Source organism: Pseudomonas sp. RIT-PI-AD (genome assembly GCF_025642785.1).
Lineage (GTDB): Bacteria > Pseudomonadota > Gammaproteobacteria > Pseudomonadales > Pseudomonadaceae > Pseudomonas_T.
In genome coordinates, this window is the sequence record NZ_JANZKU010000011.1 from 1 (window position 1) to 57,420 (window position 57,420).

Here is a 57,420-nt window from a genome sequence, read left to right on the forward strand (position 1 = left end):
TGTACGGCGCCTTCGAAGCCCTGCGCGCCGCCGCCCGCGCGCAGCCGATGCCGCCCGCCGGGCAGCGTCTGCAATGGCTCGAGGCGCTGCGCAAGATGCTCGTGGAACAGCGTGACGCCCTGGTCCGGGCGATCGCCGCGGACTTCGGCAACCGCTCCGCCGACGAGACCCTGATCGCCGAACTCATGCCCAGCCTGCACGGCATCCGCCACGCCAGCCGCCACCTGCGCCGCTGGATGAAACCCTCGCGGCGCGCGGTGGGGCTGCTGTTCCAGCCCGCCTCGGCGCGGGTGATCTACCAGCCGCTGGGGGTGGTCGGGGTGATCGTGCCCTGGAACTACCCGCTGTACCTGGCCATCGGCCCGCTCACCGGCGCCCTCGCGGCGGGCAACCGGGTGATGCTCAAGCTCAGCGAGGCGACCCCGGCCACCTCGCGCCTGCTCCAGGAACAACTCGCGCGGATCTTCCCGGCGGACCTGGTGAACGTGGCGCTGGGCGAGGCCGAGGTGGGCGCGGCCTTTTCCCGCCTGCCGTTCGACCACCTGCTGTTCACCGGCAGCACCGGGGTCGGCCGCCAGGTGATGCGCGCCGCGGCCGACCACCTGACCCCACTGACCCTGGAGCTGGGCGGCAAGTCGCCGGCCATCGTCTCCGCCGACGTGCCCCTGGCGGACGCCGCCGAGCGGATCGCCTTCGGCAAGTGCCTGAACGCCGGGCAGACCTGCGTGGCGCCGGACTACGTGCTGGTGCCCCGGGCACGCCTGGAGGCCTTCGTCGAGGCCTACCGCCAGGCGGTGCGGCGCTTCTACCCACGCCTGGAGGGCAACCCGGACTACACGCTGATCGTCAACCCGCGCCAGGCCGCGCGCCTGCGCGACTGCCTCGCCGACGCCGAGGCGCGTGGCGCGCGCATCCTGCCGCTGCTGGCGGACGCCGGCGCCTGCGGCCTGCCACCGACCCTGCTGCTGGAGGTGGACGACGGCATGCGGGTGATGCAGGAGGAAATCTTCGGCCCGCTGCTGCCGCTGGTGCCCTACGACCGCCTGGACGACGCCTTCGCCTACATCAACCGGCGGCCACGGCCCCTGGCGCTGTACTACTTCGGCTACGACCGCGCCGAGCAGCGCCGGGTGCTGGCGGAAACCCATTCCGGCGGCGTCTGCCTCAACGACACCCTGCTGCACGTCGCCCAGGACGACCTGCCGTTCGGCGGCATCGGCGCCTCCGGCATGGGCCACTACCATGGCCGCGAAGGCTTCCTGACCTTCAGCAAGGCCAAGGGCGTGTACATCAAGCAGCGCTTCAACGCCGCCCGGCTGATCTACCCGCCCTACGGCACGGCGCTGCAGAAATGGGTGTACCGGCTATTCCTGCGCTGAACGACGGCCGCGCCGCGGCCCTGGGAGCGAACACATGACTGCGACCACCCCCGACCACGCCGGCCTGTCCCGCCGCGGCCTGCTCAAGGTGGGCCTGCTCGGCGGCGCGCTGCTCGGCTCGGCCGGCCTCGCCGCGAGCCTCGGCGGCTGTTCGGCGAGCGGCCCGGCGCCGGGCTTCCGCTGCCTGCGCGCCGGCGACCTGGACCTGCTGCGGGCGTTGATCCCGGTGGTATTGGCCGGCGCGGTGGCGGCGCCGCGGATGCCCGAGGCGGTGAGCGGCACCCTGGCGAGCATCGACCGCAACCTCGATCACCTCTCGCCGGAAATGCTCAAGCTCAGCCTGCAACTGTTCGACGTGCTCGTCCTGCCGCTGACCCGCGGACCGCTCACCGGCATCTGGGGCGCCTGGGCGAACGCCAGCGCCGAGGACCTGCGGCGCTTCCTCGAACGCTGGCGGGACAGCTCCATCGGCCTGCTGAAGATGGGCCACGGCTCCCTGCTGCAACTGGTGAGCATGAGCTGGTACGGTCGCCCCGAATCCTGGGCCCACTGCGGCTACCCCGGCCCGCCGACGGTGTGACCCCGCGAACGCCCCCTACAACAACAAGAGAAACCGCCGATGCCCGTACCCGACCCCTTCGCCGAGGGCCTTGCCCGCGGCTGGAAGACCCATGACGGCTCGCGCCTGCCCCGCGACCTGACCCTGGAGACCGACGTCGCCATCGTCGGCAGCGGCGCCGGCGGCGCCACCACCGCGGAAATCCTCAGCGCCGCCGGCTTCCGCGTGCTGCTGATCGAGGAAGGCCCGCTGCGCACCAGCCGCGACTTCAAGATGCAGGAGCCGGAGGCCTACGCCTCGCTCTACCAGGAAGGCATCGGGCGGATGAGCAAGGACGGCGCGGTGACCATCCTCCAGGGCCGCGCGGTGGGCGGCACCACCCTGGTCAACTGGACCTCCAGCTTCCGCACCCCGGAGCCGACCTTGGACCACTGGGCCAGGGAGCACGCGGTGGTCGGCCACGGCGCGGCCGACCTGGCGCCCTGGTTCGAACGCATGGAACAGCGTCTCGGCGTGGCGCCCTGGGCGGTGCCGCCGAACGCCAACAACGAGGTACTGCGCGCCGGCTGCGAGGCCCTCGGCCTGCACTGGAAGGTGATCCCGCGCAACGTGCGCGGCTGCTGGAACATCGGCTATTGCGGCATGGGCTGCCCGACCAACGCCAAGCAGTCGATGCTGGTCACCAGCATCCCGGCGACCCTCGACCACGGCGGCGAACTGCTCTACCTGGCACGGGCCGAACGCCTGCTGCTGGACGGCGGGCGCGTCGCGGCGCTGGAGTGCCTGGCCCTGGACGAACGCGCGGTGGCGCCCACCGGCCGGCGCATCCGGGTCAAGGCGCGGCACTACGTGCTGGCCGGCGGCGGCATCAACACCCCGGCGATCCTGCTGCGCTCGAAGGCGCCCGACCCCCACGGGCGGGTCGGCCAGCGCACCTTCCTGCACCTGGTGAACTTCTCCGCCGCGCAGTTCGAGCGGGTCATCGACCCGTTCTACGGCGCGCCGCAGTCGATCTATTCGGACCACTTCCAGTGGGACGACGGCGTCGCCGGGCGCCTCTCCTACAAACTGGAGGTGCCGCCGCTGCACCCGGCCCTGGCCAGCAGCCTGCTCGGCCGCTTCGGGCTCGACAACGCCCTGCGCATGGAGCAGTTGCCCCACACCCACGTGATGCTGGCGCTGATGCGCGACGGCTTCCACCCCGACAGCGCCGAGGGCCGCGTGGAATTGCGCGGGGACGGCACGCCGGTGCTCGACTACCGCCTCACCGACTACACCCGCGACGGCCTGCGCCGCGCCTTCCACACCATGGCCGAGATCCAGTTCGCCGCCGGCGCGCGGGCGGTGCTGCCGCTGCACGTCGACGCCGACTACGTCGACAGCCTCGACGCCGCCCGCGCGCTGATCGACCGTCTCGCGCTGGAGCCGCACCACGTGCGCCTGGGCAGCGCCCACGTGATGGGGGGCTGCGCCATGGGCGAGGACGCCCGCCGTGCGGTCACCGACAGCCTGGGGCGGCACCACCAACTGGAGAACCTGTCGATCCACGACGGCTCGCTGTTCCCCACCAGCATCGGCGCCAACCCGCAGCTGTCGATCTACGGGCTCTGCGCGAAACTGGCGACCGCCCTCGGCGAGCGCCTGGCGGCGGGCTAGCGGCCGGGAAGGACGGCCGCGCCCCGGGCGGCGCCGTCGAAGCGGCTCGCGGCGAGCGCCCGGGCGGGTCGGGACGCCCCATGAAAGGCATCGGCGCCGCGCCCGCAGGCGGATTTTTCCCGGTGTCCGCGCGGCTTGGCCCCCGCCAGCCGCTGCGCTACCATCCGGTTCCTTTGACTCTGCCAGGACGTCGCGATGAACCGAGTGCTATACCCGGGCACCTTCGACCCCATCACAAAAGGTCACGCCGACCTGATCGAACGCGCCTCGCGGCTGTTCGACAGCGTGGTCATCGCAGTCGCCGCCAGCCCGAGGAAGAACCCGCTGTTCAGCCTGGAACAGCGCGTCGAACTCGCCCGCGAAGTGACCAAGCACCTGCCCAACGTGGAGGTGGTGGGGTTCGCCAGCCTGCTGGCGAACTTCGTCAAGGAACAGAACGCCAACGTCTTCCTGCGCGGCCTGCGTGCGGTCTCCGACTTCGAATACGAGTTCCAACTGGCGAACATGAACCGGCAACTGGCGCCGGACGTGGAAAGCATGTTCCTCACCCCGTCGGAGCGGTATTCCTTCATTTCCTCGACCCTGGTGCGGGAAATCGCCGCCCTGGGCGGCGACATCAGCAAATTCGTCCACCCGGCGGTGGCCGAGGCGCTGACCGCGCGCTTCAAGTCCTGACGCCCGGTTCGACGATCGGCCCGCCCGGAGGGTGCGCCGATCCGGCCATTGCGGCACAATTCCCGTCTTTCTTTTCGTAGGTGCCGCGGCCCGGCCACGGCAGGAGTTGTTGTCCCCATGTCCCTGATCATCACCGACGACTGCATCAACTGCGACGTCTGCGAGCCGGAATGCCCGAACGGCGCGATCTCCCAAGGCGAGGAGATCTACGTGATCGATCCCAACCTGTGCACCGAATGCGTCGGCCACTACGACGAACCCCAGTGCCAGCAGGTCTGCCCGGTGGATTGCATCCCCCTCGACGAGAACCGGGTCGAGAGCAAGGACGAACTGATGAGCAAATACCTGATCATAACCGGCAAGGCCTGAGTTCCCGCCCGGCACCCGCCGGGCCGGCGCGGGCGTCCCGCCGAGCAGGCGAAACCACGGAGCGACAGCGCCCATGACCACGCCGAGCCGGCTTTCCCCCTTCCTCGCCCTTCCCCGCGGCCGCCGGAGCGGACGGCCGCTCGCCGCGCTCCTGCTGCTGGTCGCCGCGTTCGAGGCCCAGGCCGCTACGGCGCCGGGCAAGGCCGCCGCCGCCAGCGCCCACCCGGCCGCCACCGTGGCCGCCCTGGAAACCCTCACCCTCGGCGGCAACGCCTTCGACGCGGCGGTCGCCGCCAGCGCCGCCCTGGCGGTGGTCGAGCCCTACAGCTCGGGACTCGGCGGCGGCGGGTTCTTCCTCCTGCGCGAAGCCGGCGACACCCCCACCTACCGCTTCCTCGACGCGCGGGAGAAAGCCCCTCGCGCGGCCCACGCCGACCTGTACCGGCGCGACGGCCAGGTGCGCCCCGAACTGTCCCTCGACGGCGCCCTGGCCGCCGCCATTCCCGGGCTGCCCGCGGCCCTGGTGGAACTCGCCGAGCACCACGGCCGCCTGCCGCTGCGCGACAGCCTGGCCCCGGCGATCCGCCTGGCTCGCGACGGCTTCGGCATCGACCGGGTCTACCGCGAACGGGCCGCCGCGCGCCTCGCCGCCCTGCGCGACGACCCGGAGAGCGCCCGGCTGTTCCTCGACGAACAGGGCGAGGTGCCGAAGCCGCTCGGCCTGCTGCGCCAGCCGGAACTGGCCGCCACCCTGGAACGCCTGGCCCGCGACGGCCGCGACGGCTTCTACGCCGGGGTGACCGCGGAGAAACTGGTGGCGGGCGTGCGCGCCGCCGGCGGCATCTGGAGCCTGGAGGACCTGCGCGACTACCGCGTGGTGGAACGCCGCCCCCTGCGCTACGCCCTGGCCGACGGCCGCGAACTGATCAGCGCGCCGCCGCCCTCCGCCGGCGGCGTGGCGCTGGCGCAGAGCCTGGCGATCCTCCAGCGCCTGCCCTGGCGGGAAGCGGACGGCGTGCAGCGCAGTCACTACGTGGTGGAAACCCTGCGCCGGGTCTACCGCGACCGCGGCCTGCTGGGCGACCCGGACTTCATCGCCAACCCGCTGGCCCGGCTGATGGCGCCGGACTACCTGCAAGGCCTGGCCGCCGGCATCGACCCGCAGCGCGCCACGCCCAGCGCCAGCCTGCCGCCGGCCCCGGCCTGGCGCGAAGGCGAGCACACCACGCATTTCGCGGTGATGGACGCCGAGGGCAACGCGGTGGCCGCCACCCTTTCGGTCAACCTGCCGTTCGGCGCCGCCTTCACCCCGCCCGGCACCGGCGTGCTGCTCAACGACGAGATGGACGATTTCGCCGCCGACCCCAGCGGCGCCAATGCCTATGGCCTCGGCGGCAGCCGCGCCAACGTCATCGCCGCGGGCAAGCGTCCGCTGTCGAGCATGAGCCCGACCTTCCTGGAAAGCCGCGAGCAGTTCGCCGCCTTCGGCACGCCCGGCGGCAGCCGCATCCCCAGCATGGTGCTGTTGTCGATCCTGGGCTACCTGGACGGCCGGCCGGTGGCGGACTGGCCGGCGCTCAAGCGCTATCACCACCAGTACCTGCCCGACGTGATCGAGTACGAGCCGGGCGCCTTCGACGGTCCGCAGGCGGCCGCACTGGAAGCCCGCGGCTACCGCCTCAAGGCGCTGGACAAGCCCTACGGTAACCAGCAGGTGCTGTTCTGGGACAAGGCCGGCGGTCGCGTCGAGGCGGCCAGCGACCCCCGCGGCATCGGCGAGTCCCAGGTGCTGGCGATCCAGCGCCCGCCCGCCGCGGCACAGGCAGCCCTGGCGCCGGCAACCCCGCAGGTGCAGCCGGCGGATACGAAAAAGCCGGTCGAATGACCGGCTTTTCGGGATCGCGAAGGATGCGTCAGTCGCGGTTGTAGCCGCTGGTGGTGCAGCCCAGGCAGCGCACGAAGGCTTCCTTGCCAGGGTCGACCACCAGGGCCTTGCCAGCCGCTTTGACGTTGCCGCCCAGGGCGGTGAACGGCAGGCTGACCACGAAGGCCACGGTGCCGACGGCGGTGGCGGCGATCAACAGCGGACGGGCGATCAGCAGGTCGCCGATCATCGAGTAGGCCGGCGGCGCCTCGACGTCGTAGATCGGGTTGCCGCTGACGTTCTGCTGCTGCACCACTTCAGCCTGAGCCGGCAGCGCCAGCAAGCCAGTGGTCAGCGCCAGGACAGCGGCGGAGTGATGGAGCAGGTTCATGGGTACGATCCTTCAACTGGGACGATGAGTGCCGCTAACTATAACAGCGCCGGGCGAATTGTCAGCGTGACGGCCGTCAATCGCCGGAGCGAAGTTTTCCCCGGCTCTGCGCACCGCGTCCTTCCCTTCCAGGCCGCCCGGAGCCCGCGCTCAGCGCTGGCAACGCGGGCAGTAGACGCTCGCGCGCTGGCCCAGGCGCACTTCGCGCAGGGTGCCGCCGCAAAGCTTGCAGAAATCGCCGCCACGGCCGTAGACGAACAGTTCCTGCTGGAAATAGCCGGGCTGGCCGTCGCCGCCGACGAAATCCCGCAGCGTGGTGCCGCCGCGCTCGATGGCATGGATCAGGATGCGCTTGATCTCCTGCGCCAGCTTCAGGTAGCGCGCCCGGGAGATCGAACCCGCTGCCCGGCGCGGGTCGATGCCGGCGGCGAACAGCGCCTCGCTGGCGTAGATGTTGCCGACACCCACCACCACCGCGTTGTCCATGATGAACGGCTTGACCGCCATGGCGCGGCCCCGCGACAGCTGGAACAGGCGCTCGCCGTCGAACAGCTCGGTGAGCGGCTCCGGGCCCAGGTGGCGCAGCAGGTCGTGGGCGTGGGGGTCCTGGCTCCAGAGCAGCGCGCCGAAGCGCCGCGGGTCGGTGTAGCGCAGCGCCAGGCCCGACTCCAGCTCGATGTCCACGTGCTCGTGCTTGGCCGGCGCCAGGCCGATCTCCACCAGGCGCAGGCTGCCGGACATGCCCAGGTGGCCGATCAGGGTGCCGCTCTCGGCTTTCAGCAGCAGGTACTTGGCGCGCCGCTCCACCTGCTCGATGCGCTGCCCGGACAGGCGCACGTCCAGGTCCTCGGGCACCGGCCAGCGCAGGCGCCGCTCGCGCACGATCACCCGGCTGACACGCTGGCCTTCCAGGTAGGGGGCGATGCCGCGGCGGGTGGTTTCGACTTCGGGTAATTCGGGCATGGGCGGATCCGGGCGCACGGGTGAAGGTGGGAGAAAAACGGCGTTCCAGGGGCGACGCAAACGGCCTGCGCACGGCGCCCTTTCGGGCAGGGTTCGCCCCGGCAGCGCGGCTCGCAGGGTAGCCGGGCGCGCCTCAGTAGAGGGTCTGGCCGACGCCCAGCTCGTGGATGCTTTCTTCGAGGTTGACGAAGTCGTAGTCGGACAGGCCGACGTAGTCGAGCACCCTGGCGCGGATGCTGTCCCACTCGTGATCGACGGTCTGCTGGCCGAGGACCCGGTAGCAGCCGCAGATGTGCTCGGCCATCTTCAGGATCGCCAGCAGGTTGCGCATCTGCGCGTCGCGGCTGGACTCCTCGCTGAACACCGAGAGGGCGTTGTGGTGGTTGGCGATGGCGTCGCAGACGTGGGCCGGCAGGCGCCAGGAGCGCGCGGTGAAGTAGCCGACCACGGCGTGGTTGGTGTTCAACAGGCGGTTCTCGGTGTCCACCACGCGCACGTCGTCGCTGGCCAGGGCGTAGGCCTCTTCCAGCACGCTCATGTAGTCGGGGAAGCGCTTGAGCATCAGCGGGATGCCGCAGTTGTGGAACAGCCCCAGGGCGTAGGCCTCGTCCACCGACTCGTAGCCGATGCGCTTGGCCAGGGTCAGGCTGGTCACCGCGACGTCCTGGGCGGTGTCCCAGAAGCGGTTGAGGGTGACGATGGTTTCGTCGTTCATCTCGCCCTTGATCGACTGGGCGTTGATCAGGTTGATCACCGAGCGGCTGCCCAGCAGGTTGACCGCGCGCTGGATCGAGGTGATGCGGTTGGACAGCCCGAAGTACGGCGAGTTGACCAGCTTGAGCAGCGCGCCGGAAAGCCCCGGGTCCTGGCTGATCAACTTGGCGATGGTCTTCAGGTCGGGGTTGGGCATGACCTGCTCCATCTGCAGGTCGACCATGATCTGCGGCTGCGGCGGCACGCTGATCCCCTGTAGCACCTGCATGATCTGTTCGGCGGAGAGTTCCTGGGCCATGACGACACACACATGGAAAAGAAGTGATGGCACAGTCTAGCCGCTCGGCTCCGGCGATGGGCCAGAAATCGCCAGGAACTTTACCCCGGCGGCGGAGGGTCGGACTTCTCACAGCCTTCTCACATCCATCCACCCGGAGAACATCATGAGCACATCCCTTTCAGGCAAACGCGTCGCCCTGCTGGTCACCGATGGCTTCGAACAGGCCGAGCTGACCGGCCCGAAACAGGCCCTGGAGCAGGCCGGCGTGCGCGCCGAGATTCTCTCCGCCAAGCCGGGCAAGGTCACCGGCTGGAACCACACCACCCCGGCCGACAGCTTCAGCGTCGACAAGACCTTCGACGCGGCGAAGATCGAGGACTACGACGCCATCGTGCTGCCGGGCGGCGTGGTGAACGCCGACACCATCCGCCTGGACACCCATGCCCAGTCCCTGGTCAGGGCCGCGGCCGGCGCCGGCAAGCCCATCGCGGTGATCTGCCACGGCGCCTGGATCCTCGCCTCCACCGACTTGGTCCGCGGCAAGACCATGACCAGTTGGCCGTCCCTCACCGACGACCTGAAGAACGCCGGCGCCACCTGGGTGGACCGCGAGGTGGTGGTGGACGGCACGCTGATCAGCAGCCGCAAGCCGGACGACATCCCGGCCTTCAACCAGAAGCTGATCGAAGCCCTGTCGGCCTGACCGCCAACCGCCGGAAGACGGGACGGCAGGTCCGTCCCGCTCGCGCGGCGGCGTCCCAACGGGGCGCGTTCCAGCATCCCCCGACCCCGCACGTTCCGTCGCACCCTCCGGTGAGGTATGCCGACGCATCCGCCGCTTACCTGCATGAGGTGACCACGCCGAACAGCGGGGGCGGCTTCGGCTGGCCCTGGCGCCCCGCTCGACCGAGCTTGCGCCGCCGCATCGGGCCTTCGCGGCGACGAGCGGCGGGCGCGCTCAGGCGCTGCGCGCCGGGGCGAGGATGCCGCCGATCATGCTGCCGGTCTCTTCCAGGTCGATGTGCCATTGCAGGGCTTCGCGCAGCAGGTGCGGGGTGTGCCCGCCCTTGGCGCAGGCACGGGCGAAGTAGTCCTCCAGCGCCGCGCGGTACTGCGGGTGCACGCACTGGTCGATGATCGCCCGGGCCCGCTCGCGCGGCGCCAGGCCGCGCAGGTCGGCGAGGCCCTGCTCGGTGACCAGGATGTCCACGTCGTGCTCGGTGTGGTCCACGTGGCTGACCATGGGCACCACGCTGGAGATCGCCCCGCCCTTGGCGATGGACTTGCTGACGAAGATCGCCAGGTGCGCGTTGCGGGCGAAATCCCCCGAGCCGCCGATGCCGTTCATCATCCGGGTGCCGCCGACGTGGGTGGAGTTGACGTTGCCGTACAGGTCGAACTCCAGCGCCGTGTTGATCCCGATGATCCCCAGCCGCCGCACCACTTCCGGGTGATTGGAGATTTCCTGCGGGCGCAGCACCAGGCGGTCCTTGTAGCGCTCCAGGTTGCCGAACACGTCGGCGTTGCGCCGCGGCGACAGGGTGATCGAGCTGCCCGAGGCGAAGCGCAGCTTGCCGGCGTCGAGCAGGTCGAAGGTGGAGTCCTGCAGCACCTCGGAATACATGGTCAGGTCGTCGAAGGGTGAAGCCAGCAGGCCGCACATCACCGCGTTGGCGATGCTGCCGATGCCCGCCTGCAAGGGGCCGAGGTCGTTGCCCATGCGCCCCGCCGCCACTTCGCCCTTGAAGAAGTCGATTAGGTGGTCGGCGATGGCCTGGGTCTCGGCGTCCGGCGGCAACACGGTGGACGGCGAGTCCGCCTGCTCGCTGACGACGATGGCGACGATCTTCGCCGGGTCGATGGGGATGGCGCCGGACCCGATGCGGTCGTCGACCCGGGTCAGCGGGATCGGCGTGCGGGTCGGCCGGTAGGTGGGGATGTAGATATCGTGCAGGCCTTCCAGGTCGGCGGCGTGGGCCAGGTTGATCTCGACGATCACCTGCTGGGCGAAGATCGCGAAGCTGGCCGAGTTGCCCACCGAGGTGGTCGGCACGATGTGGCCCTGTTCGGTGATCGCCACCGCCTCGATCACCGCGATGTCCGGGCGCTTGAGCTGGTGGTTGCGCAGTTGCTCGACGGTTTCCGAGAGGTGCTGGTCGATGAACATCACCGCGCCCTGGTTGATCGCCCTGCGCAGCGTGCCGTCCACCTGGAAGGGCATGCGCCGGGCCAGCACGCCGGCCTCGGTGAGCTGCTTGTCCAGGTCGTTGCCCAGGCTCGCACCGGTCATCAGGCTGATCTTCAACGGCGTCTGCCGCGCCCGCCGCGCCAGCGCCTGGGGCACCGCCTTGGCCTCTCCGGCCCGGGTGAAACCGCTCATGCCGACGGTCATGCCGTCCTCGATCAGGGCCGCCGCCTGGTCGGCGCTCATCAGTTTGTCGAGCAGGGCTGGCAGGCGCACGCGTTCCTTATGCATGGGAGGTCTCCTTCAGGCCGAAAAGCGCTGGAGCCTACGCGAAAGCGACGCCGGCGGATTTCCGACCAAAGTCGCATCGCGCCGGGCGGACGCTTTCGGGCACGGCGCCCGCCGGTCACCGCCGCGCCGTCCGCGCGGCTATAATCGGCGGTTTTTCCCCGGAGCCGACCCATGACCTTGCCCAGCCTGCGCCTCAAAGCCAACGCCGACCGACGCCTGCGTGCCGGCCACCTGTGGGTGTACAGCAACGAAGTGGACGTCGCCGCCACCCCGCTGAACGCCTTCGCCGCCGGCGACCAGGCGATCCTCGAGGCCGCGGGGGGCAAGCCGCTGGGCATCGTCGCGCTGTCGCCGAACAACCTGATCTGCGCGCGCCTGCTGTCCCGCGACCTGCAACACCCGCTGGACAAGTCGCTGCTGGTGCATCGCCTGAAGGTCGCCCTGTCCCTGCGCGAGCGGTTGTTCGACAAGCCCTTCTACCGCCTGGCCTTCGGCGACTCCGACCTGCTGCCCGGCCTGGTGGTGGACCGTTTCGCCGACGTGCTGGTGGTGCAACTGGCCTCGGCGACCATGGAGCGGCACAAGGACGCGATCCTCGAAGCCCTGCTGCAGGTGCTCAAGCCCAGCGGCGTGCTGTGGAAGAACGACTCCGCGGCGCGGGACGCCGAGGGCCTGGAACGCTACGTCGCGGTCGCCCACGGCCAGGTACCGGAATGGGTCGCCCTGGAGGAGAACGGGGTGAAGTTCGAGGCGCCGGTGCTGGAGGGCCAGAAGACCGGCTGGTTCTACGACCACCGGATGAACCGCGCGCGCCTGGCGCCCTACGTGAAGGGCAAGCGCGTGCTCGACCTGTTCAGCTACATCGGCGGCTGGGGCATCCAGGCCGCGGCCTTCGGCGCCAGCGAAGTGGTCTGCGTCGACGCCTCGGAGTTCGCCCTCGACGGCGTCGAGCGCAATGCCGCGCTGAACGGCCTGAGCGAGAAGGTCGCCAGCATCGAGGGCGACGTGTTCGAGGCGCTGCGCGAGCTGAAGGCCGCCGAGGAACGCTTCGACGTGGTGGTCGCCGACCCGCCGGCCTTCATCAAGCGCAAGAAGGACCTGAAGAACGGCGAGGCCGCCTACCGCCGCCTCAACGAACAGGCCATGCGCCTGCTGAACAAGGACGGCATCCTGGTCAGCGCCTCCTGCTCCATGCACCTGCCGGAAGACGACCTGCAGAACATCCTGCTGGGCAGCGCCCGCCACCTCGACCGCAACCTGCAACTGCTGGAGCGCGGCGGCCAGGGCCCCGACCACCCAGTCCACCCGGCCATCGCCGAAACCCGCTACATCAAGAGCCTCACCTGCCGCCTGCTGCCCAACGGTTGATGGCGGATAGCGGGGCGGGCGTCGTCGCCCGCGCGGCGGATGAGGGCGTCCCTCCGCCGGCCCCGAGGCGGATCGTCGCCGCCCGCCCCGCCGTTCGCTCCCGAGTGCGGCATGCCCCGTGCCGGCCGGTCGATCGGAGGCGCCGGGGCCTGTGCTGGGTGGATGAGGGCGTCATCCACCCTAGCTAGCTAGCGGCATGTCCGTGGTACTTGGGGCGCCGCTTGGTGGATGAATCAGTCATCCACCCTACCTGGCCGATCTTCGGGCCATGGCCGACGGGCCTTAGGGTATTCCGCCGTTCGCGTCCTGTCGGGCATCGCCTGCGCCTGGCGGCATGTCCGGGCGCAGGGGACTCCGCCTGGTGGATGGATCAGTCATCCCCCCTACTCCAACCATTCTTCGGGGCGAGGGGGATTCGTCCGGGCGTCCGTTTCCTGTCTCACGCCCTCTCGCGGTGCCCGCCCGTCGCGCTGTCATCGGTTCGCAATGCCGATGCGCTGCCATGGTCGGGCGCCGCTGGACCGCGCGTTCCTTCCACGACAGACAAGGATGTGCCATGACCCCGACGACCTTCCTCCGCCGCCTGCTGGCGGCCGCGACCGCCGTGCTGTTGGCCACCCAGGCCGAGGCCGGCAACGACAAGGTGCTGTTCTTCGGCATCGACGGCTTCAAGGCCGACGCCATTCCCGCCGCGGGGATGGTCAACCTGGAGCGGCTGATCGCCAGCGGCGTCTACACCGACGGCGGCTGGGCCCCGGACACCTCGGTGAGCGGGCCCGGCTGGTCGACCCTGTTCATGGGCGTCGAGCGCGACAAGCACGGCGTGCGCGACAACAGCTTCGCCGGGCAGAACTACGCGCGCTACCCGCACTTCCTCAGCCTGATCGAACAGCGCAAGCCGCAGCTGGTGACCGCCTACGCCTACAACTGGGCGCCGCTCTACCAGCAGATGCGTCCCCAGGCCGACCTGCGCTTCGACGGCCCGGAAGCCGACGACGGCAAGCTCATCGCCCAGGCCGAGGACTGGTTGCGCAACCGCGCCGACCTGGACGTGCTGAGCACCTATTACTACGGCGTCGACGAGGCCGGCCACAGCCACGGTTTCCACTCCGACACCCCGCAATACCTGCAAGCCATGGGCCGCGCCGACGCCGCCCTCGGCCGCCTGCTCCAGGCGATCCGCGCGCGCCCCGGCTATGCCCAGGAAAACTGGCTGGTCGTGGTCACCACCGACCACGGCGGCACCGGGACCGGCCACGGCGCCGACCGCCCCGAGCACCGCAAGGTGGCGATGGTGATGAGCGGCGCCGGCATCCCCGCCCTCGGCCGCAACGCCCTGGCGGAGCCGCTGCGCCAGGTGGACGTGCTGCCCACCCTGTTCGAGCACCTGGGCGTGCCCACCCAGGGCCTGGACCTGGACGGCCGTTCGCGCCTGCACCCGCAGCCGCGGCGCTTCGCCTACGGGCGCAACCTGTTGGCCAACCCCGGCGCCGAGTACGGCGCGGCCCACAGCGACCTCGGCTACGACCCGGACATCGCCGGCTGGACCAAGGGCGGCGCGCAGACGGTGATGCGCTATGGCGCCCGCAATGACCTGCCCAGCGGTCAGGGCCAGTTGTTCGTCGGCCTCGGCAAGGGCTCGCTGACCCAACGCATCGCGTTGCCGGCCGATGCCGCCGGGCGACCGTTCCGCCTCGACGCCCAGCTCGGCGCCAGCGCCGGCAGCGCCCACGACGCACGGGTATTACTGCGCTTCATCGGCGGCGACAAACGCAGTGCGGTGAACTGGAACGACGACACCGCCTACTTCTTCGCCGGCGACCGCTACTACCGCTACGACTTCGCCCGCGACCGGGTCGCCGAGGGCTACCCGAAACCCATCGCCGGCAACTGGGTCGGCTTCGAAGGCCTGCCGGGCGGCCCCCGCGACCTCGACGCCGGGTTCAACGCCGGCAACGGCAAGGCCTACTTCTTCAAGGGCGACCAGTACCTGCGCTTCGACGTCGCCGCCGACCGCGTCGACAGCGGCTATCCCAAGCCCATCGCCGGCAACTGGCCGGGCCTGGAGCGCTTCGCCGGCGGCGCCCGCGACCTGGATGCCACCCTGGCGGTGAGCGGCGACAAGATTTACTTCTTCAAGGGCAGCCAATACCTGCGCTACAACCTGGCCCAGGGCGACCGGGCCGACGCCCGCTACCCGCTGGACCTCTCCGCCGCCACCTGGTCCGGCGTGCAACAGTGGCCGCTGGGGGTCGAGGCCGCATTCAAGCGCAACGCCGGAGTGGCGTACTTCTTCGACCGCGGCGAATACATCCGCTACGACCTGAGCGCCGACAAGGCCGCCGGCGGTTACCCGCAGCCGGTGGACGCCGCCACCTGGCCGGGCCTGGAAGCCTTCCGCGCCGAGGGCCGCTTCTTCGCCAGCGCCCCCCTGGGTGCCGCCGAACGCACCGGTCAACCGCTGGCCCGCGCGCTCTACGGCAGCGTCCCGGAAGGCGCCACCGCGGTGGAAGTGGAACTGCGCTTCGAAAAAGGCAGCGGCGCCGGCTTCCCCTTCGCCGACGAGCTGAATTTGCGCATCGACTGATCGCCCCTCGGGCGGTCCGCCGGTGCGATACCGGTGAAACCGCCCAACCCGCTTACCGGGCCATCGTCGCTGTCACGCCGCCGTCAGATGGGTGAGTAAAACGTTGTCCAACTACTGATTTTGTAGTCGGAGCCCTGGCCCCATCCGTTCACAGTGACTCCTGCCTCGAAACCCGCCGACCCCGTTGCTGCATCGCGCTGTCCTTTCGACCCTGCCGCCCTCCATTCATGACAGGGAGTCCCATGACTACCGCCGTGCAATGCAGACACCAGGAGTGCGATCAGCCCCCTACCCTCACCGACGAAGGCACCATCGACCATTTCGTCCGGCAATTGACCAACCTCTACCGCGCCTCGATCCCGAGGGCGGCTCCCTCTACTCAATTGGGCGGACGTGGCCATCCGGTCGGAAAACCCTCTGGCTCCATTGGCCCACGTGCCCGGCGTATTCGCTGCACGCTGGACGCCTGAAGTCGCGCCGGCGACGGCGATCACTCTGGGTACTGCAGGATAGGGTTTTGTAGGATTGCCAAAGAGCATGATTCACTTCACCCCTGGCAAGGGCAGTGAACATTCCGGCGAGCGGTGTTATTCGCTCCAGTCGATGCATAGGCCCCGACGCCTGACCGGGACCTATGGACCCGGTGCTTATATGACGAGAGTGGGGCGGCCCCTCACATTTTCATCTCCAAGAGAGCCCGCATTCCCCTGTATCTCGAAACCCCGCCGGGAACAGTCAGCCTCTACCCGTACCTCATCTATGCAAGATGGGGCCTCCAGGCGTCAGGCTGCCCAAATGAAAACCAAGCCTTCGGTGATTCTGAGAAGCCTGGCGGTTCTATTCTGCTGGGGATGCCTCATGGCCGCGGTCTGGCAAATGAATCCGCGCTACTTCTTCGCTCGGGCATCCCGTATCTGTTGGTGAATGGGTTATCGGACCGGATGGACGGCGAGAGCTCGATTGAAGGGAGACCTGCATGTCTGATTACGTGAAGGATCAATTGGCGCTATTGGCAACGGGCCTGGTCGTGGCCGCATTGACGTGGTGGGTGGCCTCGTCGCTGGGCGAGTACTACCCCACGGTCATGTACACCCTGTCCTTCTGCGTGCTTTTGTGGCGCAATCACGACCTGAGAAAGGAAAATCGCCAGCTCAAGGCTCGCCTGAATACGGGGTTCTCAGAATCGCCTGAGCCATGATCGAGCCCCCATGGCCGGGACACATGTGGCGCCCGCCGCGCCAGCGCGTTATTCCCCCAGCGCTCGCCGGTCTCGCAGCAGGGTCTGGACCGCCCGGCCCGGCGGCCTTTCGTGTCGACGGCGGCTGGGATTAGAATCCCGGTTCCCCTGCCACACACCCTCAGGCGGGCAGTGAGCCAAGCCGGGCGCGCGGAGATCCCGCAATGCCCTCAGGCCATGGCCGGTCCCGCGACCACGATCGCCACCGCCGGTCCCTACCGCGCTCACGACAACGACCATAACCTGACCAGCCTGCAGGAACGCCGTAATGCCCGATTACCGCTCGAAAACCTCCACCTTCGGCCGCAACATGGCCGGCGCCCGCGCCCTCTGGCGCGCCACCGGGATGAAGGACGAGGACTTCAAGAAGCCGATCATCGCCATCGCCAACTCCTTCACCCAGTTCGTGCCCGGCCACGTGCACCTGAAGGACCTCGGCCAACTGGTCGCCCGCGAGATCGAACGCGCCGGCGGCGTGGCCAAGGAATTCAACACCATCGCCGTGGACGACGGCATCGCCATGGGCCATGACGGCATGCTCTATTCGCTGCCGAGCCGCGAGATCATCGCCGACTCGGTGGAGTACATGGTCAACGCCCACTGCGCCGACGCCATCGTCTGCATCTCCAACTGCGACAAGATCACCCCCGGCATGCTGATGGCCGCGCTGCGCCTGAACATCCCGGTGGTGTTCGTCTCCGGCGGGCCGATGGAAGCCGGCAAGACCAAGCTGGCCAGCCACGGCCTCGACCTGGTCGACGCCATGGTGATCGCCGCCGACGACTCCGCCAGCGACGAGAAAGTCGCCGAGTACGAGCGCAGCGCCTGCCCCACCTGCGGCTCCTGTTCCGGCATGTTCACCGCCAACTCGATGAACTGCCTGACCGAAGTGCTCGGCCTGTCGCTGCCGGGCAACGGTTCCACCCTGGCCACCCACGCCGACCGCGAGCAGTTGTTCCTGCGCGCCGGGCGCCTGGCCGTGGAGCTCTGCCAGCGCTACTACGGCGAGGGCGACGAGTCGGTGCTGCCGCGCAACATCGCCACCTTCGAGGCGTTCGAGAACGCCATGACCCTGGACATCGCCATGGGCGGCTCAACCAACACCATCCTCCACCTGCTGGCCGCGGCCCAGGAAGGCGAGGTGGACTTCGACCTGCGCGACATCGATCGCCTGTCGCGCCGGGTGCCGCAGTTGTGCAAGGTGGCGCCGAACATCCAGAAGTACCACATGGAAGACGTGCACCGCGCCGGCGGGATCTTCTCGATCCTCGGCGAACTGGCCCGCGGCGGCCTGCTGCATACCCAGGTGCCCACCGTGCACAGCCCGAGCCTGGCCGACGCCATCGCCACCTGGGACATCACCCAGACCGACGACGAAGCCGTGCACACCTTCTTCAGGGCCGGTCCGGCCGGCATCCCCACCCAGGTCGCCTTCAGCCAGTCGACCCGCTGGGACAGTCTCGACGACGACCGCGAGCACGGCTGCATCCGCAGCGTCGCCCACGCCTACTCCAAGGAAGGCGGCCTGGCGGTGCTCTACGGCAACATCGCCCTCGACGGCTGCGTGGTGAAGACCGCCGGCGTCGACGAGTCGATCCACGTGTTCGAAGGTAGCGCCAAGGTCTTCGAGAGCCAGGACGCCGCGGTGAAGGGCATCCTCGCCGACGAGGTGAAGGCCGGCGACATCGTGATCATCCGCTACGAAGGCCCGAAAGGCGGCCCCGGCATGCAGGAAATGCTCTACCCCACCAGCTACCTGAAGTCCAAGGGCCTGGGCAAGGCGTGCGCCCTGCTCACCGACGGCCGCTTCTCCGGCGGCACCTCCGGCTTGTCCATCGGCCACGCCTCCCCGGAAGCCGCCGCCGGCGGCGCCATCGGCCTGGTGCGCGACGGCGACAAGGTACTGATCGACATCCCCAACCGCTCCATCAACCTGCGGGTGGACGACGCCGAACTCGCCGCCCGCCGCGCCGACCAGGACGCCCGGGGCTGGAAGCCCGCCGCCCCCCGCCCGCGCAAGGTCACCACCGCCCTCAAGGCCTACGCCCTCCTGGCCACCAGCGCCGACAAGGGTGCGGTGCGCAACAAGGCGATGTTGGACGGCTGAGAGAAGCGCCCCGCCGCCGACGTCAAAAGCCGCCCCACTCGGGCGGCTTTTTCATGGGCGAACGAAAGCCCGATGCCTCCTCAGGCGAATGGGGTTGCCCGTTAGCACCATGGAGCGGTGGGTGCTGGTGCTGGTGCTGGTGCTGGTGCTGGTGCTGGTGGACAAGTAAAACGTTGTCCACCCTACAGTTCCACCACCGCGTAGGGTGGAAAACCGCGAAGCGTTTTCCACCAGCCCAACTCCGCCAACAGCTCAATCGCCCGAACCGGCCAACCTTCCTGTCCGCACGACCCACTCGATCCGCCAGGAATGCCAAGTCGCCGTGCCGGAAAGGAAGACATGGGCACCTGCCCATCATCCCCACGCCGACGCCCCATGCTCCTATACAGGTGGACAAGTAAAACGTTGTCCACCCTACAGTTCCGCCACCCGCGTAGGGTGGAAAACCGCGAAGCGTTTTCCACCAGCGTAACCCCCGCCAACAGCTCAACCGCCCCAACCGGCCAACCTTCCTGTCCGCACGACCCACTCGATCCGCCAGGAACGCCAAGCCGCCGTGCCGGAAAGGAAGACATGGGCACCTGCCCATCATCCCCACGCCGACGTCCCATGCTCCTATACAGGTGGACAAGTAAAACGTTGTCCACCCTACAGTTCCACCACCTTCTTGACCACGCTGCCCGGTTCAATACGGGCGGAGGTTATCCGGCGAAGCCTCCCGCCTCCAGAAAGGCGCTTTCGTCGGGCGTCGTGGTCCTGCCGAGCAGGGGGTTACGGTGTGGGAACCGGCCGAAGCGCTCGATTATCTCCGCGTGTTCCCGGGCCCACTTGAAATCGGCGGGGTCGAGAGCCTGGTTGAGTCGCACGGACAGGCGCTGATCCTCCACGTTCTCGGAGTGCTCGAAGGGCAGGTAGCAGAACATTCGCAGGGGCTTTTCGACTCGCTGGTCCAGGCCGGCGTCCACCATCTGGCGGGCGTAGAAACAGGCAAGCGGGTCGGTCGCGAACATATGGGCGGTCCCTCGAAACGCATTGCGCGGGTACTGGTCGAGCAAAATCAGCAACGCCAAGGCCCCGTCCGGCGTGTTCATCCAATACTCCAGCTCGCGTCGGGCCGCCTGGACATGCAATGCCGAGAAGGCCTCCCGAAACGCCGCGTCGAACGCGTCGTCCTTGTTGAACCATTTCGGCGGTCCCGCCTGTTTCCAGAATGCGATGACGGACTGCGCGTCCTGGGGTACATCACGCTGCGTATCGGCCAAAACCCTATCCTCCGCCTGATGCTGCCGTCGACCGGCCACGATGCCGCGCACCCTTCGCTCGAGGCATGATCCAGGCCCGTCGCGCAGGAACGCGATGAACCTCGAGTATCCGCCGCGGGCACGCTTGTTCTTCGGTGAGCGCCTAGACCGGCACGGCCGATCAGGGCGGCAGTTCGTTGGGCGCGCGTCTTGTGGCTGACCACGGCCGGCCACTGACGTTCGAAGTGCTCACCGGCTTTCCGCTTTGCCGAAACCGCGCCTCTGCGGCGCTACGCCAAGGCATCCAGTTCCGCCAGCAACTCCGGCGCGATCACCAATTCGCTGGCGCTGAGGTTTTCGTGCAGGTGAGCCACCGACGACGTCCCAGGGATCAACAACAGGTTCGGCGAGCGCTGCAACAGCCAGGCCAGCGCCACCCGCAGAGGCGAGGCGTCCAGGCGTGCCGCCACGCGGGACAGGGTCTCCGACTGCAACGGGCTGAACCCGCCCAAGGGGAAGAACGGTACGTAGGCGATGCCCTGCCGGGCCAGCTCGGCGATCAACGCCTCGTCGTCGCGGTGGGACAGGTTGTAATGGTTCTGCACGCACACCACCGGAGCGATCCGCTGGGCCTCCGTCACCTGCACGGCCGACACGTTGCTCAGGCCGAGATGGCGAATCAGGCCCTGCCGTTGCAGTTCGGCCAGGGTGCTGAACCCCTCTTCGATGGAGGCTTCATCGGGCGAATGCAGGTTTCCCCAGGCCCGATAATTCACCACGTCCAATACATCGACGCCCAGGTTGCGCAGGTTGTCGTGCACCGCGCGGGTCAGTTCGGCGGGACTATGCGCCGGGTTCCAGGAGGCATCGGCGCCGCGCACGGCGCCGACCTTGGTGACGATCACCAGGTCCTCGGCATAGGGGTGCAGGGCTTCGCGGATCAATTGGTTGGTGATGTGGGGGCCGTAGAAGTCCGAGGTGTCGATATGGTTCACGCCCGCCTCCCGCGCCGCTCGCAACACCGCGAGCGCCGCCGGGCGGTCCTTGGGTGGGCCGAACACCTGCGGGCCGGCGAGTTGCATGGCGCCGTAGCCCATGCGGTTAACGATCCGGTCGCCAAGTGAAAAGGGACCTGCCTGGCTGGCGTCGCTCATGTCATCTGCCTCGTTCAGTGGGGATGGGCCCACTATAGGCATTGACCACTTCGCCGATAATGAGCTGCAATCGGCACGGGCTGTACGGAGGAACCGGACAATGCCAACGGATATTCAGGACTTGCTGGCCTTCGTCGCCGTGGTCAACGCCGGCGGTTTTCGCGAAGGCGCGCGGATCAGCGGCAAATCCGCCTCCAGCCTCAGCGATGCCGTGCGGCGTCTGGAGGCCGGGCTCGGCGTGCGCCTGCTCAACCGCACCACCCGCAGCGTGGTGCCCACCGAAGCCGGTGCGCGGTTGATGGAGCGCATCGTCCCGGCCCTGAGCGAGGTGGAGTCGGCGCTGGACGTGGTCAACGACTTCCGCGACCGCCCCTCCGGCACCCTGAAACTCAACGTACCCCTAAGCGCCGCGCGGCTGGTGCTGCCCTCGATCATCACCCCGTTCCTGCAAACCTACCCCGACATTCGCCTCGAAGTGATCGTCGAGGAACGCTTCGTCGACGTGCTGGCGGCTGGCTGCGATGCCGGCATCCGCTACGACGAACGCCTGGAGCAGGACATGATCGCCGTGCCCATCGGCCCGCGCCTGCAACGTTTCGCCACGGCGGCCTCCCCCGCCTACCTCGATGCCCACGGCCGCCCGCAACACCCGCGCGACCTGCTGCGACACGCCTGCCTGCGCGGCAAGTTCCCCAGCGGCGCGACACCTCTGTGGGACTACGAACACGACGGCGAAACCCTCACCATCGACCCTAGCGGACCCCTGGTGGTGCGCATCGGCGGCGCCGTCGACCTCGCGGTGCAAGCCGCCGTCGACGGCCTGGGCATCGTCTATTTGTTCGAAGACTGGCTGCGCCCGCACCTGCAAAGCGGCGCCCTCGAGCCGGTGCTCGAACCCTGGTGGCAAAGCTTCCCCGGCCCCTTCCTCTACTACCCCGGCCGCCGCTACCTGCCCTCGCCGCTGAGGGCGTTCGTCGACTTCGTCAAGGGGGCGGGGGATCGCTAGGGGCGAATCGGCTCTACCCGTGGCGGGTTTGGAAGTCATAAGCGACTGACCACCTATGCAGAAGCATCGGATGCAGAAATCGAAACCCTTCGAGATCTAGTGATTTCGATTGCCGAACAAAATGGTGAGGCACCTGGGTCTCTGAACGACCTTCGCCATGAACGGCAAAGCGGCCACCCTCCCCAGGTCAAGGTCTTCAACATTCATGCGCCCAGCACTTCATTCAGCGAGCCCTATGCATATTGCGAAGCCTTTCCAGCACTCAAGGCTGACAACCGGATCTTCAAGCTAGAAGAACTGCCAAGCTGAGACACGAAGGGTTCATTGTTGCTTATGCTCCTTCCGCCTGCTGGCGATGCTCAATTCTTTAGGAAAGTTTGCGCCCGATTCGGAACAAAGCGTCTTCCAGCCACTGGTTGAAAACGCCCTGTGACGCTGGAATCAGCAGTTTTCTTTCCTCAATGTTTTTCTCACTGCGGTGCGGCATGGACATCGACGATGCAGGGGTGGTTGGCGGCTCTGCGTAGACTTGGTGAGAAACTCCGTAGATCCCTAGCTGGAACCAGCCTCCCTTACCTCGGCTAATCAAACTAAAAGCTTCTTCCGCAAAGCGTTTTAGCCGACTGGGCGAGATGTAATAGGAGGCAAAATATTCGCCGCCCTTTCCTGGGGCTGCCAGAGGAATAGAGAGCCAGCTCATCCCATTATCGTGATGCCGCCAAGAGGCCTCCTCCGCATCTAGGCCGGTGATGTCTTCCTCGTTAAATGACTTGTAACCACCCTTGATAGAAACCAAGCCCGCCTGAGAAAGCTTGAGAAAGAATTCATCATGCTGGGTGTGCATGGAGCGCAATGTACCCGAGAGAATGGGCTGCGGCAGAAACACGAGCTCTAGGCGATCTTCACGAGGCCGGCTATTCCAATTTCCGCTGTTGCTACGATTCTGCAGGTGCTGAACAAACTCCTGTTCGGAAATGGCGCTGCGACTGGCTGCAAGTTGGCTTAGCCCCTGGATAATTTTGTCTGAGAGATCGCGATCTCCTGTGAAGGTGGAACGGAAAAGGCCGTCGACGTAATCGGAAACCTCCCAGTGAAAGTGCTTTTGATCATCCTCGACCGGAACATCTTCCAGAAAAGCCAGGATGGGTTTATTGGCAGCTTTGGCGCGATGGAACTCCTGCTGAGTGACGGACTCACCTGTGTGGGTTTTGAAGCCGAAGTCCGCGCCAAGAATCAGCACCACTACGTCGGCTTGGTCAACCTCAGTCATGCATGCGACTTCAGAGGAATAGGGTCTTGCACCAAAATCCTCACACATCACTGGGGTGTGCCCCAACAGAGAAACTGCTTTTTTGGCGGCCGCACGATAGTGCTCAAAATTACGTACTACAGAGCTGATAAACACGTTCATAGCAGTCTCCATCACTACTAGGCCACATCTGTTTCGCCTAATCATAACGGCCGCTTTACTCGAAGTGACAGCTGCCGAAAAAAAGATAGCCGCTGAATAGCCCCCGATTTCGTAGATACTGACTGCTTTTGGCCGATTGCGGCCTCTCGCGAAGGGCAGCCATTAGCCATTCATCACGGTTTATAGGAGTTATCTCACGAAGTTCTTCTTAATAACTTTTGATTTGGCAGGGTCTTTTTTTAGCATAAGCTTTATACACATCAGGTACATAGGGTCCCGGACGGTGTAAGCTCCTGACTGCTCGTTCCTGATCAAAAGAGGACTGTCACCAGCGGCGAGATCGGAAAGGATATTACCTATCCCCATATGTTTTACAGCAGTACTAGGGAATTCAATCCTGATCCGCTTATCAATGTCGTTCGCATCGAATTGGTGGCTCGAAATCCGGCCTATACAATAGATCGCTTGATTTCTACGAGCAACGGTCGTGTCACGGCTGTTAAGATGCCCTTCGATGGCTGTATAACAAGATCGGAGCCCGCTGAGCAACCATTCTTCGTCGGCTCTTTCTAGCAGTTTCGTGTCATAGGTCCAATTGTTGTCTTCTATTTCATGGGCGAGCGCTTCACAATATTCATGAACACGTTGTGCTGTGCCTAATGTCACCGACCAAATATGATCAGCGACCTCAATGTACTGCGGTCCGGTGAGGAGAATATCGAGCTGAGCAAACCCCTTTCTGATTACTTCTTGGACTTGCCCCGAGTCAAGTCCTTCGACCTTTCTTATCTCGAATATACGATTGGCGACGGAATCCGAGTTCTTAGTTTCACGAAAATACTGTAATACACCGTTAGGAACCCCAACGATAAGGAAATTTATGTTGCACTGAGAATAACGACTATCGTCTAACAGAATGATCAGATCAGCTAGCTCAGACATCCGATCAGGCGTATCAAAGATAGACTCAAGGTTATCGAGAACGATTATTTTCTTCTGCGCTCTGCCGGCAGCGCCACTATCTGCGAAAAGCCGAAACGCCTTTAGTAGTGGATCTTCTTGCGCAACGGTATAGCTATCAGTGTGCTTCAGCGCTCCCTTTAGGAACGCCGCGCTGACTTCCGCAGCTTTCTCTTCGCTATATCCAAGCTTTGACGCCGTGCCAGGCTCTGTGATCGCGCCGCATATTTCTTCGGTGATAGACTTGTTTCGAGAGGCATTCGCACAGTTCGCCACCACGTAAGGTAAGTCGTTCTTAGCGAGGGCGACTTTAAACAACCACGTCTTACCGTTCCCACTCTCGCCGAATAACAGGGTGTGACTGTGCCTGCCCAACGCACGCGCAAGGTCTTTCTCCAGCCTAGGACGGGCAACGTACATTGCTGGATTAAGCTCCCTTGCTCGCGGCGTAAAGACCTCGTTAATTGTTTTCCTGCTCATATTGCTTCCATTATTGGGTAATTAAAGTCGGGATCAGAAGGTATGAAAAAAATCTTGGCCTGATCCCCAGCTCATAATTTTTCGATTCTAATTTCTTCAAACTTAATTGGTCTCGTTTAAAATTTGTTTACTCTTCAGACACTAATATCAAAATCCCTCAGCGCTGAAAATTTAGTAGTAGTCTTCTGTCCCGTTTTCCTCAACCGAAACTTCGATCCCGCCACTTAGCCCAGTAACGTAAACTCCTAAATTCTGTATCTCAAAAACGCCACCGTCCACTTGGTAGGAAAGTTCTAGCTCGACGGTTAGATCTAGCGTTCCTTCTTCCTCTCTGGTCGAATCATCAAATGTGTAGATCGTACCTGACTCTCTGTCATAGGTGCCGTTATTGAAGTCAGGGCCGGTGACAGTAACTAGATACTTTACCTCTATATCAAACGAGATCTGGCAGGTCTCATCATCAATATGAATTATTGATGGCTCGAAATCGCTCACCTCAGAAACAGCCAAGCTTTCTACTTCCGCATCTTCCCAGGTTGACGAATTATAGATATCCGCTGACTCGACCTGATTTATAATTTCTTGATTGATTGTGTTCCTCTCGGCCTCTATTAGATTTTTTATAAAGTCTGAGCGTTCTTGGTCGTGTGCGTTATACAGGTCGAGCAGCTTGCTAAGACTTTCAATAATTATAAATCTTGGATTTTCTAGGCAGAAGGCTATGAGGTCCTTATCTTCTGAAACGACGTAAATTTCTTCCTGATCGCCAAGATGTCCTTTTAGAGCAAGCATAGTGAAGGCATCGGGGAATTCTGTTTTCTTTTTTCCTTCTTGAAAAGGTGCTTCCCTTTCAAAATACATCCTGATTAATTCATCGGGATCGACTTTACTCAGATCAAGTACGGTAGTGTTTGATTCATCCAGAAAGTCTGAGAACACTTTCAATGCATGACTCTCAACATCATCTTTGTCGAATTGAGCAAAAAGGCCGCTGATCGCCGCGTCAGTTGAATGAGTCAGAATCTTCGCTTTTCGTCTGAAATCTTTTACTCCGTTCAGCGCTTCACGAATGTGGTCGGAAATTTTTCCATCGACCTCGCGAACCACAATCGTACTGGTGATGTGGTTTAGCTCGCCATCGCTGCAAATTTCTTTGAATGATTCGATTGTACGAGACGAAAACTCAAGACCTGCCTTTACGAAGAACTCCGTGTCGATGAAAACGTTCCGTGTCTGAAGAGGCATAGGTGATGCTCCGCTGATGGCGATGTGCCTACGTGGATCCTCGCTTGAGACATGAATAGATGCAAGTGCTTTGCTCTGAACGTTTTCTACCCGCTTCTAGAGCTGGTATCCACCAATGCAACAAAAGGGGTACAGAATTATCCTTTCCATAACCTGGACGTCCGCTCATGGCCGAAAGCAGCCATATATGTGGAAATTCGATTTGCATCGCTGTGACAACTGAATTCTGGACATACGCTCGCCCGTCATCGCGTCCCAAGATGTGAGCGCCGCTCTCAGCTCATGGATAAGCAACTTCCCGAGAATGAATTCCTTCGAGGCCTTGCCAAAAACTCCGGCCTATAGCCTCGAATCCACCGGTGGGCAGCTGGAACAACCTGAAGTATGAAAGCTATCAGGCTTAAGCAAATACTGCCTTGAGCCGTAAGCGCCACGGAGAAAATACCGCCGGCCAGAAGCGCGGAAATGCCAAGCGTCGATCTACCCCCTTCGCTGTAAAGCCATACAAGGAACTCGAGGAATACATCCACTATCACGGTGCCGGCGTTAAATGGCTTGAGTTCGATATCACGTCCAGAAATCCCTGGACGTGGCTCAAGTGCGAACATGATGCCTGCCACGAAAATGCCTGTACCAACCTATACCCAGCGCCGCTATTGCATATCCACCTGTTCCAACACCCCAGCCAAATCAAACGGCTCCTGCCCCAACGCCCGCTCCAGATAGGCTCGCGCGTTTTCAGGCACCCGCTCGTACTTCAGCTTCATTTCCTGGCGCCTGGTATCGGGATAGACGGCCTGGGTGAGGGTGTCGCGCGCGAAGGGATCGGGTTCCAGGACGTATTCACGGCGTAGCGCGGCCAGGGCGCCGAGGGCGTAGGCGAGTTCCAAGCGCTCCGACCGGTCGCAGGCGTCGCGGTTGCGGAAGCTGAGGTAGCCGATGGCGTCGATCAGGATTTCGCGAGGGAGCTGGAAGCTTTTCGGAGTGGCGACATCCAGGCGGGGCACGGGCCGGTGTTTCAAGGCCCGGCAGGCGTCGAGCCTGTCGCCGAAAGCGCTCATGCGGATCGCGACCTCTTTTTGCATGGCGGCGACCACTGCATCGCGAACGCTTGGTTCGTCCGCCATGACGCCCCAGGACGTGAGCACTGTCCCCGCTGCTGCGAGCATGAATACCGTCTTGATAGTGGCAACCTCGTATAAACCCTGCCAGCACTCTGTTTGCAGCCGTGGGCAGGTTACTTTTAGCGAAGATAGAGGAGAACACTCCAGTTGAAAGAGCTCCCAGCAGGTACTGCTCGGCATCGCGATTGCCTCGTATGCGTGCCAGTGCGGCCAGACTGCCCGCATCCAGACGAAGGCCATCGATAGGTGTACGGACGGGCATGGTGTTCCTCCCGGAGTAAGGCTTCCGCCGAAACGCCAGGGACTCTACTAAGGAAGCCAGCGGCGATCCTGTGAAGCCCTCACAGAGGCCAGCGTCCAGCACTGAGCGCCCACCGCGAAGGCGCGAGCCAGGTCGAAGGCCTTCCGCCCGGAACGTCCCCCCAGCGCCAACCCGCCTCAGACGTTCCCCGAGCCGACATCGCGCCCGCGACGATGTGGCCCGCTGACAGGATGCCTCGAAGGCTCGATCCCTGTACCCTTCCGCGCTTTGTTTGCGCCCCTGGCGCACCACTGCCGGAGACGACCATGGAACATCCCGACCATCCGAATACCGCCGGACCCGCGAAGAAGGGTCCGGGCGGCGCGCTGTTGCGCGGCCTGGCCCGCCTGGGTCTGGTCACCCAGATCCTCATCGGGCTGGTCGCGGGCATCGCCCTGGCGACCTTCGCGCCGGGGGCGGCGGCGAGCGTCGGCTTTCTCGGCGAGGTGTTCGTCGCGGCCTTGAAGGCGGTGGCACCGGTGCTGGTCCTGGTGCTGGTGATGGCGTCCATCGCCGGTCATCGGCAGGGCGAGCAGACCCACATCCGCCCGATCCTGATGCTGTACCTCATCGGCACCTTCAGCGCGGCGCTGGTGGCGGTGGTCGCCAGCACGCTGTTCCCCTCGCGCCTGGTGCTGGCCACCGAGGGCGCGGCGCCGACCCCGCCGGGCGGCATCGCCGAGGTGCTCAAGAGCCTGGCGCTGAGCCTGGTGGACAGCCCGGTCAATGCGCTGCTGCACGGCAACTACATCGGCCTGCTGGCCTGGGCGGTGGTCCTCGGCCTGGGTTTCCGCCAGGCGGCGCCGAGCAGCCGGCAGATGATCGCGGACCTGTCGGCGGCGCTCACCGGCCTGGTGAAGCGGGTGATCGGCCTGGCGCCCCTCGGCATCTTCGGCCTGGTGGCCGGCACCCTGGCGGAGTTCGGCCCGCGGGTGCTGCTGGATTACCTGCACCTGCTGGCGGTGCTGCTGGGCTGCATGGCGTTCGTCGCCCTGGTGATGAACCCGTTCATCGTCTGGTGGCAGATCCGCCGCAATCCCTACCCGCTGACCCTCACCTGCCTGCGGGAAAGCGGCATCACCGCGTTCTTCACCCGCAGCTCGGCGGCGAACATCCCGGTGAACCTGCAACTGTGCGAGCGCCTGAAGCTGCACGAGGAAACCTACTCGGTGGCGATTCCCCTGGGGGCGACGATCAACATGGCCGGCGCGGCGATCACCATCACCGTGCTGACCCTGGCCGCCGTGCATACCCTGGGCATCCAGGTGGACCTGCCGAGCAGCCTGCTGCTGAGCGTGGTGGCGTCGATCTGCGCCTGCGGCGCCTCGGGCGTGGCCGGCGGTTCGCTGCTGCTGATCCCGCTGGCCTGCGCGCTGTTCGGCATCCCCAATGCGGTGGCGATGCAGGTGGTCGGCGTCGGCTTCATCATCGGTATCCTGCAGGACTCGGCGGAAACCGCGCTGAACTCCTCCACCGACATCCTGTTCACCGCCGCCGCCTGCGAAGCCCAGGGCGACCTGCCAGACCCGGTGGTGTGAGCCGCCCGCGCGTGCACGCCCGGCGCCAGCGGGGCGCCGCCGGGCTCAATCGTCGCGGGTCAGCACTTCCAGCAGTTCGATCTCGAAGATCAGATTGGAGTGGGGCTCGATCAGCGCGCCCATCCGCCGCTCGCCGTAGGCGAGGTGGGCCGGGACGAAGAGTTTGCGCAGGCCGCCGACCCTCATGCCCATCAGCCCTTGGTCCCATCCCTTGATCACCCGGCCGGTGCCGATCACGCACTGGAAGGGTTTGCCGCGATCGTAGGAGGCGTCGAAGACCCTGCCGTCCTCGAGGAAGCCGCGGTACTGGGTGGTGATCAGCGCGCCCTTGACCGCCTCCTTGCCGTCGCCAAGCCGGATGTCTTCTATCTGCAATGCGTCGCCCATGGGCTGCCTCCTGGTGGTCGGTTGCGGGGCGGCAAGGGTCTCAGCCGCCCGGCGGGCTGGCAAGCCTCGACCCGCTCCTTCGCGGTCCGGCAAGGCCACCGGCGAGCGCGCGCTTTTGCCCTGCCCGCGAAAGAACACTCATACTATGAAGGACTTACATCTGCCGGGTAGAAACCGCCCCATGCTGCCTGCCTTGAAGGCCTATACCCGACGCCTGTCCGAGACCCTGGCGCGCTGTTTCCCGCGGACCACCGCCTACCTGCGCGAGGAGCATCCCCTGGCCGCGCCGCTGGAGCCGCCCGGTCCCGCCCCGCGCAAGGCCTCCGGCCCGGCCGGGCCCAGCGCCTCCGGCAAGCCCAAACCCCCGGCCAAGCCGCGCAAGCCGGCGGTGCAGGGCCTGTACGGACCGGCGCCGCTGGTGATCGAGGACGCCCAGGTCGAGGCCATGCGCCAGCGGGTCGCCGAGGCGGCCGCCGCCGGCCTCGTCAGTCCGCCCTCGGACGAGCAGTGGGCGATGATCCTTGGCCGCAGCGCGGCGACGCGGATCTTCGCCGGCGCCGGCTCGGGCAAGTCCACCACCCTGCTGTTGCGGGTGGTGTTCATGCTCTGCCATATGGGCATCGCGGCCGAGCGCCTCACGGTGATTTCCTTCACCAACGCCTCCTGCGCCGAGTTGCGCGAGCAGTTGCTCGCGCTGCTGGCGTTCTGGCGCTACCCCTTCGACGAGGGCCGGGCCCGCCACTGCGTGCGCACCTTCCATTCGGCCATGGCGACCCTGGCCCGGGAAGCGCTGGGCGACCCGCGCTGGTTCGAGCAACTGGACGAACCCCGCGCCTCGGCGACGGAGCCGGACAACCCGCTGGCCGCCGCGCGCCTGCGCCCGGCCCAGCAGCGCCTGCTGGCCCAGGTCTACCAGGCGTGCTACGCCGTGGACGGCGGGTTCCGCGAGCGGGTGCACCGTCTGCTCGAGCTGCCGGCCCCCGTCGAGGTCAGCGGCAGGGCCACGCCCAAGGCGCCGCTGGAGGGCTTCAAGCTGAGCGGGGAGTTCGCCGCGGTGCCGCTGTTCGAAGCCTTCCAGGCCCAGGCGGGTTTCATGGAAAGCATCGGCCTGCGCGTCGATGAAGTGGAACCCACCCGCCTCGCCTGCCCGCCGCGGGAGCGGCTGTTCGTCGAGGCGCTGCAACCCTTCTGGCGGGCCTTCGAGGCGCGCCTGCGCGAAGACGGGCTGATGACCTTCAACGGCGCCTTCCGCCAGCTCACCGAACGGCTCGGCGACCCGGACGCGACGGTGGCGACCCCGGCCCTCACGCCCTTCACCCACCTGTTGATCGACGAATTCCAGGACATTTCCCCGCAGATCCTCCTCTGGCTCCAGGCGCTGCACCGCCGCCTCGCCCGCCAGGGCCAGGCGGTCAGCCTGATGGCCATCGGCGACGACTGGCAGTCGATCTACGGGTGGCGCGGCAGCTCGCCGGAACTGTTCATGGACTTCGACAAGCACTTCCCTGGCAAGGGCAAGGGCGCCGCGAAGAAGAGCGCGGTGCTGACCCTGGAAACCAACTACCGCTCCATCGACGCGGTGATCCGCGACGGCGAGGCGGTGCTGGAGGACGTGGCCTTCAAGCAGGCCAAGGCCAGCCGGGCGTTCAAGAGCGCGCAACCCGGCGACCACGGGGTGCGGGTGATCGGCGGCTTCGACCTGAACAGCGGCCTGCCGGACCTGATCGCCGAGATCGAGCGGCAGTGCGCCCACGTCGCCGGCCGCGCCAAGGCCGACCGCACGGCGGTGCTGCTGTTGAGCCGGCGCAACGGGCCGCTGAAGACGATCAAGGCGCAACTGGAGCGCAAGCTTCCGGTGAAGGCCTACAGCATCCACCGCGCCAAGGGCTTGCAGGCCGAGGTGGCGATCGTCCTCGACGACTGCCTGCCGCCGGAGCCGCACCCGCTGCGCAATGCGCTCTACGCCCGCTCGGGTTTCTTCCGCAGCGATTACGACCGCGCGATGCAGGACGAAAGCCTGCGCCTGGCTTACGTGGCCATCACCCGCGGGGTCAGCCGGGTGCTCTGGTACACACGCAAGGTCCAGGGCGCGACCCAGGTGCTGGCGGCGGCCGGGCGGGCGGCGGGTTGAGGGCGTCGACCCGGAGGCGTCGGCTCCACGCACGGCACGCGGGATGGGCGAGCCCTCGGCCTCACGCCTCGGCAACCGGGCGGTGGACCGCTCCCCGACCGCGCGGGTGAATCCGGCGGCCCTGCGGATCGTCGCGTCCCGGGGCCGGCGGCGTGCGCGCCGAGGAACGTGGCGGGCCTCAAGGCGGCGCGCCGTCCGCGAGGCCGGCATCGCGCGCGAACACCAGGGCCTTGAGGCCGCTGTCCGGGTCGACGTCGGCGAATTCCGGCGGGTTTTCCAGGCGCTCCCGGAAAACCAGGCAGGGCGCCTCGGCGGCCATGCCGTCGATGAGGAAGCCGGGGCCGGTGTCCGGGTCGTTGACGCAGGCCAGCACCCGCCCCTCGGCGGTGAGCAGCTCCGGCAGGCGCCGGAGGATCTTTTGATAGTCCTGGGTCAGCGCGAAGCTGCCTTTCTGGAAGGACGGCGGGTCGATGATGACCAGGTCGTAGGGGCCGAACTTGCGCACCTTGCTCCAGGACTTGAACAGCTCGTGGCCGAGGAAGCTCACCTTGCCCAAGTCGTGGCCGTTCAGCCGGTGGTTGTCGCGCCCACGGTTCAGCGCGGCCTTGGCCATGTCCAGGTTGACCACCTGCTCGGCGCCGCCGGCCACAGCGGCGACGGAAAAGCCGCAGGTGTAAGCGAACAGGTTCAGCACCCGCGCGCCCCGCGCGTGCTCGCGCACCCAGCGGCGGCCGTAACGCATGTCGAGGAACAGCCCGCTGTTGCGGTTGCGCCCCAAGTCCAGCTTGAAGCGCAGGCCGTCCTCGCTGATCAGCCACTCCTCGGGCACTTCGCCACGGATGGCCTGCATGGCGCTGTCCGGCCGGTAACGGTGCTGCACCAGCAGGCTGTGGGCGCCGCTCTGCCGCCAGGCCGGCGAGTCGCCGAGGGACGCGAGCATCCGCGTCAGGGCCTCCAGGGCGGCGGGATCGGGCTCGCGGAACAGCGAGATCAGCAGCACGCCTTGCAGCCAGTCGCAGGTCAGGTGTTCCAGCCCCGGCCAGCGCCGGCCGCGCCCGTGGAACAGGCGGCGGGTTTCCTCCGGCGGCGGGCTCAGGGCGTCGAGGAGAAGCGGATGCAGGGTGTCGAGGGCGTCTGGCGTCATGGAAAAAATCGTCGTGGCCAAAGGATGCGACGGCCCCGGCACGGGGCGGCGGCCGTTCGCGCCGGGAGGTTAACGGAGCGGCCGCCGATGCGCGCGGGTTTTATACTGGCGGGCGTCGTCCTTTCCCTTCCCGGAGACACCCCATGGAGCGAACCCCATGCGCATCGGCCTGATCGCCGACACCCATGGCCTGCTGCGCCCGAGCGCCCTGGAGGCTCTGCGCGGCAGCGACCATATCCTCCACGCCGGCGACATCGGCGGGCCGCGGATCCTCGAAGCCCTGCGCGAGCTGGCGCCGCTGAGCGTGGTGCGCGGCAACAACGACCGCGACGCCTGGGCCGACGCGATCCCGGAGCGGCTGCGCCTCGACTGGGAAGGCGTCGCGCTCTACGCCCTGCACGACCTCAAGGCGCTCGACCTGGACCCGCGCGCCGCCGGCATCGGCGTGGTGATCAGCGGGCATTCGCACAAGCCCCGGCTCGACTGGCGCGACGGCGTGCTCTACCTCAACCCCGGCAGCGCCGGGCCGCGGCGATTCAGCCTGCCGATCGGCGTGGCCCGGCTGACCCTGGAACGCGGCCAGGCCCACGCCGAACTGATCGAGCTGCCCGGCTAGCGGCGGAACCTCCCGCGCCCGGGCGCCTCGAACACCCACTCCCGCGCTCCGGCGCGGCCGTTTTTTCCCACGGAGACTTCGCCATGACCCTGAACGAACTCAATGCCCTGCCCGGCGTGACCGCCGAGCCCGAGGCCGCCACCCACGAGTACGTCTACAACCACACCATGATCCGGGTGAAGAACCTGGAGCACGCGCTGGATTTCTACACCCGCGTGCTGGGCTTCACCCTGCTGGAGAAGAAAGACTTCCCGGATGCCCGGTTCAGCCTCTACTTCCTCGCGCTGATCGCCGACAAGTCGCAGATCCCCAGCGACCCGGTGGCACGCCACCAGTGGCGTAAATCGATGCCCGGCATCCTCGAACTGACTCATAACCACGGCACCGAGCACGATCCGGACTTCGCTTACCACAGTGGCAACAGCGAGCCGCGGGGGTTCGGCCACCTGTGCGTGGCGGTGCCGGACATCCGTGCCGCCTGCGCGCGCTTCGAGGCACTCGGCGTGCCCTTCCAGAAGCGCCTGAGCGACGGCAGCATGAAGGACATCGCGTTCATCCGCGACCCGGACGGCTACTGGGTGGAGATCATCCAGTTCACCCCGGTGGTCTGAGGCGGTTGCCGAGCGCGCACGGATGGCGGGAAGCCGGCTCAGCGGGGATCGCTGTCCAGCTTCAACTCCACCATCAGGTCGTCGGCCAGGGTTTCCAGGCGCGCCTGCAGGGCGTCCAGGGCCAGGCCGGCGGGCACCGCCAGCAACGCCTGGGCATGGAACAGCGGTTCGCCGCTCATGGGCGCGGGCAGCACCTCGGTGTGCAGGCGCTCCAGGTTGACGCCCTGCTCGGCCAGCAGCCGGGTGATGTCGCGGACGATGCCCGGCCGGTCGTTCCCCACCAAGTCGAGCTGGATCGACTTACCGTCCAGGGCCGGCTCGCTGCCGCCGCCCGCCACCATCACGCGGATGCCCTGGGCTGCTAGGTCCTGCAAGCTCTTCACCAGGGCGTCGTAGCCCTCGCCGGGCACCGCGACCCGCAAGATGCCGGCGAACTGCCCGGCCATCCGCGACATGCGGCTGTCCAGCCAGTTGCCGCCCTGGGCGGCGATGCACTGGGCGATGCGCTCCACCAGCCCCGGCTGGTCGGCGGCGATGACGGTGAGTACCAGATGATCCATGGGCGTCTCCTGATGCGTCGGCTCGGATGATGAGCCCCCGAACCTGCACCGGTTGGCGGTGATCGTCAACGGTCGCGAACGTCGCCGCTAGGCGTCGCGGCCGGGCGAGGCCAGGGCGCGTACCTTGCCCGGCGCGCAGGCGCCGCCGCTGAGGCTCAGCCAATAGGTGTGGAACGCCTCGTCGCGCACGTAGCCCAGGCGTTCGTAGAGCGCCTGGCCGATGCGGTTGGTGCGTGCCGTCTCCAGTTGGATGCCGCAGGCGCCGCTGGCGGCGGCGAAGGCCCGGGCGGCGTTCATCAGCGCGGCGCCGACGCCGTGGCGCCGCGCGGCCTTGCTGACGAACAGGTCGCTGAGCAGCCAGGCCGGCTCCAGCAGCAGGGACGCCTGGTAGGGGTAGAGGTGCACGAAGCCGATCGCGGCGCCGCCGCTGCCACGGGCGATCAGCAGGTGGGAATCGCCGCGGGTCAGGCGTTCCTCGAGAAAGGCGCGGATGCTCGCCGGCGGTTGGGCGACTTCGTAGAACTCCAGGTAAGCGGCGAACAGGCGGACCAGGTCGTCCAGGTCGCGAAGGGTGGCGGCGGTCGGGGTCATCGCAGGCTCCAGCACGGATCGCTGGAGTATAGGCAGCGGGGTTTCCAGCGCCTGCGGCCGAAGGTCGCGCCACGCAGCCGGGCTCGCCGGCGGAAAACTTGTATACACTTCTAGAAAAAATATAAAACAATACTTAAATCATACGGGTCCATGCATCACGCGGCGTGACCGTCGGCCCCGTTCGGGTCGCAACGCGACGCGCCCCCGCTGATTTTTACGAATACTTTCATGTAGTATTCCGCGCCCCGGACTACAAAATTCGGTTTCCGGTCTTCGCGGCAGGTGAATCGAGCCGAAAAAAGCTGAGCAGAGTGAGGCAAGCAATGACTGAACGCGTTCAAGTCGGTGGCCTTCAGGTCGCCAAAGTCCTGTTCGACTTCGTGAACAACGAAGCCATCCCCGGCACCGGCATCGCCGCCGAGGCGTTCTGGGAGGGCGCCGCGAAGGTCATCGCCGACCTCGCGCCGAAGAACGCCGCCCTGCTCGCCAAGCGCGACGACCTCCAGGCGCGCATCGACGCCTGGCACCGCGAGCGCGCCGGCCAGGCCCATGACGCGGCCGCCTACAAGGCCTTCCTCGAAGAGATCGGCTACCTGCTGCCGCAGCCCGAGGACTTCCACGCCACCACCCAGAACGTCGACGAAGAAATCGCCCACATGGCCGGCCCGCAGCTGGTGGTGCCGGTGATGAACGCGCGCTTCGCCCTGAACGCCGCGAACGCCCGCTGGGGCTCGCTGTACGATGCCCTCTACGGCACCGATGCGATCAGCGAGGAAGGCGGCGCCGAAAAGGGCAAGGGCTACAACAAGGTCCGCGGCGACAAGGTGATCGCCTTCGCCCGCGCCTTCCTCGACGAGGCCGCGCCCCTGGCCAACGGCTCCCACGTCGACGCCAAGGCCTACGTGGTCTACGGCGACAAGCTGGTGGTGAACCTGCGCGACGGCAGCGAGACCGGCCTCGCCGACGCCGCCCAGTTCCTCGGCTTCCAAGGCGATGCCTCGGCGCCGAAGGCGGTGCTGCTCAAGCACAACGGCCTGCACTTCGAAATCCAGATCGACCCCGCCAGCCCCATCGGCAGCACCGACGCCGCGGGCGTCAAGGACGTGCTGATGGAGGCCGCGCTGACCACCATCATGGACTGCGAGGATTCGGTCGCCGCCGTGGACGCCGACGACAAGGTGGTCATCTACCGCAACCTGCTCGGCCTGATGAAGGGCGACCTGGCGGAGAGCGTCACCAAGAACGGGGAGACCTTCACCCGCATGATGTACGCCGACCGCAACTACACCGCGGCCAACGGCGGTACCCTCAGCCTGCACGGCCGCTCGCTGCTGTTCGTGCGCAACGTCGGTCACCTGATGACCAACGACGCGATCCTCGACGCCAGCGGCCAGGAAGTGCCCGAGGGTATCCAGGACGGCCTGTTCACCGGCCTGATCGCCCTGCACAACCTCAACGGCAACACCAGCCGCCGCAACAGCCGCACCGGCAGCGTCTACATCGTCAAGCCGAAGATGCACGGCCCCGAGGAAGCGGCCTTCACCAACGAGCTGTTCGGCCGCATCGAGGACGTCCTCGGCCTGCCGCGCAACACGCTGAAAGTCGGCATCATGGACGAGGAGCGGCGCACCACGGTCAACCTCAAGGCCTGCATCAAGGCGGCCCGCGAGCGCGTGGTGTTCATCAACACCGGCTTCCTCGACCGCACCGGCGACGAAATCCACACCTCCATGGAAGCCGGCGCCGTGGTGCGCAAGGCGGCCATGAAGAGCGAGAAGTGGATCGGCGCCTACGAGAACAACAACGTCGACGTCGGCCTGGCCACCGGCCTGCAGGGCCGCGCGCAGATCGGCAAGGGCATGTGGGCGATGCCCGACCTGATGGCGGCGATGCTCGAACAGAAGATCGCCCATCCGCTGTCGGGCGCCAACACCGCCTGGGTCCCCTCGCCGACCGCCGCCACCCTGCATGCCCTGCACTACCACAAGGTCGACGTGTTCGCCCGCCAGGCGGAGCTGATCAAGCGCACCCCGGCATCCCTGGACGACATCCTGACCCTGCCGCTGGCGCCGAACACCGATTGGAGCGCCGAGGAGATCCAGAACGAACTGGACAACAACGCCCAGAGCATCCTCGGCTACGTGGTGCGCTGGATCGACCAGGGCGTCGGCTGCTCCAAGGTGCCGGACATCCATGACGTCGGCCTGATGGAAGACCGTGCCACCCTGCGCATCTCCAGCCAGCTGCTGGCCAACTGGCTGCGCCACGGGGTGGTCGACAAGGAGCAGGTGCTGGCCAGCTTCAAGCGCATGGCCCCGGTGGTCGACCGGCAGAACGCCGGCGACGCGGCCTACCGCCCGCTGGCGCCGGACTTCGACGGCAACATCGCCTTCCAGGCGGCCCTCGAACTGGTGCTCGAAGGCACCCGCCAGCCCAACGGCTACACCGAGCCGGTGCTGCACCGCCGTCGCCGCGAGTTCAAGGCGACGTTCGCTCGCTGAGCGCCGCGCACGAAGAAGCCGCCCTCCGGGGCGGTTTTTTTTGCGTGGGCATCGGGATGGCGCCGAAGCCGGGCCGGCGAGAAGGCGAGCGGCGGGCGACGCCGGCACCCCGTTCGCCCCGGGCTGGGCACCGATGGCGCGCGGCCCCGTGATCGGCCGGCGACGGCTCGCGGGAGGCGAACGGCCTGGGGGAACCCGGGGTAACGCGCATAGCCGAAAAGACGGGACGGCGCGGCGTCAGCCGCAGGTGACGCTCAGGGCTTTCGCTGGCCCGTGCCTAGCCCGCCTCCGCGACGGCTGCGGAGGCGGCACGCCCAGCTCGTTGCGGATCAGCGTGACCAGTACCGAGGGATCGACCGGTTCGAGCAGGAAGTCCACCACCTTCATGTGCATCGCCTCAATGGCGTCTTCCACCGCGGCGTCGCCGGAAAGGATGATCACCGGCAAGGTGGCCCGCGCCGATCGGCGCACCTGGCGCACCAGCTCCAGGCCGTCGCTGTCGCCATGCAGGCGCAGGGCATTCACCAGCAGGCCGATGGAGGGCCGCGTCGCCAGCAACGCCATGGCCTCTTCGACACTGCCCGCGGTCATGCAGGCGATGCCCTGATCGATGATCCATTCGGCCAGGTCGGCGCGGGTGGACTCTTCTTCGTCCACCAGCAGTACGCCGGGGTGTGCGCTGGGAAGGCGCACGATATCGTCCAACGCGCGAAGCTCCTCTTCGCTCAGCAAATCGCCGTAACTCATGGAAAGCCCTCATCGCGTCCTCGGACGCGCGTCCCGCACAAAACCGGGGGTGCGCGGGTTACCGCTGGTGGGATGCGCGGCGCGGGTCTAGAGTTCCCGATTGGCCGGGGTTCGCTGCCGAACGGTCGCGAATCCGCGCGGATAGCGGCTTTTTTAGACTTACGTCCAATGGGCGCGGCGCCACACGCCGCGCAGCATGCATTTTCAGCCACCCCTGCGGGTACGGGTATGAACGAAGCGAAGGATATCGCCCAGGCGGGCAAGCTCGCGGTGATGCAGAACGTCCGCGGCACCATGGAATTCCTGCAGAAGTACCCGCCGTTCAACCAGATGGAAGGCGCCCACCTGGCCTATCTGGTGGAAAACTGCCGGTTGCGTTTCTACGCCGCCGGCGAGTCCATCATCAAGCCGGAAAACGGCGCGGTGGAGCACTTCTACATCGTCAAGCAGGGCCGGGTGGTGGGCGAACGGCCGCAGGCCGCGCGACGCGACGACGGCAGCACCTTCGAAATCGCCAGCGGCGAGTGCTTTCCCCTCGCCGCCCTGCTCGGCGAGCGCGCCACCCGTACCGAGCACCTGGCCGGCGAGGACACCTTCTGCCTGCTGCTGGACAAGCGCGCCTTCGTCAAGCTGTTCACCCTCTCGACCGCCTTCCGCGACTTCGCCCTGCGCGGCGTCAGCGGCCTGCTGGACCAGGTGAACCAGCAGGTGCAGGCGCGCGCGGCGGAAACCCTCGGCGCGCAGTATTCCCTGGAAACCCCACTGTCCGAGCTGGCGGTGCGCCAGCCGGTCACCTGCGGCCCGGCGCTGCCGCTGCGCGAAGCGGTGCGGCTGATGCACGAGCAGCAGGTCGGCAGCATCGTGGTGGTGTCGCCGGAACAGCGCCCCCTGGGCATCTTCACCCTGCGCGACCTGCGCGGGCTGGTGGCCGACCCGACCACCGACATCGGCGCCGAGCTGGCGCGCCCCATCGCCGACGCCATGACCCAGGCGCCCTACCACCTGGGCCCGCAGGCGACCGCCTTCGACGCCGCCATCGCCATGACCGAGCGGCACATCGCCCATGTCTGCCTGGTGGCCGACGAGCGCCTGCTGGGGGTGGTGTCCGAACGCGACCTGTTCTCCCTGCAACGGGTCGACCTGGTGCACCTGGCCCGCACCATCCGCCACGCCGGCCGGGTGGAAACGCTTTCCGCCCTGCGCAGCGACATCCGCCAACTGGTGGACCGGATGCTCGCCCACGGCGCCAGCTCCACCCAGATAACCCACCTGATCACCCTGCTCAACGACCACACCGTCTGCCGGGTGATCGAGCTGGCCCTCGAGGCCCTGGGCGATCCTGGCATCGCCTTCACCTGGCTGAGCTTCGGCAGCGAGGGGCGCCGCGAGCAGACCCTGCACACCGACCAGGACAACGGCATGCTGTTCGAGGCCGCCGACGCGGTGGAGGCGGCCGAGGCCCGGCGACGCCTGCTGCCGCTGGCCGAGCGGATCAACCAGGACCTGGCGCGCTGCGGCTTCAGCCTGTGCAAGGGGCAGATCATGGCCGGCAACCCGCAGCTGTGCCTGTCCCGCGCCGAATGGACGCGGCGCTTCTCCAGTTTCGTCCGCGAAGCCACACCGGAAAACCTGCTGGGGTCGAGCATCTTCTTCGACCTGCGCGCCATCTGGGGCCCCGCCGAGGGCTGCGAGCAGGTGCGCCGCCAGATGCTCGCCGAGGTCGCCGACAACAGCGCCTTCCAGCGCCTGATGGCGGAGAACGCCCTGCGCCAACGCCCGCCGGTGGGGCGTTTCCGCGATTTCGTGGTGGCGCGCAAGGGCGCCGAGAAAGACACCCTGGACCTCAAGGCCCAGGGCCTGACGCCGTTCGTCGACGGCGCCCGCCTGCTCGCCCTGGCCCACGGCGTGGAAGCCGTCGGCACCCTGGAGCGCCTGCGCCGCCTGATGGAGCTGGAGGTGATCGACGCCCAGGACGGCGCCGCCTACATCGAGGCCTATCACTTCATCCAACTGGTGCGCATGCAGCAGCACCAGCAACAGGCGCGGCAGAACCTGCCCTACGGCAACCGCCTGGACCCGGACAGCCTCAACCACCTGGACCGGCGCATCCTGCGCGAATCCTTCCGCCAGGCGCAGCGCCTGCAAACCAGCCTGGCGCTGCGCTACCAGCTATGACGCGCTTTCCCTGGCGATGGCGGCGCCGACCGCCCCTCGACCCGGCCCTGCAAACGCGTCGCGAGCGCCTACCGGAACCGGCCGCCTTCGCCGCGGCGAACCAGCGCCTGGTGGTGCTCGACCTGGAAACCAGCGGCCTCGACCTGCAACGCGACCACCTGCTGTCCATCGGCGCGGTGGTGATCGAGGAGGGTGCCATCGACTTCGCCCAGCAGTTCGAAACCACCCTGCGCCGCGAGCACGGCAAGCCCGGCGCCAGCGTGCTGCTGCACGGTCTCGCCCCCAGCGCCCTGGCCGCCGGCGTGGAACCGGCGGAGGGGTTGCTGGCGTTCATGGAGTTCCTCGGCGACAGCCCGCTGCTGGCGTTCCATGCCGGGTTCGACCGGCACATGCTGGCCCGCGCCCTCAAGGACGACCTCGACCTGCGCCTGCAACACCCCTTCCTCGACATCGCCGAACTGGCCCCGTTGCTGTGCCCCGAGGCCGGCCTCGAGCGTGGCGGGCTGGACGATTGGGTGGCGCACTTCGACCTCTACGTGCCGCAGCGCCACCACGCCAGCGCCGATGCGCTGGTCACCGCGGAGATCGCCTTGATCCTGTTCAGCCGCGCGCGGCGCCGGGGTTTCGAGGATCTGCCGGCGCTGGTCGAGGCCTGCGCCCGACGCCGGCGGCGCCAGCAAACGCCATCGTTCTGAACGCCCGCGAAGAGCATCCGCCAGGGGCCCGAGCCACCCCGCCCGTTCCGCCAACACGCCGCCATCGACCGCGAACGTCACGCTTTCGAGCGCCAGCCGACCACCTGCGATTGCGGCACTTGGCCAGTGTCTGCGATTATATTTGCGAATAGTTCTCGTTTTTCTGTCCATTCGCGTGGCGGAGGTCACCGTGTCAGCAGGGGAATCGCTCGATCACCAACTCGTGGGCTCGCTCTACCGCGACCACCGCGCGTGGCTGCTCACCTGGCTGCGCAAGAACCTGCACTGCCCGCAGCGCGCCGAGGACCTCAGCCAGGACACCTTCCTGCGCCTGTTGAACAAACAGCAGTTGCCGGCGCTGCGCGAACCCCGCGCGCTGCTGACCACCATCGCCCGCGGCCTGCTGGTGGATCATTTCCGCCGCAGCGCCCTGGAGCGCAACTACCTCGACGAACTGGCCCAGCAACCGCCCGCCGAACAGCCGGACGTCGAGGAGCAGGCGCTGTTGCTGGAAGCGTTGCGGGAGATCGACCGCTTGCTCGGCACCCTGTCGAGCAAGGCGCGCGCGGCTTTCCTCTACAACCGGCTGGATGGCCTCGGCCACGCCGAGATCGCCAACCGCCTGGGGGTCTCGGTGCCGCGGGTGCGCCAGTACCTCGCCCAGGGCCTGCGCCAGTGCTACGTGGCGCTCTACGGGGAACCGCGATGAGTCCGGCGCACCCGGTATCCGCCCAGGTCCTCGACGAAGCCATCGGCTGGCAACTGTGCCTCGGCTCGGGCGAAGCCGATCCGCAGCAACGGGCCGCCTTCGCCGACTGGCACGCGGCCCATCCGGAACACGCCCGGGCCTGGGCGCAACTGGCCGGGCTCGATCGCCAGCTGGCGGCCGCGAGCGCCACGCCGGCGCGACGCGCCCTGCTGCGCGCCACGCCCACCGCGCGCCGGCTGCGCCTGGGCGGCGGCGTGCTCGGCCTGCTGCTGGCGGTGGCCCTCGGCCTGGGCCTGCTGGAGCGGCAGCGTCCCCTCGGCGACTGGCTGGCCGATGAAGTCACCGGCGGCGGCGAACAACGCGAGCTGCTGCTGCCCGATCGCACCCGCGTGCGGCTCAACAGCCGCAGTGCGCTGGACGTGCGTTTCGACGCGCACCAGCGACGGCTCGTCCTGCGCAGCGGCGAAATTCTGGTGGAAACCGCCCACGGCGACCCGCGACCATTCGTCGTCGGCACCGCGGAAGGCGATCTGCGCGCCCTGGGCACGCGCTTCCTGGTACGGCGCGAGGCCGGCGCCACCCGCCTGACCGTGTTGCAGTCGGCGGTCGCCGCCCAGCCCGCCGCGGCGGGCACCGAGCGGATCGTCCCCGAGGGCCAGTGGGTGCTGATGCATGCCGATCGCCTGGAGCCCAGCCAACCGGCGCCGCTGGCGGCGGATGCCTGGAGCCACGGCATGCTGGTGGTGGAGAACCAGCGCCTCGGCGACCTGCTCGACGCCCTCGGCGAATACCGCGACGGCTACCTGGGCGTGGACCCGGCGATCGCCGACCTGCGCATCAGCGGCAGCTTCCCGCTGTATGACAGCGATCGCGCACTGGCCGCATTGCCGCCCAGCCTGCCGGTGCGGATCGAACGGCATACCGGCTGGTGGGTGCGAGTGGTCCCGGCGAAACCCTGAGGATTTCGCGGGGCCGCCGGCTCCCGGAAAAATTATTTTTCAGCGGCCCTATCACTTTTCCATTCGGCTTCGGCAAGGGAATAACCGACCCATACCGCCTCGGAGTCACACCCCATGTCCACCCCGCTCAGTTCCCTGTTCCGCCCGCGTCTGCTGGCCGTCGCCATCGCCCTCGGCGGCCTGCCGCTGCATGCCCTGGCCGAGAGCCAGGCCTACCGGCTGCCGGCGGCGCCCCTGGCCAACACCCTGAACCGGATCGCCAGCGAAGCGGGGATCGCCCTGAGCATCGACCCGGCGCTGACCGCCGGCAAGACCGCCCAGCCGGTACAGGGCGAATACGACGCGCCCGGCGCCCTGCGTGCCGCGCTCAACGGCAGCGGCCTGCAACTGGTGCACAGCGCCGCCGGCACCTACAGCCTGGCGCCCGCGGTGGAAGGCGACGCCCTGGCGCTGCCGGACGTCAACATCGACGCCCGCGCGGATGCCGTGGAAGGCAGCGAGGCGGCCGGCTACCGCAGCGAGAACCTGAAGAACGTCGGCGCCCTCGGCGGCATGCGCCTGCAGGACACGCCCTATTCCATAAGCGTGGTGCCCCAGGAGTTCCTGCAGAACACCCAGTCCACTTCCCTCGACGACGTGTTCAAGCGCAGCCCCTTCACCCAGGTCTATTCGCCGACCGGTGCCGGCTATGCCAGCGCGGCGAGCATCCGCGGCTTCGCCAGCGCCGGTAACCTGAGCATCGCCAACGACGGCCTGCGCTTCACCACGGCGTCGGACGGCGGCAACTACATCGAAGAAATGCAGCAGCTGGAAATCGTCACCGGCCTCACCGGTTTCCTCTACGGCCCGGCGACCCCCGGCGGGCTGGCCAACTACGTGCTCAAGCGCCCCACCTACGAGCGCTACAACAGCGTCACCCTGGGCAACGCCGGCGGCGAGAACTACTACCTGCACGGCGACTTCGGCGGGCCGATCGACAGCGAGAAACGCTTCGCCTACCGGGTCAACGTGCTGACCCAGGACGGCGAGACCGCCCTCGACCTGCAGAAGCGCCGCCGCGAAATGATCAGCGCGGCGCTGGACTGGAACGTCAACGACGACCTCCAGGTGCAGTTCGACGCCTCCCACAAGAAGACCGAGATCCGCGGCCTGACCAGCTACTGGTACATCCCCGACGGCGCCCTGCGCCCGGACGCCTCGTCGCTGCACAACGACAAGCTCTACAGCCAGAAATGGGCCTTCTCCGACGACGAGAGCGACCGCGTCGGGGCCCGCGCGACCTGGCGCCTGAACGACGTGTTCACCCTGCGCGGGGCCTTCGCCGCCACCGAGTTCAGCCAGGAATACACCTACACCGGCCCGAGCATCTACAGCCCGGCCGGCTACGTGCAGGAGCTGTACGCCTTCGCCCCGGAAGACCACGAAGAGAAGTCCGGCTACCTGTTCCTCGACTCCGCCTTCGACACCGGCCCGCTGGGGCACAAGCTCACCCTGGGCTATCAGGGCAACACCTCGCGCACCAAGCAGCACATCGACAACGTGCCGTACCCGGGGCCGCAATACGTGTCGGTGGTGGGCACCGTTCCGCTGAACGAAACCCCGCAGGTGGACAAGCCCGAGTATTCCATCGGCAACCGCTCCAAGCGCCTGGCGTCCACCAGCGAGTCGAACAACTACCTGATCGGCGACATCATCACCTTCAACCCGCAGTGGTCGACCATCCTTGGCCTGACCCATACCCAGATCAAGAGCTACGACAACGACTTCGTCTACGCCACCGCCTTCGGCTACGCCGAGACCGGCACCAGCTACGACAAGGCGGAAACCTCGCCGAACATCTCCCTGGTGTACAAGCCGCTGCCCTGGCTGACCACCTACGCCACCTACATCGAAGGCCTGCAGGCCGGCGGGATCGCGCCGAGCACCGCGATCAACCGCGGCACGGCGCTGGAACCGCAGGTGAGCGAACAGTACGAGATCGGCGCCAAGGCCACCCTCGGCGAGACCCTGCTGACCCTGGCGCTGTTCAACATCGAGAAGCCCAACAGCTACGTCAACGCCTACAACCTCTACGTGCAGGACGGTCGCCAGGAAAACAATGGCCTGGAATTCAGCGTCACCGGCAAGGTGCTGCCGCAGTTGACCCTGCTCGGCGGCTTCACCCTGATCGATCCGCAGATCAAGAAGACCAGCGTGGCGGCCAACGAGGGCAACAGACCGACCAACACCGCCTCGCAACTGGCCAAGCTGTATGCCGAGTACGACCTGGGCGCCCTGCCCGGCTTCGCCCTCACCGGCGGCGCCTACTACACCGGCAAGCAATACGTCGACGAGGCCAACCACACCAGCCTGCCGTCCTTCACCGTGTTCGACGCCGGCGCGCGCTACCGCACCCGGGTGGCGGAGAACCAGGTGACCTTGCGCGTCAACGTCAACAACCTGAGCAACAAGGAATACTGGCTGAACAGCTCCTACCTCGGCGAACCCCGCAGCGTGGCCTTCTCCGCGCAGCTGGAATTCTGATGCCGCGAGGCCTCCGGCATGACGCCGGGGGCCTGGAGCCCCGATGAAATCGACCACCATCCGGCGCTGGTCCCAGGTGCACACCTGGAGCAGCCTGATCTGCACCCTGTTCCTGCTGATGCTGGCGCTGACCGGGCTGCCGCTGATCTTCCACCACGAGATCGACCAGTTGCTGGGCGATGCCCCGGTGCTGCGCGAACGGCCGGCGGACACCCCGGCGCTCGACCTGCAGGCGCTGGTGGCCGCCGCCGAGGCGCACCGCCCGGGCGAGGTGGTGCAATACCTCGGCTGGGAGGACGACGAACCGAACGCGGTGATGGCGATCACCGCCGCCCGCGCCGACACCGAGCCGAACGCCTCGCACACCTTCCTGCTCGACGCCCGTAGCGGCGAGGCCCTGGAAATGCCCTCGGCCAACGGCGGGCCGATGCTGTTCATCCTGCGCCTGCACGTGGACCTGTTCGCCGGCCTGCCGGGCAAGCTGCTGCTGGCCGGCATGGGCATCCTGTTCATCGTCGCGCTGGTTTCCGGCACCCTGCTCTACGCGCCCTTCATGCGCCGCCTGGGGTTCGCCAGCGTCCGCCATGCCCGCGCGGCGCGCACCCGCTGGCTCGACCGGCACAACCTGATCGGCATCGTCACCCTGACCTGGGCGCTGGTGGTCGGCATCACCGGCGTGTTCAGCGCCTGCGCCGACCTGTTGATCGCCGCCTGGCGCAACGACACCCTGGCGGCCATGGTGGCCCCCTACCGCGACCTGCCGCCGCCCCGCGAGCGGGCGCCGGTCACCCGCCTGGCGGCCCTCGCCGGCGCGGCGGCGCCGGGCACCCGCCCGGATTTCATCGCCTTCCCCGGCACGCGCTTTTCCAGCGCGCACCACTACACGGTGTTCATGAAGGGGGCGACGCCGCTTACCTCGCACCTCTGGACCCCGGTGCTGATCGACGCGCAAAGCCTCGCGGTGACCGCCGTCGGCGGGCGCCCCTGGTACATGGACGTGCTGGCGATGTCGCAACCGCTGCACTTCGGCGACTACGGCGGCATGCCGATGAAAGTGCTCTGGGCGCTGCTCGACGGCCTGACCCTGGTGGTGCTCGGCAGCGGCCTCTACCTCTGGTGGGCGCGGCGCCGCGCGAGCCCGGCGCCGCGATGACGCGCAAGGCCGGCTCCTACCGGCGGGTCTTCGCCCTGCCGGCGCTGATCGCCGCCCTCAGCGCCGGCGGGCTGGTGGCCGCCCTGCTCGGCGACGGCCTGTGGGATGCCTGCGCCTGGGTCGGCCTCGGCATTCCCTGCGTGCTGGGCTTCTGGCCCTTGCTGCGGCGCCGGCCCCGGGGCACCGGCTAGCGCGTCGAACCGGCGCGCGGTTCCGGCAGTCCATTACCCCATGCCCACGCCGGGAGGCCTCCCATGTTCCGCTCCATCGCGCTCGCCCTGTTCGCCCTGCTGGCGAGCCCCTTCGGCCACGCCGACGAACTGCGCTATTACCCCTTGCCCGCCGGCAGCGCCCCGCAGGCGGTGGCGCCGGGCTCCGACGGACGCATCTGGTTCAGCGCCGGCGGCCTCGGCGCCCTGGGCCGGCTCGACCCGCAGACCGGCCAGAGCGAGCTGATTCCCCTGGGCCCGGAGGCGCATCCGCAGGACGTGCTGGTCGACGCCGACGGCGCCGCCTGGGTGGTGGACGCCGGGCTCAACGCACTGGTGCGCATCGACCCGCAGCGGCTCGGCGTGGAGACCTTCAAGCTGCCGCCGGAAGCGGCCGCCGCCGAGCTGGCCAGCGCCGTGCTGGATAACGATGGCAACCTCTGGTTCACCGGGCGCAAGGGCCTCTACGGGCGTTTCGACCCGCGCCGCAAGACCTTCCAGGTGTGGCCGGCGCCGGACGGCGAGGGCCCGGACGGCATCGGCGTGACCCCGGCCGGGGAAATCTGGTACGCCAACCCGCGCGGCCACGCCCTGGTGCACGTCGACCCGGTGGACGGCCGCGCGGAGGTCCTCCCCGCCGCCCACCCTGGGCAGGCTCCGCAACGCCTGTGGAGCGACGCCCAGGGCAAGCTCTGGGTGAGCGCGGCGGACGCCGACGAACTCAGCCTCTACGATCCGCTGGCGCGGGAATGGCGTGAATGGCCGCTGCCGGACGGCGAGCAGGCGCGGCCCTACGCGGTGTACGTCGACGAGCAGGACCGCATCTGGCTGAGCGACCTGGCCGGCGACGCCCTGTTGCGCTTCAACCCGTTCAGCCACGACTTCACCCGTTTCGCCAGTGACCGACCGGGCACCGCCGTGCGACAGTTGCGCGGCCGCGTCGGCGAGGTCTGGGGCGCGGAGTCCGGCCAGGACCGCCTGGTCGTCATCCGCTACTGATCACGAGGAGAGCCCATGAGCCTGACCCTGTTCCATTCGCCGCTGTCGCCTTTCGTGCGCAAGGTGGTGGTCCTGCTGCACGAGACCGGGCAGATCGACCGCGTGACCCTGCAAGGCGCGCACCTGAGCCCGGTGGCGCCGAGCGCCGAGGTCAACCGCGACAACCCGGCCGGGAAGATTCCCGCCCTGCGCCTGGAGGACGGCAGCGTGTTGCACGACAGCCGGGTGATCCTCGACTACCTCGACCACCAGCACGCCGGCCCGCCGCTGATTCCCCGCGAAGGCGCCGCCCGCTGGCGTGCCCTGACCCTGGCGTCCCTCGCCGACGCCATCCTCGACGCCACCGTGCTGCTGCGCTACGAAAGCGCCCTGCGCCCCGAGGACAAGCGCTGGGACGCCTGGCAGGCGGGGCAGCGGGAGAAGATCCAGCGGACCCTGGACTACCTGGAGAGCGCGGCGATCGACGAACTGGCCAGCCGGTTCGACATCGCCGCCATTGGCGCGGCCTGCGCCCTCGGCTACCTGGACCTGCGCCTGGCCGACTTCGCCTGGCGCGAGCGCTATCCGCGCCTGGCGCACTGGTATGCCCAGGCGCAGCAGCGTCCGTCGATGCGCGCCAGCGCGCCGCCGGCCTGAACCGGCCCGGGCGAGGCGGGCCCGGCCTCGCGGACCGGGAACAACCGGGCGATGCGCCGCGCCAGCCAGTGGGCGGCGCGCGCTTCCTCGCGCAATCCGAGGTGCCGGCTCATCGCGGGCGGCTCCAGCGGAAGGCCAGCGCGGCGAGCAGCAGCGCGGGTTGCAGGATCGCCAGGCAGAAGGCCAGGAACGACCTCACCTGGAGATTGCGCCGGGCCTCCTCGACGCCGCTGAGCGCGCGCCAGAAGCCATCCGGCAGCCCCCACAGCAGCAGACCGGCGAGGGGTTCGCCGCTGCCCAGCCAGCCGGCGAGCGGGCCGAAGGCCCCGGCGAACATCATCGTCCCCGGGACCAGCAGGCTGAGCAACAGACCGCCGCCGAAGCAGACACACAGACGCAAAAGGCTTTTCATGGGCACTCCGTGGCGCGTCGGGCGCGCCATCCAGGTTCAGGGGGCGACGGGCTTGCCGGTCAGGCCGTACCAGTCCAGGCGGCGGGTCAGCAGCATCACCGCGGCGAGCACGCCGAACACCAGCAGCGATCCCATCAACAACGCGTAGTCCTCGGCGCTGAGCAGGCCGTAGAGCATCCCGTAGAGGGCCGCCAACATCGCGCCGAAGCCCAGCCCGCGCACGCCGCTGCGCAACACGTTGCCGACGTAGAAGGCGTTCAGCCCGACGCAGGCGCCCGCCGACAGGCCGTAGGCCAGGCCGAACCCGAGGTGCTCCGACAGCGAGACCAGCAGCAGGTAGAAGAGCGCCAGGGACAGCCCGACCAGGCTGTACTGCACCGGGTGCACGGCGAGGCGCTTGAGCACTTCGAAGAGGAAGAAGCCGGCGAAGGTGAGCAGGACGAACAGCAGGGCGTACTTGATCGCCCGCTCGCTCTTCAGGTACTGGTCCACCGGATCGATGAAGGTCACGCCCAGCTCGCGGACGGGAAAGCTCGCGCAGGACGGGTTGCGCACGCAGTTGGCCAGCGCTTCCTGGAGGTTGGTGGCGAAGAAGCTGGTCTGCCAGCGGGCAGTGAAGCCCTTGGCATCGGTCTCGCGCTCGCTGGGCAGGTATTCGCCGAAGAAGCTCGGGTGCGGCCAGTCGGATTTCAGCTCGATGCGGCTGTCGCGCCCCACCGGGTTGATCGCCAGCCGCTCGCTGCCCTGCAGGTCGAGGTCGAAGGCGAAATCGAGTGGCTGCGCGGCGCTCGTCAGGCTCGGCAGGGGCGCATGGACCCCGGCGCCGAGGCGCACGTCGCCGCTGCCGGGCTGGAAGCCGAAGGCCTGGCCGTTCAGGGTCACCACGAGGTCATTGCGGATGCCGCGGATATCGCTGATGCCCACGGCCAGGAAGGCCGGCTCGAACCGGTAGTCGGCGAACGCCTCGCCCAGCCCGAAACGCTCCGGCAAGGCGAAACGCCCGCTGATGTGGCTCTGGCCATGGTACAGACGCGCCTGGTAAATGCCGCGGCTTCGCGTTTCGGTGGAGACGTCGCCCGTCAGCGCGAAACGCTCCGGGAGGAAATACAGGCGCCCGGCATGCTCCTTCTCTTCCTGGTAGCGTTGCCCGTCGGCCCCGGTGCGCCATTCGCGCACCGACTTGCGGTACGGCAGCACCAGCAGGGGGCCGTTGATCTGCTGCGGGTAGCTGGAGCTGCGTGCGATGTCCTGCAAGACCGCGTCGCGCAGGCGTTGGCGTTCGCCGACCAGGCCGTCGATCAGCGACAGCGGGATCAACAGGAGCAGGATCAGCAGGGCGATGGTGCCGAGTTTGAAACCCAGGGTTCGGATCATGGCGGGACTCTGTGGGGTGGAAGATGCCCAGAGTCTGCCGGGCCCCTGTCGGGGCTTCGTGGCGCCGCCATGGAGAATCCATGGAGATTGTGTGACGCCGCGGGCCGCGCCTCAGGCCGCCGGCAGGGTCAGACGCGCGTACACGCCGTCGTCGCGGTTGGCCAGCTCCAGCGTCCCGCCGTGCAACTGCGCGACTTCCTGGACGAAGTTCAAGCCGAGCCCGGTGCTCTTGCGCCCGCTGGATGGGCGCGGCAGGGAATAGAAGCGCTCGGTCAGGCGCGGCAGCGCGTAGTCGGGAATCGCCGGGCCCTGGTTGAACAGGCCGAGGCTGGCCAGGCGGCCCTGGCGACCGGCGTCGAACTCCAGACGGGCGCCGACGGGCGCGAAATCCAGGGCATTGTCCAGCAGGTTGCCCAGGGCCTGGCGCAGCAGGAACCGCTCGCCGATCGCCGCGAGTTCCGCCGGCACCCGGTTCTCCACCCGCAGGCCGGCGCCCTCCAGGCGCGCCGTGCGCGCCAGCAGCACCTCGTCCACCAGGGCGCGCAGGGGAATTTCCACGCGCTCCTCCAACCCCTGGCGCTGCTCCACCTGGGCCAGGTCGAGCAACCGCTCGATCAGCTGTTGCAGGCGCGCGCTCTCGCGCTCGATGTGGGCGACGAAGCGCTGCCGCTGCTCGGCCGGCATCTCCCCCTCGAGCAGCTCGGCGGCGCCACGGATCGCCGCCAGCGGGCTCTTCAATTCGTGGGTCAGGGTGTGCACGTAGCGCTCGACGTAGGCCTTGCCCTCCAGCTCGACGCGCATCCGCTCCACCGCCTCGGCCAGGTGCGCCAGCTCGCCGCCACGCAGGCGCGGCAAGGCCGCGCGCTCGCCGGCGCTGACCGCGCGGGCATAGCGGGTCAGTCGCCGCAGCGAGCCGCTGAGCCACCAGGAGAGCAGCCCGCCGACCAGCAGGCCGAGACCGATCAGCCCGGCGCCGAGCCAGGCCAGGCGCCGCTGCGAACGCTCGATGTAGGGTTGCAGGGTGCGGTTCGGCTTGGCCACCGAAACCACGCCGATGATCCGCTCGCCGTCCATGATCGGCGCCGCCACGTACATCACCGAGGAATCCGGGTCGTCGGCGTTCTCCCGGGTCGAACGGGCGCCGTAGTGGCCCTCCAGGGTCAGGTGGACATCGTTCCAGCGCGAGTAGTCCTGGCCGACGCCGATCCCGCTGGAATCCAGCAGGACGATGCCATGGGCGTCGGTGACGTAGATGCGATGGTTCACCGCGGTCTTGCGCACGCCCCAGATGTTCGCCTGCGGGCGCCGCTGCCCGTAGGCCCGGAGCAGTTCGGTCAGGCGGCTGTCGCCGAGGGTGCCGCGCTTCACGTCGTCGCGGAGGATTTCCGCCAGCAGGTTGGCGGTGTCCACCAGGGTCTCCTCGGTGGACTGGCGCATGCCGGGGCGGATCTCGTCCATCACCGTGGCGAGCACGAACCAGCCGGACAGCCCGACGAAGAGGAAATAGACCAGGAAGATCCGCGCGCCCAGGGGCATCGCCTAGCGCTCCGGGTCGTAGCTGTAGCCGAGCCCGCGATGGGTCTGGATCGGCTCGAGGTCCGGGCGTACCTGCCGCAACTTGGCGCGCAGGCTCTTGATGTGGCTGTCCACGCTGCGCTCGTAGCCGGCCTCGCGGGCGACGCCGAGGGCGTCGAGCAACTGCTCGCGGGCGAACACCCGCTGCGGCTGGCCGAGCAGCGTCTGCAACAGGCGGAACTCATGGCGGGTCAGGACCAGCGGCTGGCCCTGGTAGTGGATGCGAAAGCGTTCCAAGTCGACCTGGAACGGCCCGGGCGGGGCCGGCGTCGGCGCATCCCGGGGCGCCAGGCGCCGCAGGATCGCCTTGACCCGGGCGGCGACCTCCCGCGGGCTGAACGGCTTGACCACGTAGTCGTCGGCGCCGATCTCCAGGCCCACCACCCGGTCGATCTCGGCGTCCCGCGCGGTCAGAAAGATCACCGGCAGGTCGGAGAAACGCCGCAGCCGCTTGCAGGCCTCGAACCCGCTGATGTCGGGCAGGCCGACGTCGAGGATCAGCAGGTCGAAGGGTTGCCGTTCGAGCAGGGCCAGGGCTTCGCCGGCCAGGCCCAGCCAGGTGGTGGCGAAGCCCTCGGCCTGCAGCGCGTAGATCAGGGTGTCGGCGATGGCGGCTTCGTCTTCGACGATCAGCACGGACGGCATGGCGGGGGTCTCCGAGTCGGACCGGGCGCGGCGTGCGCCAGCGCCCGTACCCTCGTGGCACGGGCGAGCGCCGGAAGCCCGGCACGGTGCCGCAGCCGCGCGCCGCCGTCAATTGGCGGCGACGCTCAGCCGGGGTGGCTCAGCACTGCGGTTTGCCGGCGGTGAACTTGCGCGCCGGATCGACCGCCGCCTCCAGCCGCTCCAAGGCGTGGGCGCCGACCAGCAGGGGATAGTTGAAGGCGGTGCGGTCGGTGAGGTTGACCTCGACCGTATGCCGCTCCTGGCCCAGGCACAGCTCCATCTCGATCACCGGGCGCTTGGCCACTTCGGTGGCGCCGCTCTCTTCCTCTTCCTCGTCGGCGCGGTTCTTGATCTTGCTCATGCGCGCCAGGCGGTGTTCGTAGACGGTGGCATCGGCACCCTTGGAGGCCAGGCGGAAGCGTACCCAGGGTTCGCCCTCGCGCTCGAAGCGCTCGATGTCCTTGGCCGACAGCGAGGCGGTCAGCGCGCCGGTGTCCATCTTGGCTTTCAGGGTCTGGCCGATTTCCGGCAGGCGGATGTATTCGTAGCGGCCGTAGAGGGTCGGCTGTTCGGCGGCGAAGGCCGGCAGGACGACCAGGCCGAGCAAGGCGAGAACTCGTTTCAAACCGATTGCTCCTCGGTGAATGGCAGGGACCGCGCGCGGCCGCGATGGCAGGTCGCACGGGACAGGCCGATAGACTCGCGCGTCCGGGCTTGGTTCTGCGCGGAGGGCGAAGCGGGCTTCAGCCGAAATAGGAACCGCGCGCCGGCTCCACGTTCAGCCAGAGCCGCTCGAGGTGGCGAAAGCCCCATTGCTCGGCGGATTCGCGGCCGACGATGCGGTCGCGCCCGGCCTGTTTCTCCAGGTCCACCACTTCCTGGGGGATCGGCATCTTGGAGCGGGCCGAGAAGAACACCTTGACCTGCGGCGCCAGCAACGAGCGGTCGTGTTGTTCCAGCACCACGCCGAGGCGGCCGCTCTCCAGGCGCACCAGGGAGCCGGTGGGGTAGATGCCGACGGATTTGACGAAGGCCTGGAACACCGCCTCGTCGAAATGCCCCGCGCACCACTCGGCCATCTTGCGGATCGACTCGGCCGGGTCCCAGCCCTTCTTGTACGGGCGGTCGGAGGTGATCGCGTCGTAGACGTCGCAGACCGCGGCCATCTTGGCGAACAGGCTGATCTGCTCGCCGGCCAGGTGGTGCGGGTAGCCGCTGCCGTCGATCTTCTCGTGGTGGTGCAGGCAGACGTCCAGCACCAGCGCGCTGACCTGCTTGCTGTCGAGGAGGATGCGCCCGCCGGCCTCGGGGTGCTCGCGCACCGCGGCGAACTCGCCGTCGGTCAGCTTGCCGGGCTTGTTCAGCACCTGCGGCGGGATCGCCATCTTGCCGATGTCGTGCAGCAACCCGGCGACGCCCGCCTCGCGGACCAGCGGCGCGTCCAGCTCCAGGCGCCGCGCCAGGGCGATCATCAGCGCGCAGACCGCCACCGAGTGCATGTAGGTGTATTCGTCCGAAGTCTTCAGCCGCGCCAGGCTGATCAGCGCGTTGGGATGGCGAGCCACCGAGGCGGCGATTTCCTCCACCAGCTCGCCGACATGGCCGGTGTCGATGGCCAGCCCCATGCGCGCGTCGTTGAACATCGCCACCACCGCCGCCTTGGCGGCGCCGCAGAGCTTCTGTGCGCGGCCGATTTCCTCGTCCAGGGCCACCCGCCGCACCAGCGCCGGAGCTTCCGCCGCCAGCAGGCGCGCCTCGGCTTGCGCGCGGACCTCGGCGACGCTCTGGCTGGCCAGCCCCGCCTCGAGGTCGCGGCCCTTGTCGGTGTCGATCCAGAGCTCGCTCACGCCGCTGTCGCGCAAGCGTTGCAAATCGCGCTCGGAGGAGAGGTCGAAGCGGGTTTTCCAGAACGGATGGTCCATCCAGGAACCGCAGAGTTCGTGGACGTGCATCCCCAGGCGCAGATCGGCGACAGCGATACGTTTCAACAAGGTGCGAGCTCCCGCGCGGGCGTGGAGACGCCCTGAAAGCACGGTAATACGCCACCCCTGCCCCGGCAAGGTCGCGCGTCAACTTGGGCTGAGCGGTACGCCTGGGTATGATGGCGACGCCTCAAGCGAGCCAAGGAACCGACCCCATGCGGGCGCTCTTGACCGGCCTTTGCGCCACCTTTCTGCTGTTGCTCAACACCCTGCTGCTGATCGGGCCGATGATGCTCGTCGCGCTGTTCAAGCTGGTGGCGCCTGGCCAGGCGCTGCGCGACGCCTGCTCGCGCGGGGTGATGTGGATCGCCGAATACTGGGCGGAAAACGACAAGCGCATCTTCGCCCTGCTCACCCCGACCGTCTGGGACATCCGCGGCGCCGCCGAGCTGCGCAAGGACACCTCCTACCTGGTGATCAGCAACCACCAGTCCTGGGTCGACATCCCGGCGCTGGTGCAGGCGTTCAACCGCAAGGCGCCCTACTTCAAGTTCTTCCTCAAGCAGCAACTGATCTGGGTGCCCTTCCTCGGCCTGGCCTTCTGGGCGCTGGACTACCCCTTCATGAAGCGCTACTCCAAGGCCTACCTGGACAAGCACCCGGAGATGAAGGGCAAGGACCTGGAGATCACCCGCGCCGCCTGCGAGAAGTTCAAGCGCCTGCCGGTAACCGTGGTCAACTACCTGGAAGGCACGCGCTTCACCCCGGCCAAGCAGGCGCGCCAGGGCTCGCCCTATCGCCACCTGCTCAAGCCGAAGGCCGGCGGCGTGGCCTTCGTCCTCGCCGCCCTCGGCGAGCAACTCGATGCCATCCTCGACGTCACCCTGGTCTACCCCGGCGAGCGGGTGCCGGGTTTCTGGGACCTGCTCTGCGGCCGGGTGCCGAAGGTGATCGTCGACATCCGCACCCTGGCGCTCGACCCGGCGCTGTGGCGCGGTGACTACCAGAACGACCCGGTCTTCCGCCAATACGTGCAGGATTGGGTATCCGCGTTGTGGCGGGAGAAGGACGCCCGCATCGACCGCCTGCGCGCCGAACTGCCCGGCTGAGGCCGCGCCCCGCCTCCCTCCACGTCTTTCCGACGAAACCGCCAAGCCTGCCTCCGGGCCCCGTGCCAGGGGTGCGGGCGGGCGCTTCCCGTGCGCCACGCGGCGGCCCCGGGTTGGCCCCGGACCGCCCTTCCGTGTTTATATTGAACGTTCGATCAATAAAATGACGACACAGGAGGTTCATTTGCTCCCCATCCGGCACTCCGCTACGGGCGTTCGACCATGAGCGCGCCTTCGACCACGGACCACGCCCTGCCGCGCATGAACCCCCCGGTGTTCTACTGCTCGGCGACCTTCATCCTGCTGTTCGGCCTGGTGGTGGTGCTCTTCCCGCAGCGCGCCGGCGACTGGCTGCTGCGCGCGCAGACCTGGGCCGCCGACAGCGTCGGCTGGTACTACCTGCTGGCGATGAGCCTGTACCTGGTCTTCGTGGTGGTCACCGCGCTATCCGGCTACGGCAAGATCAAGCTCGGCGCCGACCACGACGAACCGGAGTTCAGCTACCTGTCCTGGGCCGGGATGCTGTTCGCCGCCGGGATCAGCATCACCCTGTTCTTCTTCTGCGTCTCCGAGCCCCTCACCCACTTCGCCCTGCCGCCCCAGGGCGAACCGGGCAGCCGCGACGCCGCGCGCCAGGCGATGCAACTGCTGTTCCTGCATTGGGGCCTGCACGGCTGGGGCGTGTTCGCCTTGGTGGCGATGGCCCTGGCTTACTTCGCTTACCGGCACAACCTGCCGCTGGCCCTGCGCTCGGCGCTCTACCCGCTGATCGGCAAGCGCATCAACGGCCCGCTCGGCTATGCGGTGGACGCCTTCGGTATCATCGCCACCATCTTCGGGCTGGGCGCGGACATGGGCTTCGGCGTGCTGCACCTCAACGCCGGCCTCGACTACCTGTTCCACGTGCCGCACACCCCCTGGGTGCAGGTGACCCTGATCGCGCTGATGATGGGCGCGGCCATCCTGGTGGCGGTCTCCGGGGTGGAGAAAGGCGTGCGGGTGATGTCCGACATCAACATGCTGCTGGCCTGCGCGCTGCTGCTCTTCGTGCTGTTCGCCGGGCCCACCCAGCACTTGCTCAACACCCTGATCCAGAACCTCGGCGACTACCTGGGCGCGTTGCCCGTCAAGAGTTTCGACCTCTACGCCTATGACGAGCCCTCCGACTGGCTGGGCAGCTGGACAGTGTTCTATTGGGCCTGGTGGATCGCCTGGGCCCCCTTCGTCGGGCTGTTCATCGCGCGGATTTCCCGCGGCCGGACGATCCGCGAATTCGTCTTCGGCGTGCTGTTCATCCCCCTCGGCTTCACCCTGGCGTGGATGTCGATCTTCGGCAACAGCGCCATCGACCAGGTGATTGGCCACGGCTTCGGCGACCTGGCGCGGGTCGCCGTGGAAGAGCCGGCCATGGCCATCTATCGCCTGCTGGAGACCTACCCCTGGAGCCGCACGGTGATCGGCGTGACGGTCTTCGTCAGCTTCGTGTTCTTCGTCACCTCGGCGGACTCCGGCACCGTGGTGCTGTCCACCCTCTCCGCCCGCGGCGGCAGCGTCGACGAGGACGGGCCGAAATGGCTGCGGGTGTTCTGGGGCGCGATGACCGCGCTGATCACCAGCGGCCTGCTCTTCGCCGGCAGCATCGACGCGCTGAAATCGGCGGTGGTGCTGACCTCGCTGCCGTTCTCGCTGATCCTGCTGCTGATGATGTGGGGCCTGCACAAGGCCTTCCACCTGGAGTCGCAGCGCCAGCGCGCGCGCCTGCACTCGCCGGCGCCGGTGACCGGGCGCTCCAGCCGGCACAGCGGCGGCTGGCGCCAGCGCCTCAGCCAGGCCGTGCACTTCCCCTCGCGGGACGAGGTGTACCGCTTCATGGAAAGCCTGTTGCGCCCGGCGATGGAAGACGTCGCCGCGCAATTCCGCGAGAAAGGCCT

At 67.5% G+C, this 57,420-nt stretch carries 50 protein-coding genes (1 of these 50 only partly in view); 29 read left to right on the top strand and 21 right to left on the bottom strand.

The features are described 5' to 3' along the window. The first annotated feature begins 20 nt into the window (after positions 1–20). The 6 genes from OGL92_RS11475 to ggt all read left to right on the top strand — a co-directional run bounded on the left by OGL92_RS11475 (position 21) and on the right by ggt (position 6,523). Positions 21–1,379, top strand: coding sequence for a coniferyl aldehyde dehydrogenase (locus tag OGL92_RS11475; protein ID WP_263143871.1), 1,359 nt, complete (start codon positions 21–23; stop codon positions 1,377–1,379). A 34-nt stretch (positions 1,380–1,413) separates the two neighbouring features. Continuing rightward, the gene (locus tag OGL92_RS11480; protein WP_263143741.1) at positions 1,414–1,959 is read left to right on the top strand and encodes a twin-arginine translocation pathway signal protein; all 546 of its coding nucleotides are present in this window, start codon (positions 1,414–1,416) and stop codon (positions 1,957–1,959) included. A gap of 39 nt (positions 1,960–1,998) precedes the next feature. Then, positions 1,999–3,594 carry a GMC family oxidoreductase gene (locus tag OGL92_RS11485; RefSeq protein ID WP_263143742.1) on the top strand — a complete coding sequence of 532 codons (1,596 nt, stop codon included), beginning with the start codon at positions 1,999–2,001 and terminating at the stop codon, positions 3,592–3,594. Positions 3,595–3,789: 195 nt separating this feature from the next. Then, on the top strand, positions 3,790–4,269 hold the full coding sequence (gene coaD, locus OGL92_RS11490; protein WP_263143743.1) for a pantetheine-phosphate adenylyltransferase: 480 nt from the start codon (positions 3,790–3,792) through the stop codon (positions 4,267–4,269). Positions 4,270–4,386: 117 nt separating this feature from the next. Then, a complete protein-coding gene (locus OGL92_RS11495; protein WP_263143744.1) occupies positions 4,387–4,638 on the top strand; it encodes a YfhL family 4Fe-4S dicluster ferredoxin in 252 nt (83 codons plus the stop codon). 73 nt (positions 4,639–4,711) lie between these two features. Continuing rightward, complete coding sequence (gene ggt, locus OGL92_RS11500) at positions 4,712–6,523, top strand: gamma-glutamyltransferase (RefSeq protein WP_263143745.1); 1,812 nt, start codon at positions 4,712–4,714, stop codon at positions 6,521–6,523. A 28-nt stretch (positions 6,524–6,551) separates the two neighbouring features. On the opposite strand, the gene OGL92_RS11505 is transcribed toward ggt, so the two are convergent. From OGL92_RS11505 to OGL92_RS11515, 3 genes are all read right to left on the bottom strand, one after another. Next, on the bottom strand, positions 6,552–6,893 hold the full coding sequence (locus OGL92_RS11505) for a multidrug transporter (protein WP_263143746.1): 342 nt from the start codon (positions 6,891–6,893) through the stop codon (positions 6,552–6,554). A 150-nt stretch (positions 6,894–7,043) separates the two neighbouring features. Then, positions 7,044–7,856 carry a bifunctional DNA-formamidopyrimidine glycosylase/DNA-(apurinic or apyrimidinic site) lyase gene (mutM, locus tag OGL92_RS11510; protein ID WP_263143747.1) on the bottom strand — a complete coding sequence of 271 codons (813 nt, stop codon included), beginning with the start codon at positions 7,854–7,856 and terminating at the stop codon, positions 7,044–7,046. A gap of 133 nt (positions 7,857–7,989) precedes the next feature. Continuing rightward, on the bottom strand, positions 7,990–8,814 hold the full coding sequence (locus tag OGL92_RS11515) for an HDOD domain-containing protein (protein WP_263143872.1): 825 nt from the start codon (positions 8,812–8,814) through the stop codon (positions 7,990–7,992). Positions 8,815–9,013: 199 nt separating this feature from the next. On the opposite strand from OGL92_RS11515, the gene OGL92_RS11520 reads away from it, so the two are divergent. Beyond that, positions 9,014–9,553 carry a type 1 glutamine amidotransferase domain-containing protein gene (locus OGL92_RS11520; RefSeq protein WP_263143748.1) on the top strand — a complete coding sequence of 180 codons (540 nt, stop codon included), beginning with the start codon at positions 9,014–9,016 and terminating at the stop codon, positions 9,551–9,553. A 255-nt stretch (positions 9,554–9,808) separates the two neighbouring features. Here OGL92_RS11520 and OGL92_RS11525 read toward each other — a convergent pair whose 3' ends face one another. Continuing rightward, entirely contained in the window at positions 9,809–11,326 is a 1,518-nt protein-coding gene (locus OGL92_RS11525) for an acetyl-CoA hydrolase/transferase family protein (RefSeq protein ID WP_263143749.1), read from the bottom strand. A gap of 171 nt (positions 11,327–11,497) precedes the next feature. Between OGL92_RS11525 and OGL92_RS11530 the strand changes: the two genes are divergently transcribed. From OGL92_RS11530 to ilvD, 4 genes are all read left to right on the top strand, one after another. Next, positions 11,498–12,694, top strand: coding sequence for a class I SAM-dependent rRNA methyltransferase (locus OGL92_RS11530; protein ID WP_263143750.1), 1,197 nt, complete (start codon positions 11,498–11,500; stop codon positions 12,692–12,694). Between the two features lie 556 nt (positions 12,695–13,250). Beyond that, entirely contained in the window at positions 13,251–15,281 is a 2,031-nt protein-coding gene (locus tag OGL92_RS11535) for a hemopexin repeat-containing protein (RefSeq protein ID WP_263143751.1), read from the top strand. A 976-nt stretch (positions 15,282–16,257) separates the two neighbouring features. Next, positions 16,258–16,479, top strand: coding sequence for a hypothetical protein (locus OGL92_RS11540; protein WP_263143752.1), 222 nt, complete (start codon positions 16,258–16,260; stop codon positions 16,477–16,479). 307 nt (positions 16,480–16,786) lie between these two features. Further along, positions 16,787–18,625, top strand: coding sequence for a dihydroxy-acid dehydratase (ilvD, locus tag OGL92_RS11545; protein ID WP_263143753.1), 1,839 nt, complete (start codon positions 16,787–16,789; stop codon positions 18,623–18,625). Between the two features lie 701 nt (positions 18,626–19,326). Here the strand turns inward: ilvD and OGL92_RS11550 are convergent. Both OGL92_RS11550 and OGL92_RS11555 read right to left on the bottom strand, forming a co-directional pair. After that, entirely contained in the window at positions 19,327–19,887 is a 561-nt protein-coding gene (locus OGL92_RS11550) for a DUF924 family protein (RefSeq protein WP_263143754.1), read from the bottom strand. 269 nt (positions 19,888–20,156) lie between these two features. Further along, entirely contained in the window at positions 20,157–21,020 is an 864-nt protein-coding gene (locus tag OGL92_RS11555; RefSeq protein ID WP_263143755.1) for an aldo/keto reductase family oxidoreductase, read from the bottom strand. A 100-nt stretch (positions 21,021–21,120) separates the two neighbouring features. On the opposite strand from OGL92_RS11555, the gene OGL92_RS11560 reads away from it, so the two are divergent. Together OGL92_RS11560 and OGL92_RS11565 are read left to right on the top strand one after the other, a co-directional pair. Next, positions 21,121–22,026 carry a LysR family transcriptional regulator gene (locus OGL92_RS11560; RefSeq protein WP_263143756.1) on the top strand — a complete coding sequence of 302 codons (906 nt, stop codon included), beginning with the start codon at positions 21,121–21,123 and terminating at the stop codon, positions 22,024–22,026. 99 nt (positions 22,027–22,125) lie between these two features. Next, on the top strand, positions 22,126–22,335 hold the full coding sequence (locus OGL92_RS11565) for a hypothetical protein (protein ID WP_263143757.1): 210 nt from the start codon (positions 22,126–22,128) through the stop codon (positions 22,333–22,335). A 58-nt stretch (positions 22,336–22,393) separates the two neighbouring features. On the opposite strand, the gene OGL92_RS11570 is transcribed toward OGL92_RS11565, so the two are convergent. The 4 genes from OGL92_RS11570 to OGL92_RS11585 all read right to left on the bottom strand — a co-directional run bounded on the left by OGL92_RS11570 (position 22,394) and on the right by OGL92_RS11585 (position 27,291). Continuing rightward, positions 22,394–23,437, bottom strand: a complete 1,044-nt coding sequence (locus OGL92_RS11570) for a DUF4062 domain-containing protein (protein ID WP_263143758.1) — start codon at positions 23,435–23,437, stop codon at positions 22,394–22,396. 189 nt (positions 23,438–23,626) lie between these two features. Then, positions 23,627–24,877, bottom strand: a complete 1,251-nt coding sequence (locus OGL92_RS11575; RefSeq protein ID WP_263143759.1) for an ATP-binding protein — start codon at positions 24,875–24,877, stop codon at positions 23,627–23,629. A gap of 171 nt (positions 24,878–25,048) precedes the next feature. Beyond that, entirely contained in the window at positions 25,049–26,122 is a 1,074-nt protein-coding gene (locus OGL92_RS11580; protein ID WP_263143760.1) for a PIN domain-containing protein, read from the bottom strand. Positions 26,123–26,775: 653 nt separating this feature from the next. Continuing rightward, entirely contained in the window at positions 26,776–27,291 is a 516-nt protein-coding gene (locus OGL92_RS11585) for a hypothetical protein (RefSeq protein ID WP_263143761.1), read from the bottom strand. A gap of 522 nt (positions 27,292–27,813) precedes the next feature. On the opposite strand from OGL92_RS11585, the gene sstT reads away from it, so the two are divergent. After that, on the top strand, positions 27,814–29,085 hold the full coding sequence (sstT, locus tag OGL92_RS11590; protein WP_263143762.1) for a serine/threonine transporter SstT: 1,272 nt from the start codon (positions 27,814–27,816) through the stop codon (positions 29,083–29,085). Positions 29,086–29,130: 45 nt separating this feature from the next. On the opposite strand, the gene OGL92_RS11595 is transcribed toward sstT, so the two are convergent. Continuing rightward, positions 29,131–29,472 (bottom strand): FKBP-type peptidyl-prolyl cis-trans isomerase, encoded by a 342-nt coding sequence (locus OGL92_RS11595; RefSeq protein ID WP_263143763.1) that lies wholly within the window; start codon positions 29,470–29,472, stop codon positions 29,131–29,133. Positions 29,473–29,653: 181 nt separating this feature from the next. Here OGL92_RS11595 and OGL92_RS11600 point away from each other — a divergent pair, with 181 nt between their 5' ends. Further along, the gene (locus OGL92_RS11600) at positions 29,654–31,603 is read left to right on the top strand and encodes a UvrD-helicase domain-containing protein (RefSeq protein WP_263143764.1); all 1,950 of its coding nucleotides are present in this window, start codon (positions 29,654–29,656) and stop codon (positions 31,601–31,603) included. Positions 31,604–31,781: 178 nt separating this feature from the next. Here the strand turns inward: OGL92_RS11600 and OGL92_RS11605 are convergent, their stop codons facing one another. Then, complete coding sequence (locus OGL92_RS11605) at positions 31,782–32,747, bottom strand: class I SAM-dependent methyltransferase (RefSeq protein ID WP_263143765.1); 966 nt, start codon at positions 32,745–32,747, stop codon at positions 31,782–31,784. Between the two features lie 157 nt (positions 32,748–32,904). Between OGL92_RS11605 and OGL92_RS11610 the strand changes: the two genes are divergently transcribed. Together OGL92_RS11610 and gloA are read left to right on the top strand one after the other, a co-directional pair. Next, complete coding sequence (locus OGL92_RS11610) at positions 32,905–33,363, top strand: metallophosphoesterase family protein (protein ID WP_263143766.1); 459 nt, start codon at positions 32,905–32,907, stop codon at positions 33,361–33,363. Positions 33,364–33,446: 83 nt separating this feature from the next. Next, entirely contained in the window at positions 33,447–33,974 is a 528-nt protein-coding gene (gene gloA / locus OGL92_RS11615) for a lactoylglutathione lyase (RefSeq protein ID WP_263143767.1), read from the top strand. A gap of 38 nt (positions 33,975–34,012) precedes the next feature. Here gloA and OGL92_RS11620 read toward each other — a convergent pair whose 3' ends face one another. After that, entirely contained in the window at positions 34,013–34,534 is a 522-nt protein-coding gene (locus OGL92_RS11620; protein ID WP_263143768.1) for an ACT domain-containing protein, read from the bottom strand. Between the two features lie 87 nt (positions 34,535–34,621). Beyond that, positions 34,622–35,125 carry a GNAT family N-acetyltransferase gene (locus OGL92_RS11625; RefSeq protein ID WP_263143769.1) on the bottom strand — a complete coding sequence of 168 codons (504 nt, stop codon included), beginning with the start codon at positions 35,123–35,125 and terminating at the stop codon, positions 34,622–34,624. 323 nt (positions 35,126–35,448) lie between these two features. Here OGL92_RS11625 and OGL92_RS11630 point away from each other — a divergent pair, with 323 nt between their 5' ends. Further along, entirely contained in the window at positions 35,449–37,626 is a 2,178-nt protein-coding gene (locus OGL92_RS11630; protein ID WP_263143770.1) for a malate synthase G, read from the top strand. 237 nt (positions 37,627–37,863) lie between these two features. Here OGL92_RS11630 and OGL92_RS11635 read toward each other — a convergent pair whose 3' ends face one another. Next, positions 37,864–38,373 (bottom strand): response regulator, encoded by a 510-nt coding sequence (locus OGL92_RS11635; protein WP_263143771.1) that lies wholly within the window; start codon positions 38,371–38,373, stop codon positions 37,864–37,866. Between the two features lie 228 nt (positions 38,374–38,601). On the opposite strand from OGL92_RS11635, the gene OGL92_RS11640 reads away from it, so the two are divergent. The 9 genes from OGL92_RS11640 to OGL92_RS11680 all read left to right on the top strand — a co-directional run bounded on the left by OGL92_RS11640 (position 38,602) and on the right by OGL92_RS11680 (position 48,431). Beyond that, positions 38,602–40,548 carry a putative nucleotidyltransferase substrate binding domain-containing protein gene (locus OGL92_RS11640; RefSeq protein ID WP_263143772.1) on the top strand — a complete coding sequence of 649 codons (1,947 nt, stop codon included), beginning with the start codon at positions 38,602–38,604 and terminating at the stop codon, positions 40,546–40,548. Continuing rightward, positions 40,545–41,243 carry a 3'-5' exonuclease gene (locus tag OGL92_RS11645; RefSeq protein WP_263143773.1) on the top strand — a complete coding sequence of 233 codons (699 nt, stop codon included), beginning with the start codon at positions 40,545–40,547 and terminating at the stop codon, positions 41,241–41,243. Before OGL92_RS11640 ends, OGL92_RS11645 begins: the two co-directional genes overlap by 4 nt. Positions 41,244–41,433: 190 nt before the next feature. Beyond that, positions 41,434–41,952 carry an RNA polymerase sigma factor gene (locus tag OGL92_RS11650; RefSeq protein ID WP_263143774.1) on the top strand — a complete coding sequence of 173 codons (519 nt, stop codon included), beginning with the start codon at positions 41,434–41,436 and terminating at the stop codon, positions 41,950–41,952. Further along, positions 41,949–42,911, top strand: coding sequence for a FecR family protein (locus OGL92_RS11655; protein WP_263143775.1), 963 nt, complete (start codon positions 41,949–41,951; stop codon positions 42,909–42,911). The genes OGL92_RS11650 and OGL92_RS11655 overlap by 4 nt, the downstream gene beginning before the upstream one ends. Before the next feature lie 114 nt (positions 42,912–43,025). Continuing rightward, positions 43,026–45,434, top strand: coding sequence for a TonB-dependent receptor (locus OGL92_RS11660; RefSeq protein ID WP_263143776.1), 2,409 nt, complete (start codon positions 43,026–43,028; stop codon positions 45,432–45,434). Between the two features lie 43 nt (positions 45,435–45,477). Continuing rightward, entirely contained in the window at positions 45,478–46,587 is a 1,110-nt protein-coding gene (locus tag OGL92_RS11665) for a PepSY domain-containing protein (protein ID WP_263143777.1), read from the top strand. Beyond that, complete coding sequence (locus OGL92_RS11670) at positions 46,584–46,778, top strand: hypothetical protein (protein WP_263143778.1); 195 nt, start codon at positions 46,584–46,586, stop codon at positions 46,776–46,778. The genes OGL92_RS11665 and OGL92_RS11670 overlap by 4 nt, the downstream gene beginning before the upstream one ends. 63 nt (positions 46,779–46,841) lie before the next feature. Next, the gene (locus OGL92_RS11675) at positions 46,842–47,795 is read left to right on the top strand and encodes a lyase (RefSeq protein ID WP_263143779.1); all 954 of its coding nucleotides are present in this window, start codon (positions 46,842–46,844) and stop codon (positions 47,793–47,795) included. A 15-nt stretch (positions 47,796–47,810) separates the two neighbouring features. After that, entirely contained in the window at positions 47,811–48,431 is a 621-nt protein-coding gene (locus tag OGL92_RS11680) for a glutathione S-transferase family protein (RefSeq protein WP_263143780.1), read from the top strand. 109 nt (positions 48,432–48,540) lie between these two features. On the opposite strand, the gene OGL92_RS11685 is transcribed toward OGL92_RS11680, so the two are convergent. From OGL92_RS11685 to OGL92_RS11710, 6 genes are all read right to left on the bottom strand, one after another. Further along, positions 48,541–48,843, bottom strand: a complete 303-nt coding sequence (locus OGL92_RS11685; protein WP_263143781.1) for a hypothetical protein — start codon at positions 48,841–48,843, stop codon at positions 48,541–48,543. A gap of 36 nt (positions 48,844–48,879) precedes the next feature. Next, positions 48,880–50,217 carry a cell envelope integrity protein CreD gene (gene creD / locus OGL92_RS11690; RefSeq protein WP_263143782.1) on the bottom strand — a complete coding sequence of 446 codons (1,338 nt, stop codon included), beginning with the start codon at positions 50,215–50,217 and terminating at the stop codon, positions 48,880–48,882. A 111-nt stretch (positions 50,218–50,328) separates the two neighbouring features. Then, positions 50,329–51,753 (bottom strand): two-component system sensor histidine kinase CreC, encoded by a 1,425-nt coding sequence (gene creC / locus OGL92_RS11695; RefSeq protein WP_263143783.1) that lies wholly within the window; start codon positions 51,751–51,753, stop codon positions 50,329–50,331. A gap of 3 nt (positions 51,754–51,756) precedes the next feature. Then, positions 51,757–52,437: a two-component system response regulator CreB gene (gene creB, locus OGL92_RS11700; RefSeq protein WP_263143784.1), complete on the bottom strand. Its 681-nt coding sequence runs from the start codon at positions 52,435–52,437 to the stop codon at positions 51,757–51,759. A 139-nt stretch (positions 52,438–52,576) separates the two neighbouring features. Continuing rightward, positions 52,577–53,083 carry an ATP-dependent zinc protease gene (locus OGL92_RS11705; RefSeq protein WP_263143785.1) on the bottom strand — a complete coding sequence of 169 codons (507 nt, stop codon included), beginning with the start codon at positions 53,081–53,083 and terminating at the stop codon, positions 52,577–52,579. Between the two features lie 118 nt (positions 53,084–53,201). After that, a complete protein-coding gene (locus OGL92_RS11710; RefSeq protein ID WP_263143786.1) occupies positions 53,202–54,449 on the bottom strand; it encodes an HD-GYP domain-containing protein in 1,248 nt (415 codons plus the stop codon). Between the two features lie 146 nt (positions 54,450–54,595). On the opposite strand from OGL92_RS11710, the gene OGL92_RS11715 reads away from it, so the two are divergent. Continuing rightward, positions 54,596–55,489, top strand: a complete 894-nt coding sequence (locus OGL92_RS11715) for an acyltransferase (RefSeq protein WP_263143787.1) — start codon at positions 54,596–54,598, stop codon at positions 55,487–55,489. Positions 55,490–55,711: 222 nt separating this feature from the next. Further along, a protein-coding gene (gene betT / locus OGL92_RS11720; RefSeq protein ID WP_263143788.1) for a choline transporter BetT crosses the window boundary here: on the top strand, positions 55,712–57,420 show its 5' portion. The gene runs 295 nt beyond the window's last position; only the first 1,709 of its 2,004 coding nucleotides appear in the window; it begins with the start codon at positions 55,712–55,714; the stop codon falls past the right edge of the window.

Bases quoted from the DNA above. Each gene is read 5' to 3' on its own strand.
- OGL92_RS11580 (WP_263143760.1), bottom strand. From the start codon at position 26,122: ATGCCTCTTCAGACACGGAACGTTTTCATCGACACGGAGTTCTTCGTA.
- OGL92_RS11600 (WP_263143764.1), top strand. From the start codon at position 29,654: ATGCTGCCTGCCTTGAAGGCCTATACCCGACGCCTGTCCGAGACCCTG.
- OGL92_RS11640 (WP_263143772.1), top strand. From the start codon at position 38,602: ATGAACGAAGCGAAGGATATCGCCCAGGCGGGCAAGCTCGCGGTGATG.
- OGL92_RS11670 (WP_263143778.1), top strand. From the start codon at position 46,584: ATGACGCGCAAGGCCGGCTCCTACCGGCGGGTCTTCGCCCTGCCGGCG.
- OGL92_RS11560 (WP_263143756.1), top strand. From the start codon at position 21,121: ATGCCAACGGATATTCAGGACTTGCTGGCCTTCGTCGCCGTGGTCAAC.
- OGL92_RS11625 (WP_263143769.1), bottom strand. From the start codon at position 35,125: ATGACCCCGACCGCCGCCACCCTTCGCGACCTGGACGACCTGGTCCGC.
- OGL92_RS11505 (WP_263143746.1), bottom strand. From the start codon at position 6,893: ATGAACCTGCTCCATCACTCCGCCGCTGTCCTGGCGCTGACCACTGGC.
- OGL92_RS11665 (WP_263143777.1), top strand. From the start codon at position 45,478: ATGAAATCGACCACCATCCGGCGCTGGTCCCAGGTGCACACCTGGAGC.
- OGL92_RS11575 (WP_263143759.1), bottom strand. From the start codon at position 24,877: ATGAGCAGGAAAACAATTAACGAGGTCTTTACGCCGCGAGCAAGGGAG.
- OGL92_RS11685 (WP_263143781.1), bottom strand. From the start codon at position 48,843: ATGAAAAGCCTTTTGCGTCTGTGTGTCTGCTTCGGCGGCGGTCTGTTG.
- OGL92_RS11525 (WP_263143749.1), bottom strand. From the start codon at position 11,326: ATGCATAAGGAACGCGTGCGCCTGCCAGCCCTGCTCGACAAACTGATG.
- creB (WP_263143784.1), bottom strand. From the start codon at position 52,437: ATGCCGTCCGTGCTGATCGTCGAAGACGAAGCCGCCATCGCCGACACC.
- OGL92_RS11485 (WP_263143742.1), top strand. From the start codon at position 1,999: ATGCCCGTACCCGACCCCTTCGCCGAGGGCCTTGCCCGCGGCTGGAAG.
- creC (WP_263143783.1), bottom strand. From the start codon at position 51,753: ATGCCCCTGGGCGCGCGGATCTTCCTGGTCTATTTCCTCTTCGTCGGG.
- OGL92_RS11530 (WP_263143750.1), top strand. From the start codon at position 11,498: ATGACCTTGCCCAGCCTGCGCCTCAAAGCCAACGCCGACCGACGCCTG.
- creD (WP_263143782.1), bottom strand. From the start codon at position 50,217: ATGATCCGAACCCTGGGTTTCAAACTCGGCACCATCGCCCTGCTGATC.
- OGL92_RS11605 (WP_263143765.1), bottom strand. From the start codon at position 32,747: ATGACGCCAGACGCCCTCGACACCCTGCATCCGCTTCTCCTCGACGCC.
- OGL92_RS11630 (WP_263143770.1), top strand. From the start codon at position 35,449: ATGACTGAACGCGTTCAAGTCGGTGGCCTTCAGGTCGCCAAAGTCCTG.
- OGL92_RS11635 (WP_263143771.1), bottom strand. From the start codon at position 38,373: ATGAGTTACGGCGATTTGCTGAGCGAAGAGGAGCTTCGCGCGTTGGAC.
- sstT (WP_263143762.1), top strand. From the start codon at position 27,814: ATGGAACATCCCGACCATCCGAATACCGCCGGACCCGCGAAGAAGGGT.
- OGL92_RS11480 (WP_263143741.1), top strand. From the start codon at position 1,414: ATGACTGCGACCACCCCCGACCACGCCGGCCTGTCCCGCCGCGGCCTG.
- OGL92_RS11585 (WP_263143761.1), bottom strand. From the start codon at position 27,291: ATGCTCGCAGCAGCGGGGACAGTGCTCACGTCCTGGGGCGTCATGGCG.
- OGL92_RS11595 (WP_263143763.1), bottom strand. From the start codon at position 29,472: ATGGGCGACGCATTGCAGATAGAAGACATCCGGCTTGGCGACGGCAAG.
- OGL92_RS11645 (WP_263143773.1), top strand. From the start codon at position 40,545: ATGACGCGCTTTCCCTGGCGATGGCGGCGCCGACCGCCCCTCGACCCG.
- OGL92_RS11655 (WP_263143775.1), top strand. From the start codon at position 41,949: ATGAGTCCGGCGCACCCGGTATCCGCCCAGGTCCTCGACGAAGCCATC.
- OGL92_RS11675 (WP_263143779.1), top strand. From the start codon at position 46,842: ATGTTCCGCTCCATCGCGCTCGCCCTGTTCGCCCTGCTGGCGAGCCCC.
- OGL92_RS11495 (WP_263143744.1), top strand. From the start codon at position 4,387: ATGTCCCTGATCATCACCGACGACTGCATCAACTGCGACGTCTGCGAG.
- coaD (WP_263143743.1), top strand. From the start codon at position 3,790: ATGAACCGAGTGCTATACCCGGGCACCTTCGACCCCATCACAAAAGGT.
- OGL92_RS11555 (WP_263143755.1), bottom strand. From the start codon at position 21,020: ATGAGCGACGCCAGCCAGGCAGGTCCCTTTTCACTTGGCGACCGGATC.
- ilvD (WP_263143753.1), top strand. From the start codon at position 16,787: ATGCCCGATTACCGCTCGAAAACCTCCACCTTCGGCCGCAACATGGCC.
- OGL92_RS11660 (WP_263143776.1), top strand. From the start codon at position 43,026: ATGTCCACCCCGCTCAGTTCCCTGTTCCGCCCGCGTCTGCTGGCCGTC.
- OGL92_RS11680 (WP_263143780.1), top strand. From the start codon at position 47,811: ATGAGCCTGACCCTGTTCCATTCGCCGCTGTCGCCTTTCGTGCGCAAG.
- OGL92_RS11715 (WP_263143787.1), top strand. From the start codon at position 54,596: ATGCGGGCGCTCTTGACCGGCCTTTGCGCCACCTTTCTGCTGTTGCTC.
- OGL92_RS11540 (WP_263143752.1), top strand. From the start codon at position 16,258: ATGTCTGATTACGTGAAGGATCAATTGGCGCTATTGGCAACGGGCCTG.
- OGL92_RS11520 (WP_263143748.1), top strand. From the start codon at position 9,014: ATGAGCACATCCCTTTCAGGCAAACGCGTCGCCCTGCTGGTCACCGAT.
- gloA (WP_263143767.1), top strand. From the start codon at position 33,447: ATGACCCTGAACGAACTCAATGCCCTGCCCGGCGTGACCGCCGAGCCC.
- mutM (WP_263143747.1), bottom strand. From the start codon at position 7,856: ATGCCCGAATTACCCGAAGTCGAAACCACCCGCCGCGGCATCGCCCCC.
- OGL92_RS11535 (WP_263143751.1), top strand. From the start codon at position 13,251: ATGACCCCGACGACCTTCCTCCGCCGCCTGCTGGCGGCCGCGACCGCC.
- OGL92_RS11570 (WP_263143758.1), bottom strand. From the start codon at position 23,437: ATGAACGTGTTTATCAGCTCTGTAGTACGTAATTTTGAGCACTATCGT.
- OGL92_RS11620 (WP_263143768.1), bottom strand. From the start codon at position 34,534: ATGGATCATCTGGTACTCACCGTCATCGCCGCCGACCAGCCGGGGCTG.
- ggt (WP_263143745.1), top strand. From the start codon at position 4,712: ATGACCACGCCGAGCCGGCTTTCCCCCTTCCTCGCCCTTCCCCGCGGC.
- OGL92_RS11610 (WP_263143766.1), top strand. From the start codon at position 32,905: ATGCGCATCGGCCTGATCGCCGACACCCATGGCCTGCTGCGCCCGAGC.